At 69.8% G+C, this 56,570-nt stretch carries 49 protein-coding genes and 1 tRNA gene; 33 read left to right on the forward strand and 17 right to left on the reverse strand.

Going from position 1 to position 56,570, the window contains the following annotated elements:
* From AC1DTW_RS23055 to AC1DTW_RS23110, 12 genes are all read left to right on the forward strand, one after another.
* The coding region (locus AC1DTW_RS23055; protein WP_477983733.1) for a hypothetical protein at window positions 1–186 on the forward strand (186 nt) is incomplete at its 5' end.
* Window positions 179–2,860 carry a type VI secretion system ATPase TssH gene (gene tssH, locus AC1DTW_RS23060; protein ID WP_477983734.1) on the forward strand — a complete coding sequence of 894 codons (2,682 nt, stop codon included), beginning with the start codon at window positions 179–181 and terminating at the stop codon, window positions 2,858–2,860. The genes AC1DTW_RS23055 and tssH, both read left to right, overlap by 8 nt.
* Before the next feature lie 106 nt (window positions 2,861–2,966).
* Window positions 2,967–5,753 (forward strand): type VI secretion system Vgr family protein, encoded by a 2,787-nt coding sequence (locus AC1DTW_RS23065; protein WP_477983735.1) that lies wholly within the window; start codon window positions 2,967–2,969, stop codon window positions 5,751–5,753.
* Between the two features lie 5 nt (window positions 5,754–5,758).
* Window positions 5,759–8,371, forward strand: coding sequence for a DUF2169 family type VI secretion system accessory protein (locus AC1DTW_RS23070; protein WP_477983736.1), 2,613 nt, complete (start codon window positions 5,759–5,761; stop codon window positions 8,369–8,371).
* Complete coding sequence (locus AC1DTW_RS23075) at window positions 8,368–9,435, forward strand: pentapeptide repeat-containing protein (RefSeq protein ID WP_477983737.1); 1,068 nt, start codon at window positions 8,368–8,370, stop codon at window positions 9,433–9,435. The genes AC1DTW_RS23070 and AC1DTW_RS23075 overlap by 4 nt, the downstream gene beginning before the upstream one ends.
* 20 nt (window positions 9,436–9,455) lie before the next feature.
* On the forward strand, window positions 9,456–10,094 hold the full coding sequence (locus AC1DTW_RS23080; RefSeq protein WP_477983738.1) for a DUF3540 domain-containing protein: 639 nt from the start codon (window positions 9,456–9,458) through the stop codon (window positions 10,092–10,094).
* Window positions 10,095–10,109: 15 nt separating this feature from the next.
* Complete coding sequence (locus tag AC1DTW_RS23085) at window positions 10,110–10,505, forward strand: DUF4150 domain-containing protein (protein WP_477983739.1); 396 nt, start codon at window positions 10,110–10,112, stop codon at window positions 10,503–10,505.
* A 104-nt stretch (window positions 10,506–10,609) separates the two neighbouring features.
* Window positions 10,610–12,283 (forward strand): type VI secretion system-associated FHA domain protein TagH, encoded by a 1,674-nt coding sequence (gene tagH / locus AC1DTW_RS23090; RefSeq protein ID WP_477983740.1) that lies wholly within the window; start codon window positions 10,610–10,612, stop codon window positions 12,281–12,283.
* A complete protein-coding gene (locus tag AC1DTW_RS23095; RefSeq protein WP_477983741.1) occupies window positions 12,280–13,080 on the forward strand; it encodes a PP2C family protein-serine/threonine phosphatase in 801 nt (266 codons plus the stop codon). Before tagH ends, AC1DTW_RS23095 begins: the two co-directional genes overlap by 4 nt.
* Window positions 13,081–13,122: 42 nt before the next feature.
* Complete coding sequence (locus AC1DTW_RS23100) at window positions 13,123–13,710, forward strand: OmpA family protein (protein WP_477983742.1); 588 nt, start codon at window positions 13,123–13,125, stop codon at window positions 13,708–13,710.
* 7 nt (window positions 13,711–13,717) lie between these two features.
* On the forward strand, window positions 13,718–14,386 hold the full coding sequence (locus AC1DTW_RS23105; protein WP_477983743.1) for a hypothetical protein: 669 nt from the start codon (window positions 13,718–13,720) through the stop codon (window positions 14,384–14,386).
* A gap of 50 nt (window positions 14,387–14,436) precedes the next feature.
* Window positions 14,437–14,958, forward strand: a complete 522-nt coding sequence (locus AC1DTW_RS23110; protein ID WP_477983744.1) for a hypothetical protein — start codon at window positions 14,437–14,439, stop codon at window positions 14,956–14,958.
* 30 nt (window positions 14,959–14,988) lie between these two features.
* Here AC1DTW_RS23110 and AC1DTW_RS23115 read toward each other — a convergent pair whose 3' ends face one another.
* Genes AC1DTW_RS23115 through tssJ form a run of 6 tightly spaced genes read right to left on the reverse strand, consistent with a single transcriptional unit; the run spans window position 14,989 to window position 24,325 of the window.
* Entirely contained in the window at window positions 14,989–16,827 is a 1,839-nt protein-coding gene (locus AC1DTW_RS23115) for a serine/threonine-protein kinase (protein ID WP_477983745.1), read from the reverse strand.
* The gene (gene tagF / locus AC1DTW_RS23120; RefSeq protein ID WP_477983746.1) at window positions 16,827–17,564 is read right to left on the reverse strand and encodes a type VI secretion system-associated protein TagF; all 738 of its coding nucleotides are present in this window, start codon (window positions 17,562–17,564) and stop codon (window positions 16,827–16,829) included. Before tagF ends, AC1DTW_RS23115 begins: the two co-directional genes overlap by 1 nt.
* Entirely contained in the window at window positions 17,561–21,169 is a 3,609-nt protein-coding gene (tssM, locus tag AC1DTW_RS23125) for a type VI secretion system membrane subunit TssM (RefSeq protein WP_477983747.1), read from the reverse strand. Before tssM ends, tagF begins: the two co-directional genes overlap by 4 nt.
* Complete coding sequence (locus tag AC1DTW_RS23130; RefSeq protein WP_477983748.1) at window positions 21,166–22,485, reverse strand: DotU family type VI secretion system protein; 1,320 nt, start codon at window positions 22,483–22,485, stop codon at window positions 21,166–21,168. The genes tssM and AC1DTW_RS23130 overlap by 4 nt, the downstream gene beginning before the upstream one ends.
* Window positions 22,486–22,517: 32 nt before the next feature.
* Window positions 22,518–23,852 (reverse strand): type VI secretion system baseplate subunit TssK, encoded by a 1,335-nt coding sequence (tssK, locus tag AC1DTW_RS23135; protein WP_477983749.1) that lies wholly within the window; start codon window positions 23,850–23,852, stop codon window positions 22,518–22,520.
* Window positions 23,849–24,325, reverse strand: a complete 477-nt coding sequence (tssJ, locus tag AC1DTW_RS23140) for a type VI secretion system lipoprotein TssJ (protein ID WP_477983750.1) — start codon at window positions 24,323–24,325, stop codon at window positions 23,849–23,851. Before tssJ ends, tssK begins: the two co-directional genes overlap by 4 nt.
* A gap of 396 nt (window positions 24,326–24,721) precedes the next feature.
* On the opposite strand from tssJ, the gene AC1DTW_RS23145 reads away from it, so the two are divergent.
* Genes AC1DTW_RS23145 through AC1DTW_RS23165 form a run of 5 tightly spaced genes read left to right on the forward strand, consistent with a single transcriptional unit; the run spans window position 24,722 to window position 30,625 of the window.
* Entirely contained in the window at window positions 24,722–26,200 is a 1,479-nt protein-coding gene (locus tag AC1DTW_RS23145; RefSeq protein WP_477983751.1) for an MltA domain-containing protein, read from the forward strand.
* A gap of 40 nt (window positions 26,201–26,240) precedes the next feature.
* Window positions 26,241–27,092, forward strand: coding sequence for a hypothetical protein (locus AC1DTW_RS23150; RefSeq protein WP_477983752.1), 852 nt, complete (start codon window positions 26,241–26,243; stop codon window positions 27,090–27,092).
* 7 nt (window positions 27,093–27,099) lie between these two features.
* Window positions 27,100–28,593, forward strand: a complete 1,494-nt coding sequence (locus tag AC1DTW_RS23155) for a caspase family protein (protein ID WP_477983753.1) — start codon at window positions 27,100–27,102, stop codon at window positions 28,591–28,593.
* A 32-nt stretch (window positions 28,594–28,625) separates the two neighbouring features.
* Window positions 28,626–30,047 (forward strand): hypothetical protein, encoded by a 1,422-nt coding sequence (locus tag AC1DTW_RS23160; protein ID WP_477983754.1) that lies wholly within the window; start codon window positions 28,626–28,628, stop codon window positions 30,045–30,047.
* A 2-nt stretch (window positions 30,048–30,049) separates the two neighbouring features.
* Complete coding sequence (locus AC1DTW_RS23165; protein ID WP_477983755.1) at window positions 30,050–30,625, forward strand: LemA family protein; 576 nt, start codon at window positions 30,050–30,052, stop codon at window positions 30,623–30,625.
* Between the two features lie 10 nt (window positions 30,626–30,635).
* On the opposite strand, the gene AC1DTW_RS23170 is transcribed toward AC1DTW_RS23165, so the two are convergent.
* The 3 genes from AC1DTW_RS23170 to AC1DTW_RS23180 form a co-directional block, all read right to left on the reverse strand.
* On the reverse strand, window positions 30,636–31,436 hold the full coding sequence (locus tag AC1DTW_RS23170) for a transporter (protein ID WP_477983756.1): 801 nt from the start codon (window positions 31,434–31,436) through the stop codon (window positions 30,636–30,638).
* Window positions 31,433–34,447 (reverse strand): PAS domain-containing protein, encoded by a 3,015-nt coding sequence (locus AC1DTW_RS23175; protein ID WP_477983757.1) that lies wholly within the window; start codon window positions 34,445–34,447, stop codon window positions 31,433–31,435. The genes AC1DTW_RS23170 and AC1DTW_RS23175 overlap by 4 nt, the downstream gene beginning before the upstream one ends.
* 112 nt (window positions 34,448–34,559) lie before the next feature.
* On the reverse strand, window positions 34,560–35,408 hold the full coding sequence (locus tag AC1DTW_RS23180) for an IclR family transcriptional regulator (protein ID WP_477983758.1): 849 nt from the start codon (window positions 35,406–35,408) through the stop codon (window positions 34,560–34,562).
* 121 nt (window positions 35,409–35,529) lie between these two features.
* Between AC1DTW_RS23180 and AC1DTW_RS23185 the strand changes: the two genes are divergently transcribed.
* The 5 genes from AC1DTW_RS23185 to fahA are packed head-to-tail and all read left to right on the forward strand — an operon-like array spanning window position 35,530 to window position 41,034.
* Window positions 35,530–36,489 (forward strand): MBL fold metallo-hydrolase, encoded by a 960-nt coding sequence (locus tag AC1DTW_RS23185; protein WP_477983759.1) that lies wholly within the window; start codon window positions 35,530–35,532, stop codon window positions 36,487–36,489.
* Between the two features lie 4 nt (window positions 36,490–36,493).
* Window positions 36,494–38,182: an FAD-dependent oxidoreductase gene (locus tag AC1DTW_RS23190; RefSeq protein ID WP_477983760.1), complete on the forward strand. Its 1,689-nt coding sequence runs from the start codon at window positions 36,494–36,496 to the stop codon at window positions 38,180–38,182.
* A 15-nt stretch (window positions 38,183–38,197) separates the two neighbouring features.
* Window positions 38,198–38,404: a DUF2783 domain-containing protein gene (locus AC1DTW_RS23195; RefSeq protein ID WP_477983761.1), complete on the forward strand. Its 207-nt coding sequence runs from the start codon at window positions 38,198–38,200 to the stop codon at window positions 38,402–38,404.
* 18 nt (window positions 38,405–38,422) lie between these two features.
* A complete protein-coding gene (gene hmgA / locus AC1DTW_RS23200; protein ID WP_477983762.1) occupies window positions 38,423–39,718 on the forward strand; it encodes a homogentisate 1,2-dioxygenase in 1,296 nt (431 codons plus the stop codon).
* A complete protein-coding gene (gene fahA, locus AC1DTW_RS23205) occupies window positions 39,715–41,034 on the forward strand; it encodes a fumarylacetoacetase (protein WP_477983763.1) in 1,320 nt (439 codons plus the stop codon). Before hmgA ends, fahA begins: the two co-directional genes overlap by 4 nt.
* Here fahA and leuE read toward each other — a convergent pair.
* Complete coding sequence (gene leuE / locus AC1DTW_RS23210) at window positions 41,012–41,626, reverse strand: leucine efflux protein LeuE (RefSeq protein WP_477983764.1); 615 nt, start codon at window positions 41,624–41,626, stop codon at window positions 41,012–41,014. The two genes, fahA and leuE, sit on opposite strands and share 23 nt — an antisense overlap.
* Before the next feature lie 118 nt (window positions 41,627–41,744).
* Here leuE and AC1DTW_RS23215 point away from each other — a divergent pair, with 118 nt between their 5' ends.
* Together AC1DTW_RS23215 and miaB are read left to right on the forward strand one after the other, a co-directional pair.
* Window positions 41,745–42,125, forward strand: a complete 381-nt coding sequence (locus tag AC1DTW_RS23215) for a hypothetical protein (protein ID WP_477983765.1) — start codon at window positions 41,745–41,747, stop codon at window positions 42,123–42,125.
* 70 nt (window positions 42,126–42,195) lie between these two features.
* Entirely contained in the window at window positions 42,196–43,560 is a 1,365-nt protein-coding gene (gene miaB, locus AC1DTW_RS23220; protein ID WP_477983766.1) for a tRNA (N6-isopentenyl adenosine(37)-C2)-methylthiotransferase MiaB, read from the forward strand.
* Between the two features lie 6 nt (window positions 43,561–43,566).
* Here miaB and AC1DTW_RS23225 read toward each other — a convergent pair whose 3' ends face one another.
* Entirely contained in the window at window positions 43,567–43,848 is a 282-nt protein-coding gene (locus tag AC1DTW_RS23225; RefSeq protein ID WP_477983767.1) for a hypothetical protein, read from the reverse strand.
* 103 nt (window positions 43,849–43,951) lie between these two features.
* Here AC1DTW_RS23225 and hemA point away from each other — a divergent pair, with 103 nt between their 5' ends.
* The 6 genes from hemA to AC1DTW_RS23255 all read left to right on the forward strand — a co-directional run bounded on the left by hemA (window position 43,952) and on the right by AC1DTW_RS23255 (window position 49,065).
* Entirely contained in the window at window positions 43,952–45,283 is a 1,332-nt protein-coding gene (hemA, locus tag AC1DTW_RS23230) for a glutamyl-tRNA reductase (protein WP_477983768.1), read from the forward strand.
* Window positions 45,284–45,373: 90 nt separating this feature from the next.
* On the forward strand, window positions 45,374–46,471 hold the full coding sequence (gene prfA, locus AC1DTW_RS23235) for a peptide chain release factor 1 (RefSeq protein WP_477983769.1): 1,098 nt from the start codon (window positions 45,374–45,376) through the stop codon (window positions 46,469–46,471).
* On the forward strand, window positions 46,468–47,304 hold the full coding sequence (gene prmC, locus AC1DTW_RS23240; protein WP_477983770.1) for a peptide chain release factor N(5)-glutamine methyltransferase: 837 nt from the start codon (window positions 46,468–46,470) through the stop codon (window positions 47,302–47,304). The genes prfA and prmC overlap by 4 nt, the downstream gene beginning before the upstream one ends.
* A 140-nt stretch (window positions 47,305–47,444) precedes the next feature.
* Window positions 47,445–48,071, forward strand: coding sequence for a hypothetical protein (locus AC1DTW_RS23245; RefSeq protein WP_477983771.1), 627 nt, complete (start codon window positions 47,445–47,447; stop codon window positions 48,069–48,071).
* 107 nt (window positions 48,072–48,178) lie between these two features.
* Window positions 48,179–48,493, forward strand: a complete 315-nt coding sequence (grxD, locus tag AC1DTW_RS23250; RefSeq protein WP_477983772.1) for a Grx4 family monothiol glutaredoxin — start codon at window positions 48,179–48,181, stop codon at window positions 48,491–48,493.
* Window positions 48,490–49,065 carry a UbiX family flavin prenyltransferase gene (locus AC1DTW_RS23255; protein ID WP_477983773.1) on the forward strand — a complete coding sequence of 192 codons (576 nt, stop codon included), beginning with the start codon at window positions 48,490–48,492 and terminating at the stop codon, window positions 49,063–49,065. Before grxD ends, AC1DTW_RS23255 begins: the two co-directional genes overlap by 4 nt.
* 4 nt (window positions 49,066–49,069) lie before the next feature.
* Here the strand turns inward: AC1DTW_RS23255 and AC1DTW_RS23260 are convergent, their stop codons facing one another.
* Window positions 49,070–49,663: a lytic transglycosylase domain-containing protein gene (locus AC1DTW_RS23260; protein ID WP_477983774.1), complete on the reverse strand. Its 594-nt coding sequence runs from the start codon at window positions 49,661–49,663 to the stop codon at window positions 49,070–49,072.
* A gap of 53 nt (window positions 49,664–49,716) precedes the next feature.
* Window positions 49,717–51,462: a proline--tRNA ligase gene (locus AC1DTW_RS23265; RefSeq protein ID WP_477983775.1), complete on the reverse strand. Its 1,746-nt coding sequence runs from the start codon at window positions 51,460–51,462 to the stop codon at window positions 49,717–49,719.
* 156 nt (window positions 51,463–51,618) lie between these two features.
* Here AC1DTW_RS23265 and AC1DTW_RS23270 point away from each other — a divergent pair, with 156 nt between their 5' ends.
* Entirely contained in the window at window positions 51,619–52,227 is a 609-nt protein-coding gene (locus AC1DTW_RS23270) for an RNA pyrophosphohydrolase (protein ID WP_477983776.1), read from the forward strand.
* 28 nt (window positions 52,228–52,255) lie between these two features.
* On the opposite strand, the gene proB is transcribed toward AC1DTW_RS23270, so the two are convergent.
* From proB to rplU, 4 genes are all read right to left on the reverse strand, one after another.
* Window positions 52,256–53,374 carry a glutamate 5-kinase gene (gene proB, locus AC1DTW_RS23275; protein WP_477983777.1) on the reverse strand — a complete coding sequence of 373 codons (1,119 nt, stop codon included), beginning with the start codon at window positions 53,372–53,374 and terminating at the stop codon, window positions 52,256–52,258.
* Window positions 53,371–54,447 (reverse strand): Obg family GTPase CgtA, encoded by a 1,077-nt coding sequence (gene cgtA / locus AC1DTW_RS23280; protein ID WP_477983778.1) that lies wholly within the window; start codon window positions 54,445–54,447, stop codon window positions 53,371–53,373. The genes proB and cgtA overlap by 4 nt, the downstream gene beginning before the upstream one ends.
* 119 nt (window positions 54,448–54,566) lie before the next feature.
* A complete protein-coding gene (gene rpmA, locus AC1DTW_RS23285) occupies window positions 54,567–54,824 on the reverse strand; it encodes a 50S ribosomal protein L27 (protein ID WP_477983779.1) in 258 nt (85 codons plus the stop codon).
* A 32-nt stretch (window positions 54,825–54,856) separates the two neighbouring features.
* A complete protein-coding gene (rplU, locus tag AC1DTW_RS23290) occupies window positions 54,857–55,168 on the reverse strand; it encodes a 50S ribosomal protein L21 (RefSeq protein WP_477983780.1) in 312 nt (103 codons plus the stop codon).
* Between the two features lie 267 nt (window positions 55,169–55,435).
* Between rplU and ispB the strand changes: the two genes are divergently transcribed.
* A complete protein-coding gene (gene ispB, locus AC1DTW_RS23295) occupies window positions 55,436–56,377 on the forward strand; it encodes an octaprenyl diphosphate synthase (RefSeq protein WP_477983781.1) in 942 nt (313 codons plus the stop codon).
* A gap of 41 nt (window positions 56,378–56,418) precedes the next feature.
* Window positions 56,419–56,495, forward strand: a tRNA-Pro gene (locus tag AC1DTW_RS23300).
* The last annotated feature ends 75 nt before the right edge of the window (window positions 56,496–56,570 follow it).

Here is a 56,570-nt window from a genome sequence, read left to right on the forward strand (position 1 = left end):
CGGCTGGTGCGGCGCGACCCGCGCGCCGGCGAGCCCGCGACGCGGCTCGGCCTCAGCACCTGGCTCGCGACACGGCGCGGCGCCCCGACGCGCGACCGCGACGACCTCGTCCTCGATCCCGAAGCCGTGCTGCGCGCGCCGCATGCGCGAGCCACACGCCCCATGCCGGAGCCCCACCATGTCTGAAATCAGCCGCAGTGCCCTGTTCGGCAAGCTCGATGCGCTCGCCTACAAGGCGATCGAAGGCGCGACCGTGCTCTGCAAGCTGCGCGGCAACCCGTATGTCGAGCTGCAGCACTGGATCGCGCAGATCCTGCAGGCGCAGGACAGCGACCTGCACCGCATCGTTGCGCACTGCAGGCTCGACACCTCGGTGCTCGCCGCCGATCTGCAGCAGGCGCTCGACCGGCTGCCGCGCGGCGCGTCGTCGGTGACCGACCTGTCGACCTATGTCGAGAACGCGGTCGAGCGCGGCTGGGTCTACGGCTCGCTGATGTTTGGCGACGACCGGGTTCGCACCGGCTACCTGCTGATCGGCCTGCTGAAGACGCAATCCTTGCGCCATGCGCTGACGAGCATCTCGAAGCAGTTCGAGCGCATCCGGCTCGACGAGCTCACCGACGACTTCGCGGCGCTGCTCGCCGGTTCGCCCGAGGCCGGTCAGGCTGCGACGCGCGGCGACGCATCGCCCGGCGAGGCCAGCGCGGCGATCGCGCCGGCCGCGCTCGGCAAGCAGGAGGCGCTGAAGCGCTTCGCGGTCGACCTGACCGCGCGCGCGCGCAACGGCGAGATCGACCCGGTCGCGGGCCGCGATGAAGAGATCCGCCAGATCGTCGACATCCTGATGCGCCGGCGCCAGAACAACCCGATCCTGACCGGCGAGGCCGGTGTCGGCAAGACGGCAGTCGTCGAGGGCTTCGCGCTGCGCCTGGCGCGCGGCGATGTGCCGCCGCAGCTGAAGGAGGTGTCGCTGTACATGCTCGACATCGGGCTGCTGCAGGCCGGCGCGAGCATGAAGGGTGAGTTCGAGAACCGGCTGCGGCAGGTGATCGACGAGGTCCAGGCGAGCGCGAAGCCGATCATCCTGTTCATCGACGAGGCGCACACGCTGATCGGCGCGGGCGGCGCCGCGGGCACCGGCGATGCCGCGAACCTGCTGAAGCCGGCGCTCGCGCGCGGCAAACTGCGCACGATCGCCGCGACGACCTGGGCCGAGTACAAGAAGTACTTCGAGAAAGACCCGGCGTTGACGCGCCGCTTCCAGGTCGTGCAGATCGCCGAGCCGAGTGAAGAGAAGGCGGTGCTGATGCTGCGCGGCGTCGCGAGCGTGCTCGAAACGCACCATCGCGTGCAGCTGCTCGACGAGGCGATCGAGGCCGCGGTGAGGCTCTCGCACCGCTACATCCCGGCACGCCAGCTGCCCGACAAGGCCGTGAGCCTGCTCGACACCGCCTGCGCCCGCGTCGCCGTGAGCCAGCATGCGACGCCGCCCGAGCTCGAAGACACGCAACACCGCATCGAGGCGCTGACGATCGAGCGCGAGATCGCCGAGCGCGAAGAGACCGTCGGCATCGCGATCGGCGATCGCAAGCGACGCGTCGACGCCGCGCTCGCGACCGCGCGCGACCGCCTCGGTGCGCTCGAGGCGCGCTTCGCCGACGAGAAGGCAGTCGTCGATCGCGTGCTCGCGATCCGCGCCGAGCTGCGCGCCGGGTTCAAGGCCGTCGATGCGTCGCCGGAAGAAGCCTGCGTGCCCGACGGCCCGTCTGCGCGCGAGGCCCTGCTCGAGGAACTGCAGGGCCTGCAGCAGCGCCTGCGCGCGCTGCAGGGCGACACGCCGCTGGTGCTGCCGGTGGTCGATGCGCAGGCCGTCGGCAGCGTCGTGCAGGACTGGACCGGCATCCCGGTCGGCCGCATGGTGAAGAACGAGGTCGAATCGGTGCTGCGCCTGGCCGACACGCTCGACCAGCGCGTGATCGGCCAACGCCACGCGCTCGAGATGATCGCGCGGCGCATCCAGACCTCGCGCGCCAGGCTCGACAACCCGAACAAGCCGATCGGCGTGTTCATGCTGTGCGGCAGCTCGGGGGTCGGCAAGACCGAGACCGCGCTGGCGCTCGCCGAATCGCTCTACGGCGGCGAGCAGAACGTGATCACGATCAACATGAGCGAATACCAGGAAGCGCACACCGTCTCGACGCTGAAGGGTGCGCCGCCCGGCTACGTGGGCTACGGCGAGGGCGGCGTGCTGACCGAGGCGGTGCGGCGCCGCCCCTACAGCGTGGTGCTGCTCGACGAGGTCGAGAAGGCCCACCCCGATGTGCACGAACTCTTCTTCCAGGTCTTCGACAAGGGCTGGATGGAAGACGGCGAAGGCCGCTACATCGACTTCAAGAACACCATCATCCTGCTGACCTCGAACGCCGGCACCGACGTGATCATGCAGCTGTGCCGCGACCCGGCGCGGCTGCCGGATGCGCAGGCCGTCGCGAAGGCGCTGCGCGAACCGCTGCTGCAGGTCTTTCCGGCCGCGCTGCTCGGGCGCATCGTGACGATCCCGTACTACCCGCTGAGCGCCGCGATGCTGCGCGCGATCATCCGGCTGCAGCTCGGCCGCATCGGCCAGCGCATCGAGGCGAACCACGGCGTGCCGTTCAGCTTCGACGAGGCGGTTGTCGATCTGGTCGCGAGCCGCTGCAACGAGGTCGAGAGCGGCGGCCGCGTGATCGACGCGATCCTGACCAACACGGTGCTGCCGAAGATCAGCCACGAGTACCTGACGCGCTTGTCCGGCGGGCAGGCGATCAAGCGCGTGGCGCTCGGCGTCGAGAACACGGAGTTCTCGTACGGGTTCGATTGAGGGGATTCGATCGAGAGGCGGGGCGGCGACATGACTTTGGTCGCTTGCCGGCGAGTGGCCGGCTCTCTACGGTCGACGTGTCGGTAGCCCCCGCTTTCATCGCCCCATGCCCCAGCCGTTCCGGATCAAGACTGCCGCGTTCCCGGCCAGCGACTTGCTGCTCGAATCGATGAGCTGCACCGAGGGCCTGAGCACGCTGACCGAGATCAGCGCGTCGCTGCTGAGCCCGCGCAGCGACCTCGACGCCGACAAGATCCTCGGCCAGCCCGTGACCTTCGAGCTCGAACTGCGCGACGACGGCAAGCGCTTTCTCAACGGCTTCGTCACGCGCTTCTCGCAGACCGGCGCGAGCGGCCGCTTCCACCGCTACCAGGCGGTCGTGCGGCCGTGGCTGTGGTTCCTGACGCGCACGACCGATTGCCGCATCTTCCAGAACATGAAGGTGCCCGACATCGTCAAGACGGTGTTCGACGACCATCGCATCGCAGTGCACGACCTCAAGCTCTTTCGCGAGTACCGCGAATGGGACTACTGCGTGCAGTACCGCGAGAGCGACTTCAATTTCGTCAGCCGGCTGCTCGAGCATGAAGGCATCTACTACCGCTTCGAGCACAGCGACGGCAAGCACCAGCTGCTGCTGCTCGACTCTGCCAGCGTGCACGATCCGCAGCCCGACGGCGCCGCGGAACTGCCGTTCTTCGTGCCCGGCGGCCAGGCGCCGCCGGATCTCGACTTCGTCAGCCGCTGGGCCATGTCGCGCTCGGTGCAGCCGGGCAAATTCGCAATCACCGACTACGACTTCGAGAACCCGAGCAGCCGGCTGTTGACGCGCGGCGAGCAGCAGCGCGGGCACGACCTCTCCGACGCCGAGGCCTTCGACTACCCCGGCCTCTTCACCAAGCCGCCGGACGGCGCGCAGACGCTCGAGAACCGGCGCGACGAAGTGCAGTCGCGCTTCGAGGTGTTCAACGGCTCGACCAACGCGCAAGGCCTGCGCGTCGGCTTCACGTTCAAGCTCAAGCGCCATCCGCGCGCCGACCAGAACGCCGAGTACCTCGTCACCTCGACCAACCTGCAGGCGAACAACGGCAGCTCCGATGCCGGCCAGGCCGGCCGCAGCGACGCCAGCGGCCTGCAGTGCGAGTTCAGCGCGCTGCCCGCGGCGCAGCAGTTCAGACCCAAGCGCGCGACCCGCAAGCCCTTCGTGCAGGGGCCGCAGACCGCGTTCGTCGTCGGCAAGCAGGGCGACGAGATCCACACCGACAAGTTCGGCCGCGTGCGTGTGCAGTTCCACTGGGATCGCCTGGGCAAGAAGGACGAGAAGAGCTCGTGCATGGTGCGCGTCGCGCAGGTCTGGGCCGGCAAGAACTTCGGCGCGATCTTCATCCCGCGCGTCGGCCAGGAGGTGATCGTCGACTTTCTCGAAGGCGACCCCGACCAACCCATCATCACCGGCAGCGTCTACAACGGCGAGACGCTGCCGCCGTTCAAGCTGCCCGACAACGCGACCCAGAGCGGCTTCCTGTCGCGCTCGACGAAAGACGGCGTGGTCGCCAACGCCAACATGATCCAGTTCGAGGACAAGAAGGGCGCGGAGGCGCTGAACCTGCACGCCGAGAAGAACATGTCGACCTCGGTCGAGGCGGACCAGTCGAACAGCGTCGGGCACGACCTCTCGGAGCAGGTCAAGAACGATCGCAAGGCGACGATCGGCAACAAGGACACGCTGATCGTCGACAAGGGCGGGCGCAGCGTGACGATCAACGCGAAGGGCGAAAGCGTCCACATCACCGGCGGGCGCAAGTACACGGTCGGTGCAGGGCTGGACCAGAACACGATCAACACCGGTCGCATCACGTCGATCACCGGGCCCGAGAGCCTGTTCGTCACCGGGCCGGTGACGCGCATGGTCACCGGCAACACCACCGAGATTCACAACGGCGGGCTCAAGATCGGCGTGATGGGCAACGTCGCCGAAACAGTGGCTGGCGATGTCTTCTCCCAGACCGGCGGCGCGTACATCGGCAAGGCGGCGAGCTTCGGCTACGAAACGCCGGGCAACATCCTGTTCAAGGCCAATCAGTTCAACCGCATCGTGAACCAGGCCAACGACACCTTTCTCGGCCCGAACACCGGCACCTACATCGGCGCGGCCACCAGCACGATGATCGCCGGCGCGCGCAATACCTTCATCGGCATGAAGAACGAGCTCGAGATGGCGATTGCGCTGAAGACCTCGATCGGTGCATCGATCAACACAACGATCGCCGCTTGCATGAACGTGGGCGTGGCCGTCACCGTCGACATGATGGCCGGCCCGACGCTCGAGATGGGACCGGTCGGGCTGCAGCAGAAGACGATGGATGTCGCGCAAAGCGCGATGAAGATCATCGCCGGCGGCGGTGGCGGCGGTGGCGGTGGTGGCGGAGGAAGCGCAGGCGGAGCATTTGCTGCCGCTGTGGGGGGCTTCGCCGGCCTCCTCGCCGCTCAGCGAAATCTCGAGGGAGCGAGCGCGGACGCCGCCGCGTTCTTGAAGACGGCCCAGGAAGAAAGCGGTCAATCGAACGCGCAGACCTTGCTGGGTGCTTTTCTGGCGATGCCGGCGAGCGCACTCAGCCTTGGAACCCAGCAGTTCGAGGCCAGTCATCCGGAGCAGTCGGATGCCGCGATGGAGAAACGTCAGGCCGCGCTGAAGGCGCAGACCAAGACGGCTGCCGAAACGATGGCGCAGGGCGCACAAGCCGACGCGGCCGCCACCTCGGCCAAGGCGGAGAGCGACGCAGCCACGTTCGAGGCGGCGCGATCGCCGACCGGTCCCGCCGGTGCCGCGTCATCGCCCCCAAGCGCGAAGCCGCCGGGTCCCATGAAGCCGGGACCGCTCAGCGGGGCTTGATCACAATGCAAGTTCACAAACCGATGTGCATCGGCCTCGGCTCCCGCCCGATCCAGTTCCGCGGCAAGCTCGGCCTGAGCATCTCGGCCGCGCTTTACTTCCCGTTCCGCGCGCAGGCGCCGTTCGCGCTCTGGACCGAGGCCTCGATGTGGCGCTTCCTGGCGCAGGAGATGGTCGAGCCGCTGATCGACGAGGGCGTGCTGAAGACGACGCCCGAGTATCTCGTGCACGGGGTCGCGCATCCGCCCGAGAAGCCGGCGGCGGCCTGTGCGGTGCGCGCGCGTGTCGGCGACCGCACCAAGACACTGGTGGTGCACGGCGATCGGGTCTGGAACGGCCGCAATGCGAGCGTGGCGCGGCCCTTCGAGCAGATGCCGCTGGACTGGTTCCTGGCCTACGGCGGCCCGGACTATCCGGCCAACCCGGTCGGCAAGGGCCGCATGCCGGCGCCGTCCGATGCCCCCCGGTCGCTGCCCAACGTCGAATACGCGCAGGCACCGCTGACGCTTCCCGACCAGGAAGTGATTCCCGCGGGCTTCGGTCGCCTCGATCCGATGTGGGCGACGCGCGCTCGGCACCGCGGCACCTACGATGAACACTGGCTGCAGGAGCATGCGCCCGCCTTCCCGCCCGATCTGCACTGGAGTCACTTCAACCTCGCGCCACCCGACCAGTGGTTCTCGCGGGCGCTGGTCGGCGACGAGCGCTTCGAGTTCGATCACCTGCACCCAACACAGTCAAAAGTCGGCGGTTGCTTGCCCGGCCTGCGCTGCCGCGCTTTCGTCCAGTACGGCAGCGGCCCGCAGAAGGGCAAGCTGCGCGACGTGCCGCTCGCCCTCACGACGCTTTGGTTCTTTCCGCATGTCGAGCGTGGCGTCCTGCTGTTCCAGGGGCTCGCCGACATCACGGAAGACGACGCCGCGGACGTCGCAATCCTGATGGGCGCGGTCGAGCGCGTCGGCGAACCCCGCAGCGACGCTCACTATCGCCAGGTGCTGCAGCGCCGCGAGGATCCGCAGATGGGGGCCCTCTACGGCCTGCTCGACTCCGACCTGACGCCGCAGGGCATCGACAACATCGATCCGGACATGGCGGCCATCGAGGCCGACTACAAGATCGAAGGCTTTCTCGGCGAGGCACAGTACCGCGGCGCCGAGGCCAAGGTCGAGCAGGCGCGCCAGCGCACGCGCGAGCTGGGCCTCGATCCGGACGCACTCGGCGTTCGCATGCCGCCGCGCGAACCCGTGCCGACCTTGAGTGAGCTGCCGGCGCACGTCGAGCGAATGCTCGTGCGGGCTGCCGACGAGACGAAGCAAGCCATGGCCGCTGCGGCGGTCGATGTCGCACGCGCCCACGAGACCGCGAAAGCGCATGGCATCGATCCGGCAGCTCTGCAAACCAAGGGGCCGCCGCGCTTCAAGGCGGCAAGCGAGTTGCGCGCGTTGATCGGTACGCTGACGGAACGGCCTGATATCGCGGCCGGCGCGAAGGAGCTGCTGGCGATCGCACCAAAGCTCATCGAAGCAGAAGTCGCGCTGAAGATGGCGTATGCCGCATCGGCCCATCTTCAGGCGCCTGCCGATCCTTTGCCACTGGAGAGCGCGGCGACGCTGAAGGCGCTCGTTGCGCGGGCATTCGCCGCGGGCGAGAGTCTCGCCCATCTCGACCTCACGGGTGCCGACCTGTCGGGGCTCGACCTGCGTGGCGCCGACCTTCAGGGTGCACATCTGGAGGGCAGCAACCTGACAGACACACGCCTGTGCGGTGCGAACCTCTCGCACGCAGTGCTCGCACATGCAACGCTGGCCGGTGCCGACTTCAGCAAGGCGCGACTGCCAGGCTCGAACCTCGGCGCAACGAGGATGGCCGGCGCAAGCTTTGATGAAGCCGACCTGACCGGCGCGATCCTCTCCAACGCAACGCTCGATGGCGCGTCGTTCCACGCGACGCAACTGATCGGCGTGCAGTTGCTTGGCACCGTGTTCGGCGCCTGCGACTGGCGTGGGGCGCGCGCCGCCGGTGTACTGTTCCACCAGATCGACCTGTGCGGCCTGGTCGCCGAAGCTGCCGACCTGTCGTCCTGCAATTTCCTCGAATGCAAGCTCGACGGCGCGCGTTTCGTGGGTGCGCGGCTGGCCAGCGCGAACTTCCTCAAGTGCTCGGCTGTCGGCGCGGTATGGAGCGGCGCGCAGCTGACACAGGCAGTGTTCGCGCAGCAGTGCGATCTGAGCGAAGGCAAGTTCCCGAAGGCCGATCTTGCACAAGCGAACCTGCGTGGCGCGCGCCTCGCCAACGCGATATTCACCGGTGCGCGCCTCGACGGCGCCGATCTGTCAGAGGCCGACCTGACCGGCGCCGACCTGAGCGGGGCCAGCCTGCGTCAGGCGCTGCTGATCCGCACCCGGTTGCAGCGCGCCCGCGCCGTGGCGTCGAACTGGAAGGACGCGGTGGCGCAGAAGGTCGACCTGCGCGGTGCCGATCTGAGCGCGTCCAACCTGTTCGGCAGCGACCTGTCGCAGGCGCATCTGGACCAGGCGACCGGGCTGCAACACGTGCTGGCCGAGCGCGTGAAGATTCATCCGAAGCGCCGGCCGGAAGCCGCCGGGTCGACAGCATGAGTGCTCCGGACACCTTGCGCCCCGAGCAGGTCGTGGTGCTCGCGCATTTTGGCGAGCCGATCGCCGGCCGCGATCTCGGCGGCATCCGGCTGGCGCGCGCACCGCTGCGCGGCGCGATCTTCAGCCAGGTGCGGCTCGCGCACTCCGATCTTGGTCACGCGGACCTGCGGGAAGCGTTCTTCGACCAATGCGACCTGTCGGGCGCTTCGCTGGAAGGCGCACAGCTGCGCGGCGCCGTCTTCAGCCGCTGCGACCTGTCGGGCCTGCGCGCTGCCGCGTCGTCATGGCATGCGGCCAAGCTGCTCGAGTGTTCGGCCGCGAATGCGAACTTCGCCGCCGCGGACTTCAACCTCGCAGCAGTGCATCGCACGCGGCTCGACCAGGCCGACCTGAGCGGGGCGCTGCTGGATCGCGTCACGCTGATCGACTGCTCGCTGAAGGGCGCGCTGCTCCGCGATATCCGATTCCATCAGGCAACGTTGTCGGCTCTCGATCTTGTCGACGCCGATACCGCCGGCTGCAGCTTTGACTCGGTGGTGTTCCACCGCATCGATCTGAGCGGCCGCAGCTTTGCCGGCCAGGCGCTGCAAGGTTGCCAGTTCACCGAAAGCACGCTCGCCGGCGCCGACTTCACGCGCGCGTCGATCCGCCGATGCAACTTCCAGAACAGTGAACTGGAGCGAGTCATCTTCGTCGGCGCCGATGCCGAACGCTGCATCTTCGCGAAGGTGCGTGCGGTCGGCTGCGAGTTCGCGTCGGCGCGGCTGCGTCAGGCATTGTTCAGCGAGGCGGCGCTGCGACGCTGCCGCTTCGACGCCGCTGACCTCTATCAAACCCATTTCGCCGACGCCATGCTCGAGCAGTGCAGCCTGCGCGATGCCGAACTCACCTACGCCGATTTCTCGCGGGCGCGACTCATGCAGTGCGACATGCAGGGCAGCCGCGTGACGCAGACCAAGCTGCACCGTGCCGAGGTATCGACCTCGCGCATGCCGAACTTGGTCGATGCGCTCGGCACCGACGTGGCGCTGGCGCGCGCCGAGCTGTGGCCGCAGCCGATATGAACAACGAAGGAGAACATTCGATGAACGCTCGAGTCGATGTGCAGAGCTTGTTGGAACTCGAGGCGATGCAAGGGGTCGCCACCGTGGTCGCCGCGGAGGGACACTCGGCGATCGCGCAATACGGCGGGCGCACGTTCTCGATGCGCGTGGCCGCATCGTGCCTGCTTCTGCCAGCGGCGGGCGACCTCGTATGGTGGTGCGCGGACCATGGCGACGCCGATGGCACACGCTGGATCACGCAGCTGCTCGAACGTGCAGGCAGTGCTGCGCCGACCTTGCAATTGCCAGCCGACACCACCCTGTGCGCGGGAGGCGGCTTTCTGCGCATCGTCGCGGACGATCTGCGCCTCGAGTCGGACGCGCTGCAGATCAAGACGCGCCAGGCTCGGCTGCTGTTCGACACCGCGGAGGCGGTCGGCGCCTGCTGGCAGGCGGTCGTCGGCGCACTTCGCTGGACCGGCAGCAGCATCGCCGCGGTCGTCGGCAACGTCACGCTGGCGGCGAAGACGCACCAGCGCTTCACCGAAGGCAGCGACACGGTGCGCGCCGGCACGCTCGACCTGCGCGCGCAGGGGCTCGCCACCCTTCACGCCGAGCATGTGCTGATCGAGGGCGAGCGCCTCGTGAAGGCACGCGCGCCGCAGATCCACATGGGCTAGGGCCGGAGACACCGCATGTTTGCCAACTGCCAGATGATGGGCACCGACATGGGGTTCCCCGATGTCTGCCTCACCCCATCGCCGGTCGGGCCGGTGCCGATCCCGTATCCGAACATCGCGATGGGCCCGATGGCGATCCCGAATGTTCCGACGGTGCTGATCATGGGTGCGCCAGCGCACAACATGGCAACCTCAATCCCGATGACCAACGGCGACAACGCGGGGGTCTCGATGGGCGTCGCCTCCGGCACGGTGATGGGCCCGTCGCGCCACCTGACCGGCGCGTTCACGGTGCTGATCAACGGCATGCCGGCGACGCGGCTGACCAGCATGTCGCTGCAGAACAGCACCAACTGCCCGGGGGCGCGCATCGTGCCGAGCCAGGTTCTGCTGCTGCTGCTCGCGCCCTGAGCGCGATCGTCGCCATGTGACTTTGGTCGATTGCCGCGCCCGGGGCGCTGACCGATAACGTCAAGGCGCGACTCCTCTGCGCATGGCTCCGGTCGCTTCGCCTCATGAACCTCGTCATCCGCGCCCTCACGCTCGACAACCGTCCGCTCAGCGAAGCGCTCACCGGCAGCTTCGGCGCGGCCGGGGGCACGATCGGGCGCGCCGACGACAACACGATCGCGCTGCCCGATCCCGAGCGCCACATCTCGCGGCTGCAGGCGCAGGTCGTGGTCGAGGCCGGCGGCTACCTGATCCGCAATGCCGGCACCGCGAACCCGATCGTGCTGAACGGGCGCGCACTCGCACCGGGTGAACGCGCGCCACTCGCCGATCGCGACGAGCTGCAGATCGGCGGCTACGTGCTCGGCGTGCAGCTCTCTGACGATGACGAGGCCCGCACGATCACGAAGCCGCGGCCGGCCGCGACGCGCATCGAAGTCGCGGCGCCGATCTCGTCCCCGATCGCCCTGCCGATCGACGAGCGGCCACGCGCGCCGGCGCCCGTCGCGACCGACAGCAACCCGTTCGCCGATCTGCTGATGCCGGGTTCGTCGGGCAGCGGCGCGGTCGACCCGTTCGCGTTCCTCGATGCACCGAGCCGCGACGCCGCACCGCGGCCGATCGCCGTCGAGCGCCCCGGCGCGGCGGCCGCCTTGAAACTCCCCGACGACTTCGATCCGTTCGCCGACATCATGGCCGCGCCCGCACCGGCTGCGGTCGCAGCGGCACCGTTCGCGTCGGCGCCGGATCTGCTCGGATCGATCGGCGCCGGTTCGGCGTCGGGCCCGAGCCTCGACGACGCGTTCGGCCTGTCCAGCGCCACCGACCCGCTCGCGGCGTTCATGGGCGGCGCGACCGCGACGGCGCCCGACGGCAGCGCGGGCTTCGGCATCGATCGCAACACCGATCCGCTGGCGATGTTCTCGACCGGCGAGGGCACGCCGGGCGCGCACGGCGCCGGGATCCCGGCGGCGTTCAACCACACGGCCGAGCTCGCGGGTGCGTACACCCCGCCGCGCGTGTTGCCGGACGTGGCGCCGCCCGACCCGGCGCAGCCGCCGCTTCCACCGCCGCGCGCGCTGCCGGATCCGCCGCCGCGCATGCCGCCCTCCGTGCCGCCCTCCGCAGCACCGATGACCGGCACCGACCCGCTCTGGTCCGCGTTCTGCGAAGGCGTCGGCATCCGCATGGACCTGCAGCAAGGCCTGACGCCGCAGCAGATGCAGCTCATCGGCCAGGTGCTGCGCGAGGCCATCGACGGCAGCTTGCGGCTGATGAGCGTGCGCGCGACGACCAAGCAGGAACTGCGCGCGCAGGTCACAACGATCCGCAGCCGCAACAACAACCCGCTGAAGTTCGCACCCGATGCACAGCTCGCGGCGCAGCAGCTGCTGCAGCCGCCGCTGCGCGGCTTCATGGCCGGGCCCGCGGCGATGCAGGACGCGATGCACGACCTGGTCGGTCACAGCATCGGCACGATGGCCGGCATGCGCGCGGCGCTCGCGGGCGTGCTCGAGCGCTTCGCGCCGCGCTCGCTCGAAGCCAAGCTGTCGGCCCGCAGCATGCTCGACAGCCTGCTGCCGATGAATCGCAAGGCCAGGCTGTGGGATCTGTACCTGCAGCACTTCGAATCGATCCGCAGCGACGCGCACGACGACTTCCACACGCTGTTCGGCAAGGCCTTCGTCGCGGCCTACGAAGACGAGCTCGATCGCCTGCCGCGTGCGTCGCCCGAATGAGCGCGCCGGACGTCGCCATGCACGAGGTCGTGATCGCCAGCCGCAGCGAGGTCGGCGCGCGCAGCCGCAACGAGGATTGCCTGACCCATGGCGCAATCGCGTCGGGCTGGTACGCGGTGCTGGCCGACGGCGCCGGCGGCCATCGCGACGGCGCGCTCGCCTCCGAGCTGGTCGTTCGCGTCGCGGCCGGCGCGCTTCAGACACGCGCCGCGCACGAGGCGCTGCAGCCGCATGCGCTCGGCCAGATCGTGCAGGACGCGCACGAAGCGCTGAACCGCGAGCAGGAAGGCCTGCGCGACCGCCAGCGCATGCACGCGACGCTGGTGCTGCTGTGGATCGACGCGGACCATCGTCACGCGCTCTGGTCGCATGTCGGCGATTCGCGGCTCTACCTGCTGCGCCGCGGCCGGGTCGACCGCGTGACGCGTGACGACAGCGCGGTGCAGCGCATGGTCGATGCCGGGCTGCTGACGCCGGAGCAGGCCGGCGAGCACCCGAGCCGCCACCAGCTGATCGCCGCGCTCGGCTCCGACGAGCCGATCGAGCCGCATCTCGGCGACGGCGCGCTCGCGCTGCACGATGGCGATGCGTTCCTGCTGTGTTCCGACGGCTGGTACGAGCCGCTGGCCGCGGCCGACATCGAGGCCACGCTGGCCCGTGCCGCGACCGCCGACGCGTGGCTCGCGGCGATGGAGCAGCTGGTGCGGCAGCGCCAGCAACCGAGCCAGGACAACTTCAGCGCGATCGCGGTCTGGGTCGGCAACCCGGCCGAGATCACACGCTTCGGGGCGCCGTGAAGCGCCGCGGCCACGCACCCACTCACTGCTCAGGAGAAGACCATGCACCTCATGAAGCGATCGATCCCGTCCGGCGCCGCGTTCGCCGGTCTCATGCTCTGCGCCGCGCTCGCGGCCCCTGCCGCGGCGCAACCCGTCGACACCAAGCTGCTGCGCGGCAAGGCGGTCACCGAGGCCAACGTGCTGGACGCGCTGACGCCGGCACCGACGAATGAACCCGTCGTGACGCGCAGCCTGAAGGTCTCGCCCGATTCGGCGGTGGCCGCGGTGCTCGCGCCGCGCAAGAAGCCCAGCGCCTCGCTGCTGATCACCTTCGAGACCAACTCGGCCGCGCTGACGGCGCGCTCGAAGGAGCAGCTCGACGTCGTCGCCGCGGCGTTGAAGAACGACCGGCTGAAAGACTTCGGCTTCGATGTCGAGGGCCATGCCGACCCGCGCGGCAGCGCCGAAGGCAACAAGACGCTGTCGCAGCAGCGCGCCGAGAGCGTGCGCAACTACCTGGTCGCGACGCACGGCCTCGCGGAGTCACGCCTGCGTGCCGTCGGCAAGGGCGACGCCGAGGTGTTGAACACCAAGGACATCGCCGCGGCCGAGAACCGCCGCGTGACGATCGTCACCATCACGCAATGACCACGCAATGAACTTCGAGGAGCCCTGCATGCACACCACCACGAACCGCGCAACACGCGCATTACTGAGCTTGCTGGCCGCCGCGGGCGTGGGCTTGGCGAACGCACAGTCCGTCAGCAACAGCGAGGCGCAGAAGGCCGCGATGCAGCTCGCGAAAGGGATTCGCGCGGTCACCGGCGGCCAGCCGGCGCCGAAGAAGCTGCCCGCCGGCGACCCGTGCGCGATCTTGTCGCTGGCCGATGTGCAGAAGGTCTTCCCCGGCGCCAAGGCGGGCGAGCGCAGCCGGCGGCTGGAGGAATACGGCATCACCGAGTGCGGCTGGAAAGGACCGAACAACGTGGTCGTGCTGGCGGCGCAGGAGTCCTACACCAGCGCCGAGACCAACGCCCGGGAGGAAGCGCTCGGTATGGCTCAGGGGGTCACCGATCCCTTCAAGCCGCAATCGCTGAAGAACGTGCGCATCGAATCCTTCGCGAGTCTGGGCGTCGACGCGGCTGCCTTCGTGGAAACGGCCGACCCCAAGCGCGGCATCCTCGGCGATGGCGCGTTGATGGAGCTGCGCCGCGGCAACCATGCGATTTCACTCGGATCGGGCGAGTTGCCGCGCCGCGATCGCGGCGCGGCGCTGAAGGCGTTCGAGGATCTGGGCCGGGTGGCGGCCAAGCGGCTGCAGTAAAGAGCTTGACCGGGCGCGCCCTCAACACTACTTCCAAACTGGAGAACGCCATGCGTACCGAGCCGATAGCTCTGCTCGCTCTTTGCCTCAGCGCTCTGCTCAGCGGCGGCTGCTCCAAGGAGGGCGCTACGCCGGAAGATAAGGCAACGACCGCGACGCCTGTCTCCAGGAAGCGCGCCAGCGCCTGCGAGCTGGTGACGCCGACCGAGATGTCGGCGATTCTGGGTGGCGCGGTGCTTGCCACAGCCGGCGGAAACGACCGGCCGCCGGCCTCGACCGAGTGCATCTACTCGTCGGCCGCGGGCCCGGTCCCTTATGCCGAACTGGAGGTCGACTGGGGCGGTGGCGACACGCAAGCCCTGGGCTCTGCCGCCGGGCTGGCCCAGGGTGCCGGACCCCCAGGCGCGGTCGATCCACTGCAAGGCCTGGGCGAACGCGCCTACCAGGTCACCGCTGACCAGGTCTTCGTCAGCACCCAAGGCAACCTGATGATGATCCGCTTCCCGCCACGAACAGGCGACGTCATTCTGAAGGCGCGACGGATCTACCAGACCGCCAGCCCGAGGATGTGAGTTGGGGACCTTTCGATCGACCCTGCCGCGTTACCTCGCTGCGACCTCCTCGATCCGGATCATCGACGCGCCGAAACGCCCGTCGCATGCGCGCCCGTCCGTGGCGGCGCAACGCGGCTCGCCGAACCACGGCGTTGCGACACCGGCGGCATCGGTCCACGCGCGCTGCAGTGCCGCGAGATCGAACTCGGGGATGCTCTCGCCGGCCTTGATGCCCGCGGCCGCGAACTCGCGCGGCTCGCGCGACACCATCGTGACGATGTGATTGACGCCCGCCGGTCCGCCGGCAGTGATCTGCCAGCCCTTGCGCGGCAAGGTCATCAGCGTGTCGGCGGCGATGCGGTTGTTCTGGTCGAGCGCGTTCGGGAACAGCAGCTGCAGGTGCGCCTGGTCGGTGCCGGCGAGAAAGACATAGAGGTGGCCGGCCTCGCTGGCCTTGACGCGAAACTGCATCCGGTCGGTGCCGATCACGATGCGCTCCTTGTCGGCGATCGTGTTCACCGAGATCCGCGGGTCGCCATGACGAACGATGTCTTCGAGCGCCGCGACCGGGCCGAACGCTGCGCGTGCCGGTCGTGTGTCGGCGACGGGCGGCGGCGCCGGCGCGGCGCTTGCGGGCGACGCAACCGGCTCGGCGCGGGCGACCGCTTGCGCCGGCGCCGCGCCGCTGCGCGTGAAGTACCACGCCGCGCCACCGACGACCGCGAGACCTGAGAGCCCGACGAGCAGCAGTGCGACGCCGCGCCGTGAAGGCGGCGCTGCGGGTGCCGGTGCCGGGATCGGTACCGGCGCCGACCGCTCGTCGACGGCCGCGGCAGGCGCAATCCGCTCGGTCACGACATGGCGCGTGGGTTCGGCGCTCGACCGCGGCGCGATGAACACCGTCGCTTCCGAATCGACCGGCCGCATCACGGTCGCATCGCCCTCGTCGGCCGGCAGCGACGGCGCGAACAGCCGGGCGCGCAGCGCCGCGATGTCGGGCGGCCGCTGCTCGGGCCGCACCGCGAGGCCGGCGTCGATCGCCGCCAGAAACGCCGGCGAACAGCGGCCGCGCGCGCTCGTCGCGAGCGGCACCAGGTCGTCGTTCATCATGCGGCCGACCGCCGCGGTCGGCGCGCGGCCGCTGATCGCCATGTAGAGCACCGCGCACAGCGCGTAGACGTCGGTCCACGCGCCCTGCTTCATCGAGGGCACCTCGGCGTACTGCTCGATCGGCGCGTAGCCGGGCTTCAGGATCACCGTCAGCGCCTGCGTCGCGTCGCCGATCACGCGCCGCGCGGCACCGAAGTCGAGCAGCAGAGGGCGCTGCTCGGCGCCGAGCAGCAGGATGTTGTCGGGCGCGATGTCGCGGTGGTAGCAATGGTCGGCGTGGATCAGCGCCAGCGCGTCGAGCAACGGGCCGAGCAGGCGCTTCAGCCAGGCCTCGTCGGGCGGCTGCGCCTGCGCCTTCAGCCATGCCTTCAGCGTCGGCCCCTCGTAGAACGGCATCACCATGTAGGCCGTGCCGTTCTGCTCCCAGAAGCGGTAGACCTTCACCAACGACGCGTTGTCGAACGAGGCCAGCAGCCGGGCTTCGTTGACGAACGAGCGCAGCCCGAGGTCGAAGGTCTCCTGGTGGCGCTGCGAACGCACCGCGACCGCGTCGTCGGCCTGGCGCACCGCAAGCGACGCGGGCATGTACTCCTTCAGCGCGACGGTGCGATGCAGCTGCAGGTCGCGCGCCAGGTAGACGATGCCGAAGCCGCCCTCGCCGAGCACGCGCTCGATCTCGAACTCGTGCAGCCGGTGGCCGTGCGGCAGCGGCGCGACGGCGCCGCGGTCGGCCTCGCTGCTGTTGGCATCGCGCCTTGCGGCGATCGGATCCTCCATCACCAGGCCCCTTCGAGCAGGTGCACGAACGAGCCCGCGGCCGGCAGGCCGACCGCGACGCTCAGGCTGCCGTCGCTGCCGCCGGGTCGCGCAGGCCACCACACCGAGCAGCCCTGGAAGCGCCGCAGCGTGTCGAAGGTGCCGACCTGCTGCAGGCTCTGCGCCAGCGTCATGCCGGCCGGCACCGCATGACGGCTGCGATCCGGCCACTGCTTCGGCGCGCCGATGACGAGCTGCGCGGCGCGCGGCGCCGTCGGCACCTGCCACGCCGGCGTGGCGGCCAGCGCGCTCTCGAAGCCCTCGAGCGTGGCACCGGGCTGCAGCGTCGCGAGCGCGGCGTCGCCGAGCTGCACGAACCAGCGTTCGAGCCGGTCGAGATCGGGGCCGCTGCGCGGTGCCTCCAGGCAGGGCTGCGCGATCAGCAGCGGGAAGTAGCGCCCGACCCCGTCGACGCTGGGCATCAGCACGCCGAACCACCAGCGCGCGTCGAGCACGCCGGGGGCCCACGCGAAGCGCCACAGCGGGCTCGTCAGATAGGCGTCGAGCCAGCGCTCGCCGAGCTGCGCACGGCTCGCTTCGAGGCAGCGCGACAGCCAGGCGTCGCAAGCCTGCGTGAACTCGGGTGCGACGCGCCGGCTCGCGAAATCGCCGAGGCAGGCGAGCTTGCCGAACCAGCCGGCGGTGGTTCCGGCGCCGGCGGCGCCGGCGGCGTCCTTGTCATTGGCGAGGCCGTTCACAACGTGGTCGGGCAGCTGAACTCCGCGAGCTCGCGCAGGCGGAACGGGTTGACGACGCTGCTGGCGGTGACCTCGAAGGTCGCCTTGCGCCCGTCGACCTCGAAGGTGACGCGAAAGCGCTCCGGCGCACCGGCCGGCGCGATCTGCATCCGGTCGAAAAGCCGGAACAGCGCCCACGGCCCTTCGGCCACCGCGCCGGAAGAGCCGGTCGCGAGCGCCGGCTGCAACTGCACACGCACCTGCGTGCTGCCGCGCGGGCCCGGCCACTGCACCGAGGCCGGGATCTGCGGGCCGTGCGCGTACTTCACCAGCTGGCCGTCGACATCGAGCGTGAACTGCGTGATCGTGTCGTCCATCTCGAGCGGCTTGAAGTCGAGCCGCAGCGCGGGCACCTTGCCGCCCGAGCGGAAGAAGGTGTCGCGGATCGCCGCGGCGCGCTGGAACTGGCCCAGCGTGCCGGTGTCGGTGCCGAGCCTGGCCTCGCCGAGCTGGCGAAAACTCCAGGGCCGCGTGTTGGTGTCGACGAAGCTCGCGAGGTTCTTCTGGAAGAACTCGTCGAACAGGCCGCCGGGCGAGAACAGCCGGCCGAAGTCGTCCTGCGTGACATCGTTGCGGCTGGCGCGCGCGAACGGGTAGCGGCCCGCGACCGCCTGCTTGCAGAAGTCGCCGATGCCTGAATTCACCGCCTGGCTCAGGTTCACACGCGTCGCGCCGAGCGCCGCATTGCTGCCGCTCGCGGAGAGCGTCGTCAGCAGGCTGCGCACCGGTTCGGGCAGCCGCGCCGCCTCGGCCTTGACCTTGTTCGGCAGCTCCGAGACCGGCGGCGCGTTGCCGCCCTTCACCGCCGTGTCGGCCGCGGTCAGCAGCGCATAGACCTCGTTGATCAGCGCGATCGTGCCGTCGATCGGCGCCGCGCCGGTGCCGCCGGGCGGCGCGCGCACGAGGCTGCGCAAGCCCTCGAAGCGGTCGTCGACGATGCTCTCGATGCGTGCGCCCGGCGCCACCGCGCCCGGCGCGGCCTTGTTGCCGAGCAGGCGCATCAGCTGCTCGCGCGAGTCGCTGATCGTGCTCGTCGCCTTCGCTTCGGCGCGCTCGACCACGCCCTTCGAGTCGTTGACGGTCAGCGTCGTCTCCTTGACCATCGCGCGCACCAGCGGCGCGAGCGGGTTGTCGGGCGACGACAGGATGCGCGCCATCTGCACCGCCTGCGCGAGGTTCGCGGTCGGCGCCATGCGCACGTCGGCGATGAAGACCTCCCACTGCTTGGCGTAGTCGGTCAGGTAGAGACGGCGTACCTCGTCGATCAGGCGCGCCAGGCCGAGCGGGTCGCGCAGCGCCGAGGCGCGGGTCGGCTCGCTCAGGCCGAGCACCCAGCCCTCTTCGTCGCTGAGCTGGCGGGTGCTGCGCTCGACCTCGCGTTGAAAGCCGCGGTGGTAGCCGTCGTACGTGTAGAGCCCCGGCACGCCGCGCGTCAGCGGTGCGCCGCTGGCGCGGGCGAACACCAGCGCGGCGCCGGCACCGGCCGCCTTCGCGACCGTGAACTCGCCGATCTCGGCGCCGACGCCCTGGCGCCGCAGCCGGTTGTAGACGCGCTGCGCGAGCGGCACGGTGGCGAGCCGCGCACGGGTCTGCGCGAGCAGCGCCTTGTCTTCGGGCAGCGGCGACACCGCGGCGCCTTGCGCGAGCAGCGCATCGAGGTGCGATTCGAGCGCCGCGCGCTGTTCGGACGTGACCTCGCGCGGCAGGTTGGCGTCCCAGTCGGCCATCACGTAGAGCTTGAGTGCCTGGGCATCGAAGTGCTCGGGGTCGTGCAGCATCACGTAGGTCTTCAGCGCCTCGTACTGCAGCTCCTGGTTGTCGTTGCTGTTCTTCAGCTGCTCCTCGACGCGCAGCGCGATGCGCGGCTGCAGCGCGTCCACCAGCATGCGCTTGTAGACGAGCTGCGTCGCCGAGTCGAGCTTGCGGCCCTGGTACAGCCCGAAGCCCAGCGACCACGGCACGCTGCGCTGCTCGTCGACGGCCAGCGCCTTCGTCGCGGCGAGCGCCGGCAGCAGCACGACCGCGTCGGAAGACGCGCGGTTCGGCGTCGCCTGCACCAGCTGGCGCACCGCGTCGGCACGTGCGCTGACCGCGGCGACGTAGTGGCGGTTGTTGACGTAGCTGACGCCCCAGGCCGTCAGCGCACCGACGCCGAGCAGCCCGACCAGCGCGTAGCCGGCGAGCGCCACCGCCGAGCGGCGCCGCTCCCACTTCAGGTTGGTGCCGGCCAGGCCGGCCTCGCCGAACACCAGCTCCTGCAGCAGGCGCGACAGGAAGAAGCTCTTGCCGCTCGGCTGGTTCACCGGCAACGCGGTGCGCGCGAGCCGGTAGGTGCGCGCGACGCTGCCGAGCAGGCGATCGATCGGCGTGCCCTCCTGCGTGCCGCTGACGAAGTAGACGCCGCGCAGCAGCGGGTGCGCCTCGAACTGCGACGGCGAAAACACCTTCGTGACGAACTCGCCGAGCACGCCGCGCAGCCCGGCGAACTGCTGCGGGAACGCATAGATGCGCGCGCGCCGCTGCAGGTCGCGCTCCGACTGCAGCCGGTCGATCAGGCCATCGCCGAGGCGCTGCTCGAGCGCGTCGAACTCCGCGCCAAAGCCGCCCAGGTCGCAGCGCTGCTGCGCGTCGAGCTTGAACGTGAAGCCCCACGGATCCTGGCGCAGCTCCTTGCCGGCGTCGCCGAGGTAATCCATGAAGCCGGCGAGCAGGTCGCACTTCGTGACCAGCAGGTAGATCGGGAAGCGGATGCCGAGCTGCTCGTGCAGCTCCTGCACGCGCGTGCGCACCGCCGCGGCGTGCGCGGTGCGCTCGGCAGCGCTGCGCGTCAGCAGATCGGTCACCGAGACCGTGACGAGCACGCCGTTCAGCGGCTGGCGCGGCCGGCTCTTCTTGATCAGGCCGAGAAAGCCGGACCAGGCCTGGGCGTCGGTGTCGCGGTCGCTGTCCTGCGTGGTGTAGCGGCCGGCGGTGTCGATCAGCACGGCCTGGTTCGTGAACCACCAGTCGCAGTTGCGCGTGCCGCCGAGGCCGCGCACCGAGGCGTCGCCCAGGCTCGCGGCGAGCGGGAATTCGAGGCCCGAGTTCAGCAGCGCGGTGGTCTTGCCGGAACCCGGCGCGCCGATGATCACGTACCACGGCAGCTCGTACAGGTAGCGCTGCCCGACGCGCGCGCTGACCTGGCCCCACACGCCGGTCTCGCCGCCGAAGCGGGCCTGCCTGAGTGTCGTCAGCGCCTTCTCGAAGCGCTCGCGAACGATGTTCATCTCGGCCGCCGCGGCATCGTTCGGCGGCGCCGCGCCGGGCGCGGCGGGCGCGGCCGCGAGCAGCTGATTGACGACCGCGCTGTTGCTGCGCCGCGCGCGCCAGGCGCGCCAGGCCTTGCTCAGCAGGTACAGCAGCACGACGGCGGCGATCAGCACCCCCCGCGCGGTCGCGCTCTCGAGCGGCCGCGCCTCGCCGATGCCCAGCAGCGGGCCGACGATCCAGATCAGCAGCGCCAGCGCGATCAGCCCAAGTGCCGCGAGCACCCAGCCGTTGAAGATCAGCCCGAACAGCTTCTTCATGAGCCGCTCCCCGGCTTGGCGGCGAGCAGCAGCACCTCGACGCGGCGGTTCAGCGCACGGTTGCCAGCGCTGTCGTTCGCGACCACCGGCTCGCCGTCGGCGCGCCCCTCGGCGCCGACGCGCGCCGCCGGCACACCCTGCGACACCAGGATCGCGCGCACCGCCTTGGCGCGTTCCTCGCTCAGGTGCCAGTTCGACGGGAAGCGCAGCGAGCGGATCGGCTGGTTGTCGGTGTGCCCGGTCACGAGCACCGGTCCGGGCACCTGCGCGAGCGCCTCGGCGATGCGCCGCATCAGCGCCTCGCGGTCGCCTGAGAGGCTCGCGCTGCCGGGGTCGAACAGCCCGTCGCCGCGGATCGTGATGACGCTGCGGTCGATCTCGTCGCGCACCGCGACCAGCCCGGCCTTGATCTCGCTCGCGAGAAACTGCGCCAGCCGCGGCTTCGGCGCCGGCAGCGTGACCGGCGGTGTCGGCGGCATCAGCCGCAGGCCCTGGATCTGGCCGTAGACCGGGTCCGACAGGCCGCCGAGCGAGAACGCGAGCAGCAGGTAGATGCCGGCGAGCAGCGTCGCGGCGACCGCCGCGCTGACCCACAGCGGCAGCCACGACAGCAGCGAGCGCCGCTTCAGCGCCTGGCCGCGCCAGTGCTGCGCGAGCGGCTGTGCGTAGTCGCCGCGCTCCTTGCGCAGGATCTGCGCGAGCCGCTCGCGCACCGCCTCGAGCTGCGCGCGCCCGCCGTCGACGACGCGGTAGCGGCCCTCGAAACCGAGGCACACCGCGGCATAGATCATCTCGAGCAGATCGCGGTTGCCGGCGGGGTTCTCGGCCAGCTTCGCCATCAGCTGGAACACCTTCTCGCCGCCCCAGGTCTCGTTGTGGAACATCGCCAGCAGGCTGTGCCGCCCCCACACGCCCGAGCCGCCCCACGGCGTGCCGGCGGCCGCCTCGTCGAGCAAGGTACACAGGATGTAGCGCGCGGCCATCACGCGCTCGGGCGCGATGCCCTGCTGGCGCGCGTGCGCCTCGAACTCGCGGATGCCGTGCGCGAGCGAGTCCTTCAACGTGCCGGGGTCGGTGAGCTGCGAGGTCGCGCGGATCTGCGGCACCACCGCGAGCAGGCGGTTCGCCAGCGCGAGCAGCGGGTTGATGCCGCTGTCGGCGGGACCGAGGTCTTGCACCGCGTCGATGCCGGCCGAGTCGGATGCGGCCGCCGGCGCCGGCCCGCGTGCGCCCGGTGTCGGCAGCACGAAGGTGCGCTGGCCCTCGAGCGCCGCGAACGGATCGTGGCCGGGATCAACGGGATTGGCAGGGCACATCGCGACACCTCGGCAGATGGATCACTGGCCGATCACTGGCGGATCGCCCAGAGCTCGAGCTCGAGTTCCGGGAAGTCGCCGGCAATGTGCAGCGCCAGGTTGCCGGTCTTCTGGAACTGCCGCCACAGATCGCTGCTGCGTTCGAGCTCGAAATAGAAATGCCCGGCATGGAACGGCAGCTGGCGCGGCGCGACCGGCAGGCTGGTCAGGCCGATGCCCGGCAACTGCAGATTGACCAGATCGCGGATCCGGTCGACCGGCCCGAACTTGGTCTGCGCGATGAAGCGCTGGCGCAGCTGCTCGGCCGGCAGTTGCGCGCTGACCGCGAGCACGAAGACGCCGTGCTGCGCGAGCTCGAGATCGGCCACCACCGCGGTGCGCACGCCGTGCGTGCGCTCGACCAGCGGGATCTGCACCGCGTTCTGCTCGAGCACCGTCGACAGCATCTTGCGCAGCTCGTCGATCAGCGGCGTGAAGCAGCCGCGCAGATCGTCGTGCCGGTACACCGGAAACTCGGGCGCGCGGCGCGCGGCGCTCGCGAACGTGGCGAGCTCGCCGGCGAGCTGCAGGCAGGCGCCGAACAGCGCGTACGGATGTGCGTTCGGTGCCCGCGCGTGCTCGCGAAACAGCGGCTCGGCGCGGTTCAGCACCTGCAGCATCATGAAGTCGGCCAGCTCCGAGACGCCGTGGCTGAGCTGCCCCATGCGCCCCGCGAGCGCCTGCGCGCGCTGCGCGATCAGGCCGTGCAACAGGCGCACGCTGCCGGCCAGCGTCTCGGTCGCATCGATCACGACCTGCGGCGGGATGTAGCCGCGATCGAGCAGCACCTGGTGGTCGCTGCGGCGCTCGATCACTTGCGCGACGCCGAGCAGCGCATAGGCGTCGGTCGCCTCCTTCGCGCGCACCAGCCGCAGGCGCAGCCGGCCGACCTGGATGCTCGCGGCTTCGTCCGAAGCGCTGGTGTGATCGCGCACGCCTTCCTCGACCGCCTCGAGCCGGCACGGGCCATCGCCGGGCACACCCTCGAAGCCGACCTCGGTGACGCCCTCGCGGCTCAGCGCGAGCGCGAGGTGGACGAGCTCGCCCTTCATCTCGGGCGCGACCTCCAGCGGCAGCGGCGGTGCGTCGAGCTGCGGGATCGAGAACGGCGTGCCGTCGGGCAGCACGCCGGTCGCGCGTGCGATACCGACCTTGCCGAGCGCGAGCAGCGCGTCGTCGAGCACGATCTCGGTGAAGCCCCAGGCGTGCGGCGAGTGGCAGCGCGCACGCGCATCGACCAGCCGCGCCACGTGGCGCGCCTCCTGCTGGAAGTGATGCGGCTGCAGGAACATGCCCTGCGACCAGACGACCGGCGAGACCCAGCTCATTGGGATGCGACCTTCGCCGTCACCGCGATCTCGCTGGCCTGGATCGTGACGATGTTCTTCACGTTCGGCTTGATCGCGACCAGCGTCTTCCAGCGCGCCCGTTCGATGTCGCGAAACGCCGCGACGATGCCGATGAACTTCGCGTCGGGCGCGACCGTCTTCTCCCACGGCCGGGTTTCGCCAGGCCGCAGCACGAACTCCTCGCGCGCCGTCATCTCGGCCGCGAGCGTGGCCTGGTCGCGCTCGTACAGCGACACGAAGTCGGCCGCCTCGAAGGCCGCCGCCGACTTCAGTTCATAGACCCGCACGACCAGCGGCGAGGCGCGCTTGTGCGCATCCGGGTTCACGCTCGCGCCGGCCTGCAAGGTGGCCGACACGAGGGTCGGCTTCGGCGGGCTGGCGCAGCCTGCGATCAGCAGCGCTGCGAGCATGCAGGCCGCAGTCGCCAGGAACTTCGATGCCTTCGGACCCATGGGAATCCCTCCAGGAACGCTCTGAAGAATACCCAGCGAGTCGCGCAAGAAGGCATGACTTAGGTAACCCGAATGCAGCCTCGAAGCGCGCGATGCGGGTTACCAAGGTCAATTGATGCGCACCGGTCGCGCCGCTACGGTCATGCCATCGAATCGCATACACCCATGTCCAACGCAGCGTCATCGGCCCGCGCACGATCGCCTCGCAGCCTGCGGGCGTTCGCGCTCGGCGCTTCCTGTGTGATGGCCGCCGCCGCGGCGGCGCTGATCACCACGGGCTGCGCGGGTGGCGCGCCGGCTGTGGCTCCTCGCGCCGAAACGCCGCCGGCTCCCGCGCCGGCAGCGATACCCCTCGCAGCACCCGCGACCAGCGCACCCAGCGCGGCACCGGCCGACGTGCAGACACGCCATGCCTTGTTCAGGGCCAGCCGCTACGCTGACCTGCCCGGCTGGGCCAGCGACGATCTGATGACCGGCTGGGACGCGTTCGGCGCCTCATGCAAGGCGCTCGCACAGCGCGACGCGTGGAAGCCGGTGTGCGCCAGCGCGAGCCAGGTCGCGCGCACCACGCCCGAGGTGCGGCGCTTCTTCGAGACGCAGTTCGCGCTGTTCCGACTGCTGAATGCCGACGCGAGCACCGAAGGCGATGTGACCGGCTACTACGAGCCGCTGATCGCCGGCAGCCTGCGCAACGAAGGCGTCTACAGCGTGCCGGTCTATGGCGTGCCGAACGATCTGTTCTCGCTCGACTGGAAGACCATCCCGGGCCCGCAGCGCGGCAGCACCGTGCAGGTCGCGACGCGCGGGCGCGAGCTCGTCGTGCTGCCGAGCCGGCAGCCCGGCAGCTACGCGCTCGACACGACGCAGTTCGAGTTCGACGCGCGCGATCGGCGCTGGCGCCTGCGGCTCGACAACGGCCGCGCGCTGCCGTACCGCACGCGCGCCGAGATCGAGGCGCAGGGCCGCATCGATGCGCCGGTGGTCGCGTGGGTCGACGATGCGCTCGCGCTGTATGCGATGCAGGTGCAGGGCTCGGGTCGCATCCGCCTCGGCGACGGCAGCGTGCTGCGCCTGCAGTACGCCGAGCAGAACGGCCATCCGTTCAGGCCGGTGCGTCTCGCGAGCAAGACACCCGAGCGACCGGTCACGCGCGGTGCGTCGGCGGCCGAGGAGCCCGAGCGTTTTGCGCTCGCGCGGGATGATGCGGGCGACACCGCGCCGGCGCCCGTCACACGCGGCGTGAAGCCGTTGCTGGCCGCCGCCGCACCGGCGCCGAAGCCGAAGGCCGATCAGGGCGACGATCTGGTCGAGCAGCTGCTGAGCGATGCGCAAGCCAGGAAGACCGCGCCGCCGGCACGCGCGCCGGCGAAGCCGCGTGCTGCGACGAGCGTTCCCGGCGCGCCGCGCACGACCGCGCTCGACAGCGACCCGAGCTACGTGTTCTTTCGCGTCGCGTCGGACCAGCGTCCCGGCAGCGGGCCGGTCGGCGCGCTCGGCGTGCCGCTGACGGCAGGCCGCTCGATCGCCGTCGATCCGCGCGTGACGCCGATGGGCTACCCGGTCTACCTGTCGGCACCGACCCCGCCCGGCTCGACGCTCGCGCTGCAACGCCTCGTGATGGCACAGGACACCGGCGGCGCGATCCGCGGTGCGATCCGCGCCGACTTCTTCTGGGGCTTCGGCACGGCCGCCGGCCACCAGGCGATGCGCACGCGCGAGCGCGGCCAGCTGTGGCTGATGCTGCCGCACGCCGAAGCCGCGCGCCTGCAGGGCAGCGGTCTCGTGACCCGCGGGGCGCGCGCGTCACGCAACACGCCGATCGCCGCGTCGCAATGCCTGATCGCCGACGAGACCTTCTGCTCCGAGCCCGACTGAAGCGGATTCGTGTTCCCCCCACCCCTGCGGACGCATCATCATGAACAGTCAACGCCCCACGACACGCTGGCCCGCACTCGGCGCAACGCTTGCGTGCGCGGCACTCAGCGCCGCACTCTGTGCCTGCGGCGGCGGCTACGGCGGCGGCGTGCGCCCCGAAGGCGGCGGCAACCCGTCGCCGCTGGCCGGGTCGAGCGTCTCGCAGGAGGCGAACCAGCGCGCCGATGCGGCGATGTACCGCCCGGTCACCTACACCAACGGCGACCGCAAGGGGCCGCGCATCATCGTGCTGCCCGGCGAGATCAAGAGCAACAACGCGAGCTTCGTGCAGCATGTGACCGCGAACAACATCGCCGACTTCGGCGAGCTCGAACTGAGCCGCGCCAACTTCACGATCGTCGAGCGCAGCAACCTCGGCCCGCTGCTGCACGAGGCCGAGCTGGCCTACAGCATGGGCGACCCGAACCAGGCGCGGCGCGTGTTCCAGAAGGGCAAGCTGCAGACGACCAAGTGGATCGTCAAGTTCGACGTGCTGAAGGCCGAGCAGGTCGCGACCGGATCGAGCGGCTTCGACGGCGGCGCAGCCGCATCGCTGATCAACATCTTCTCGGGCGGCAGCAAGGCCGGCGCGGCCGGCGCGGTCACCGCCGGCTCGGTGCGCACCGACCAGGCGGTGGGCGTCTGGGTCATCGGCATGCGCTACAAGGTGATCGATGCGAACACGACCGAGCAGGTCGCGAACGGCTACTTCGAGGACAAGATGGAGATGGGCCGCACGTCGACATCGGTCCTCGGCGTCTCGAAGGGCGCGAGCGGTCAGCTGACACTGGATTCGCTGGTGCAGCGCCTGGTGCAGAAGAACGTCGCCGAGATCGACGCGAAGTACAAGTAGGCCGCGCATGAATGCCGATCGTGACCGCACGGGAACCTTGCGCGCCGCCTGCGCACGCTGGCTCGCGCCGCTGCTGCTCGCGAGCTGCGCCGCCGCGGCGCACGCGGCGCCATCCGACAGTGCGCCGCGCGTCGCGCTGGTGATCGGCAACGCCGACTACCGCACGATGCCTCTCACCAACCCGCTCAACGACGCGCGCGCCGTCGCCGAAGCGCTGACCAGGCTCGGCTTCAAGGTGATCCGCGTCGAGAACGCTACGCAGAAGCAGATGTTCGAAGGCGTGCGCCAGTTCGGCGATGCGTTGAAGGGCGGCGTCGGGCTGTTCTACTACGCGGGGCACGGCGTGCAGGTGAAGGGCCGCAACTACCTGCTGCCGGTCGATGCCGCGATCGAGCGCGAAGACGAGGTCGCCTACAAGGCCTTCGATGTCGGGCTCGTGCTCGAGAAGATGGAGGCGGCGAAGAACCCGCTGAACATCGTGATCCTCGATGCCTGCCGCAACAACCCGTTCGCACGCAGCTCGCGCTCGGCCACGACCGGCCTCGCACAGATCGATGCGCCGACCGGATCGATCGTCGCATTCGCGACCGCTCCCGGCGCCGAGGCCGCCGACGGCACCGGCCGCAACGGCCTGTACACGACCTACCTGCTGCAGTACATGGCGACCCCCGGGCTCACGGTCGAAGACGTCTTCAAGCGCACCCGCGTCGCCGTCAAGCAGGGTTCGGGCGGGCGCCAGATTCCGTGGGAGAGCACCTCGCTCGAGGGCGACTTCTACTTCACCGCGCCGAGCGGCGGCGCGGCGACCGTCGCGAGCCCGGTGGCGGTCGAGGCCGAGCTGTGGTCGCTCGTCAGCCGCACCGACAACCCGTCCGCCTACCGCGCCTACCTCGAGAAATACCCGAACGGCCAGTACGCGCGCGAGGCGCGCGGCCGCGCGATGCAGCCGGCCGCGGCGCCTGCAGCGGCAGCGACAACGGTGGCGACCGCGGCGCCGACGGCGCCGCCGCCCTCGCGCTCGTCCGGCGGCTTCTCGTTCTCTGCCGAGGAGGAGAAGATGAACCGCGCGACACCCGAGGGACGCGACGCCGCGTTCCGCGACGCGCTCGCGATCGCCTGCGCGCCGGCGCGCAAGAACGCGCGCGTGCGCATCGACATCGACGAGCCGCGCACACCCGGCTGGCGTGGCGGCTTCGCGCTCGCGCTCGGCGAGCGGCTGCGTCAGGCGGGCCTGCGCGTGTCGAGCGCGGGTCCGGCCGACTACGTGCTGCGCGGCACCGTCAGCTCGCAGGCGAGCGCGAACCGGCTGCTCGCGCTCAACGAGGTCTCGGTGAATGCGGCGATCAGTGTCGCGGCCGCCAACGGGCAGCGGGTCGCGAGCCATGTGTCGCGCGAGGAGTCGTATGCCGGCACCGACCTGAGCGGCGCCTACCTCGACGTGATCGCCGCGCAGACGACCGCGCTGGCGGGCCAGATCTACGGCGACCTGTGCCGGCGCTGATTCCGGCGACGCCACACACCGGGAAACCGCACATGACATCGGCGACGAACACGCTGCGCTGGACCTTCAAGGTGCCGACGCCACTCGGCATCACGCACTCGACCTACGAGCTCACCGATGGCGTGCTGCGCTTCGAGTCGGACGACCCGATGAACGGCAGCGAAGACCTGCGCTGGGACACGATCCAGGGCGGCGCCACCGCGGCGATGGCCGGCATGGGCGGCCGCGGCGCCCCCGACCTGCCGAACTGGGTGCCGGCGCAGCTCGAGTGGCTCGTGCTGTCGCGCACCGAAGGGAGCGGCAAGGCCTTCATGCGCGTGCTGCCGCAGGGCGACGAGCGCGCGGCGATCGTCGCCGCGATGCAGGCGCGTCTCGGCGCGCGATGGATCGGAGAGCGTCTGCCGGTGAAGGATGCGCAACAGCGGCTCGGCATCACCTCGGGCACCTGGACCACGCTGAAGGTCTGGGGCATCGTCGTCGCGGTGCTCGGCCTGCTGGTCCTGCTGATCATGCTGCTGGGCGTGCTGCTGCACCCGGTGTTCCTCGTGCCGGCGAGTACCGCGCTGGGCATCTGGCTGTGCCGCAACGGGCTCGGCGGGCTGCGCGACGCCCTCGCGGTGGCGAACACGCCGACCGCGAAGGTCAGCAGTGCCGCGCTGGGCCTGATCGAGCTCGAGGGCCGGGCGGTCACTGAAGCCCCGGTGCTCGCCGGCATCACCGGCCGGCCCAGCGTGTGGTGGGACATCGCGGTCTACTTCTGGTACGAAGACAGTGACCGCGACGGCTCGTGGAAGCAGGTCGCGGCGCGCCATGGCGGCACGATCGGCATCGTCGTGCTCGAAGACGACACCGGAAGGATTCCGATCTGGCTGCCGGGTGCGCAGATGCTGCTGCAGGGTCGCAGCTGGGATTCGGCCAAGGACACCTTGCCCGCGCCGGGCGCTGCACTGCTCGACGAACTCGGCTTCGCGTGGACCGGCGGTCGGCAGATCCGCGTCACCGAGTCGTGCCTCGAGGCGAACCAGACGCTGTACGTTCTGGGCACGCTCGACGAGCGGCGCAATCTGCCGACCGCCTCGGAGGCCACGCTGCTGGAACGCGCCCTGCTGAGCGTGCGAACGGGCCAGTGGCGGCGCGCGCTGGTCGGCGCGGTGCCGGAGCCGGCACGCATCGTCGTCGCGGTGCTGGTCGCCTACCTCGACATGCTCACGCAGATCGGCAAAGGCGGCGAGCGCGGCGGCGGCGAGCACGACCTGGCGCCGCCACCCGACATCGCGCCGGCCGCGCTGCTGGTCTGGAAAGGCCGACAGGGCCGGCCGTTCCTGGTCTCGAACCAGCCCGAGCGCGACGCGCTGTCCGCATTGCGCCGGCGCTCGTGGCTGTCCTTCGGCATCGGTGCCGGGGTGCTGTGCTTCACGCTCTACCAGCTCGTCGAGCTTGTTTCGGGGAAATGACCATGGCCTGGTTCGCTGTCTTCCTGCTCGTGCTCGTGCTGCTGGGCGTCGCGGTCGCCGCGCAGGCGGTGTCGCTCTACAACGCGCTGGTGCAGGTCAAGCACCAGGTCGACCAGTCGTGGTCGAACATCGACGTGCTGCTCAAGCAGCGGCACGACGAACTGCCGAAGCTGATCGATGCGGTCAAGGGCTACATGACGCACGAGCGTGCGCTGCTCGAGAACGTGACCGCGTTGCGCGTGCGGGCCCAGGCGAGCGACGCCGGCGCGCAGCGCGTCGCGAACGAGGAGGCGCTGTCGCGTGGCGTCTCGCAGCTGCTCGCCGTGGCCGAGAACTACCCGCAGCTGCGCGCCAGCGAGGTCTTCATGGACCTGCAGCAACGCATCTCGGCGCTCGAGGAACAGATCGCGCACCGGCGCGAGTTCTACAACGCGGCCGTCAACATCAACAACGTCCGCATGGAGCAGTTTCCGGACAACCTGCTGACCTCGTTCGCCGGGCTCGTGGCGCGACCGCTGTTCGTGACCGCGGCGGCCGAGCGCGACGACCTGGATGTCGGCGCCCGGCTGCGCTCGTGATCTGACCCGATCAGAACCGGAACGACGCGCCGACGCCCCACTGGAAGTCGGGCGTCTCGCGCGTGAGGCCGCGCGCGAACGACACGTCGAGCTGCAGCGAGTCGTTGACGAGGTAGGTCGCGCCGGCGTCGACGCTGACGAGCGAGCCACCGTTGCGCCTGGCCGCGAACTGCTGGCCGGCCAGCTCGACGAAGGTGTGCCACTCGCGCGTCCACCCCTTGCTGACGGTGACGGCGAACATGCTCGACACGAAGCGCTTGCCGGCGGCGTTGCGATCCAGCACGATGCCCGGCATCACGCCGACGGAGACCTCGTGCGCGAGCTCCCACTCGGCCACGAAGCGCAGCGACGGGCGCACGCCCTGGCCGCGGAATGCCGCGCTGCCGGTGTCGAGATCGGCGTGCACGAGCCAGGCCATGCTCGGCGTGCCCTTGTCCTCGTCGCCGTCCTGCGTGCGCCACTTCAGGCCGAGCGAGACATCGGCCCAGCCCCGCTGCGTGCTGCTCGCGCCGAGCGCCGAGTCGGTGCTGCGCGCCAGGGTCAGCCCGTCGGTCTCGGCGCGGAACTCGAGCGCGTCGTTCAGGCCGATGCGCAGCAGCGTCGGCGTCGTGCGGGTCCGTGTCCTGATGCCGTTGGCAGCCTCGCGCTCCGACTGGAAGCCGGTCTCGATCTGTACGTGGCCCTTGCCGACGACATCGCTGGACTCGACGAAATCGGGGCGGTCGGTGCTGATCGCGTCCGCCTGGGCGGCGAGCGCGAGCACCATGGACGGCAAGGCAAGCGCGACGCGGCGGACGATGTGCAGGCTCATGGACTGACTCCCAACGACGCATCGGCCCGATACGCATTTCGACCGGAAGCCTTGGCTTCGTACAGCAGCTTGTCGGCCCGACTGACCAGGCCGGCCGCGGAGCCCGGCCCGCCTCGGTAGAAGGTCAACCCGATGCTGGTGGTCACGTCGAGCACGTGCTCGTCGAGGTTGAACGGCTGGCTCATCGCCGCGATGATCTTCGCCGCCACGGCCGCGGCCACGTCGGGCCGCGGCAGGCCCTCCATGATCACCGTGAACTCGTCGCCGCCGAGACGCGCGACCGTGTCGGTCGAGCGCAGCGCCTGCGAGAGCCGGCCCGCGAACGCCTTCAGCAGCGCATCGCCGCTCGCGTGCCCCAGCCGGTCGTTGACCTCCTTGAAGCGGTCGATGTCGAGGTACATCAGCGCCATCAGCGCGCCCGTGCTGCGGCAGCGCGCCATCCCTTCGGCGAGGCGCAACTCGAAACCGGCGCGATTGACGACGCCGGTGAGCGTGTCGACGCGCGCCAGCTCGACCAGGCGCCGCTCCTCGACCTTCTGGCGCGTGATGTCGGTGATGACTGCATGGAAGCCGAGCACGGTCGTCGCATCGGCGGCGAACTGCGGGATGTACTGCGCTTCGTAGCAGACGTAGCTGTCGCCGGTCGCCATCTCGCTCTGGAACGTGACCGGCTGCCCCGCGAGAGCGCTGCGGATGTGCGCCTGCGCCGAGGCATAGGCCGCCTCGCCGAGCAGTTCGCGCACGGTGCGCCCCTGGATCGCGTCGCGCGAGATGCCGAAGCCGCGCTCGTACGCGAGGTTGTTGAAGCGATAGCGTTCGTCGGCGTCGATGTAGGCCACGCGCATCGGCAGCGCATCGGCCACTGTGCGCAGGCGCGCCTCGCTCTCCTGCAGCGCGCGCTCGGCATCGCGGTACGGCGTGATGTCGCTGATCAGGGTGTACAGGCCGACGACCTCGCCGCGCTCGTTGCGATCGGGCACCGCGATGACCTGCACGCGGCGGCGCTGGTTTGCACGCCGCATCTCGCGCTCGTAGCTGACCTCCCGGCCCGCCAGCGCGCTCGTCAGGTGCGGCCCGATCTCGGCCCAGGCCGGCTCGCCGTAGAACGCGCGAACGGGCATCCCGATCGGCGGCGCGGCGTCGGCGCCGAACCACTGCGCGTAGGTCTGGTTGACGAAGCGAAAGCGCAGCTCGCGATCGAGGTACGAGATCAGCACCGGCAGATGGTCGGTCACCATGCGCAGCCGGTGCTCGCTGTCGCGCAGCGCGCGTTCGGCGTCTTTCGCGGCCGAGATGTCGCGCATCAGGGCCGAGAAGTATTCGACCTTGCCCTGCTTGTCGCGGTGCGCGATGACCAGGTGGCTGACCGGCACTTCATGATGCTCGGCGTCCCACGCGACCGATTCGCCGACCCAGACGCCACTGGCAACGGCCGCCGGGACGATCTCGAGCCGATGCCGCTCGACCGTCTGCGGCGGGTTCAGATCGGCGACCGTCAGGTGCTCGATCGGCGCATCCGGCGCCAGGCCGATGCGCCAGCGCGCCGCCGGGTTCAGGTAGATCAGGCGGCCCTCGGCATCGGTCTGCACGACGTAGTCCGTCGTCGCGTCGAAGATCGCGCCGAGCGTGCGCAGCGCGCGTTCGGCCGCGGTGCGCTCGGTGATGTCGGAGACGGTCCCGACATGGCCCGCGACGCGACCGGCCACGAACACCGGCCGGCTGCGCACCGACACGAGCACCTCGCTGCCGTCGGCACGCCGCAGCCGGCGCGTGGCGTGCAGCGGTTTGGCCTCGCGCACCACGTGCAGCCACTCGGCGCGCACGCGATCCCGGGTCTCCTCAGGCACCAGCGCGAGCCACCCCTGCGCGGCGTCTTCGCGGCCGAGGCCGTGGATCGCGAGGTAGGCATCGTTGACATAGGTCAGGCGCCCGTCGGCATCGCTGCGGAACAGCCCGAGCGGCGACGCGTCGGTGACCGCGGCCATCTGGTCGCGCTGCTCGCGCAGCTCGGTCATCAGCGCGTCGAACTCGCGCGCGAGGTCGCCACGCTCGTCGTTGGCCGGCGTCCCGAGTTCGAGCGGGCTGTCGGGCGAGCGCCGCAGCGTGCGCATCGCGGTCACCAGCGTTTCGAGCGGGCGGATCAGCCAGGCCGTCGCCGACCAGACCAGCACCGCGCACGCGAGGCCGAGACCGAGCAGCTGGAACCACCCCTTGCGGCGCGCGTTGTCGAGCGGCGCATACGCGGTCGACGCAGGCAGCACGACGCGCAGCTCCCAGTCGGCGCTCGCGATCGACGCGCGCGTGACGACATCGGCCGCGCCGCCCGTCTCGGCAACGTCGAGCATCGACGCCGGCCTCAGCACCAGGTCGGCGTCCGGGTGCATCACGATCACCGGCCTGGGGCCGCGCGTGACGACGATGTAGTGGCTGCCGCGGCCCTGGCTGCGCCGGCTCAGGTCGCCGAGCAGGTTCGCGCGGTCCAGGTCGATGCCGGCCGTGACGACGCCGATGACGCGGCCGTCGTCCGACTTGACCGGCGCGACCATCACCACCGCCGGCCGATTCGTCGTCCGCGCGATCAGCGGTGCCGAGACCGTGGCGATCCCGGCGTCGCGCGCGAGGCGGAAATAGTCGCGGTCGCCGATGTTCAGCGCCTTGTTGTCGTTGGGCGGGTCGCTGACGAGGATCGCGCCATCGAGCGCGCTCAGCGCGGCGCCATCGAACATCGGCCGCAGGCCGGTGTCGGCGAAGAAGCGCTGCTGTGCGATGGGATCGGCGAGGGTGTGCGAATCGGCCCGCCGCGCCGCGCGCGCCACGATGGCCAGGTGCATGCCGAGCTTGTAATCGAGATCGGCCGCGGCGGCGTCGGTCAGCGCCTGCTGCCCATCGCGCAGCAGCGCGAGGTAGTCGGCCGTGATCTGCCGGTACTGCCACCCGCCGGCGACGCCGACGAGGGCGAGCACCAGCGAGGTGGTGAGCAGCGCCGCCTTCGTTCTGAGGGTGAGCCGCAAGTTGGCCTTCCTTTGACAATACAGCTGGAGGGGCTCGTGTGGCTCATGACGCGCCGATCAGCGAAACGTCGGGCAGGCCGGCCCGCGCTGGAGTTTATGCGCAGCGCATCGGTCAAGCGCCGGCACCGGCAGCCTTTTTGCCGCTGCGGCTCGGTGCGCCGAGGCGCTGCGAGACCTGATCGGCCGCGCCTTGCAGCGCCTGCGCGATGACGCCGTCCCAGCGCGTGTCGAAGACGCCTGCGGGGCCGATCGCGGTGATCGACAGCACCATCGCGCCGGTGTGATCGAAGACCGGCGCGGCCATCGCGTTGACGCCGGGCACGACCTCGCCGACCGAGCGCGACAGGCCGTGCGTGCGCACCTCGGCGAGCTGCGCTTCGAAGTCCTTCCAGCTCGGCAGCGGCGGCGCTGCCGGCATGCCGGCGACGGGCGCGTCGGGCTGCGTCTTCTGCCGCTTGCGCTCCGCCTCGAGCCGCTCGCGCGCGAGCGCCGGCGGCTGGAACGCCGCGAACAGGCGGCCCGACGCGGTGTTCGCGAGCGAGAACACCGTACCGTGGCGCATGTTGACGTGCACCGCGGCCGGCGATTCCTCGAGCCGCACGATGGTCGCGCCGCGCGTGCCCCAGACCGCGATCGCGACCGTCTGCCCGATGTGTTGCGCGAGCTCGCCGATCAGCGGGGTCGCGACCTGCACCGGGTTGGCCTGCTGCAGGCTGATCAGCCCGAGCTGCAGGGCCAGCGGGCCGAGGAAGTACGCCCCGTTGCCGTCGTCCTGCGCGATCAGCCCGATGCGCGCGAAGCTCACCAGGTACGGGTGCGCCTTGGCCGGCGCCATGCCGGCCTCGCGCGCCAGGTCTTTCAGCGCCATCGGCCGGCCATGGTGCACGAGCGCCAGCAGCACCTGGCCGCCGACCTCGATGCTCTGGATGCCGCGCTGCGCACGCTCGATCTTGCTGGCCATCGGCGCCTCCGAGAATCAGTTCATCACAAATCGTATTAGACATCATCTAATCGCTGAACTACACTCCAGGCTCGCAGAAAGCGCCCGAACCCGCCGCCCGCACCCGAAATCGAGGAACCCGATGAGCCAACCCAAAGTCTTCGCCAGCCAGGCCGACCTCGAACAGAAGAAGGTCTCGTTCACGCAGCTCTCCGAGCACACCTGGGCCTACACCGCCGAGGGCGATCCGAACACCGGCATCGTGATCGGCGACGACGCGGTGCTGGTCGCCGACACGCAAGCCACCCCCGCGATGGCGGCCGACGTGATCCGCCGCATCCGCGAGGTCACCGACAAGCCGATCAAGTACGTCGTGCTGACCCACTACCACGCGGTGCGCGTGCTCGGCGCCTCGGCCTACCAGCCGCAGCAGATCATCGCGAGCCAGGACACCTACGACCTGATCGTCGAGCGCGGCGAGCAAGACAAGGCGAGCGAGATAGGCCGCTTCCCGCGGCTGTTCAGCAACGTCGAGTCCGTTCCGCCCGGCATGACCTGGCCGACGATGACCTTCACCGGCAAGATGACGCTGTGGCTCGGCAAGCTCGAGGTCCAGCTGCTGCAGCTCGGCCGCGGCCACACCAAGGGCGACACGGTCGTCTGGCTGCCGCAGGAGCGCACGCTGCTCAGCGGCGACCTGGTCGAGTTCGATGCCACGCCGTACGCCGGCGATGCGTACTTCAAGGAATGGCCGAAGACCCTCGAGAACGTCGCCGCGCTGAAGCCGCTGGCGCTCGTGCCCGGCCGCGGGCCCGCGCTCGTCGGCGAAGCGAAGGTGCAGGAAGGGCTGTCGAGCACGGCCGGGTTCATCGCCGACGTGCGCGCGAGCGTGCAGGCCGGCGTCGCCGCGGGCAACGATCTGAACGCGGTCTACAAGGCCAGCATCGCCGCATTGCGGCCCAAGTACGGGCATTGGGTGATCTTCGACCACTGCATGCCGTTCGACGTGACGCGCTGCTACGACGAACTCACCGGCCACGCCGACCCGCGCATCTGGACCGCCCAGCGTGACATCGAGATGTGGCACGCGCTCGAAGGCTGATGCCGTGGCCGCCGAGATCGACTTTCAATCGCTGCGCTTCCCGTACACACGGCACAAAGACCAAACCGCGGAGATCGCGGCACGGCATCCGGTCGTCATCGTCGGCGCGGGGCCGGTCGGGCTGTCGCTCGCGATCGACCTCGCGCAGCGCGGCGTTCACGTGGTGCTGCTCGACAACGACTGCACGCTGTCGACCGGTTCGCGCGCGATCTGCTTCGCGAAGCGCACGCTCGAGATCTTCGACCGGCTCGGCTGCGGCCAGCGCATGGTCGACAAGGGCGTGTCGTGGCAGGTCGGCAAGGTGTTCTTCCGCGACGCGCAGATCTACCAGTTCGACCTGCTGGCCGAGGCCGGCCATGCTCGGCCGGCGTTCATCAACCTGCAGCAGTACTACGTCGAGGGCTATCTCGCGCAGCGCGCGGCCGAGCTGGCGCTGATCGATCTGCGCTGGATGAACAAGGTCGTCGGCATCGAGCCGCAGGCCGATCACGCGCTGCTGACGATCGAGACGCCCGACGGCCCGTACCGTCTGCGCGCCGATCATGTCGTCGCCTGCGACGGCAGCCGCTCGACCTTGCGCGAGCTGACCGGCCAGCCCAGCCAGGGGCAGGTGTTCCGCGACCGCTTCCTGATTGCCGACGTGAAGATGCAGATCGACCTGCCGGCCGAGCGCTGGTTCTGGTTCGATCCCGACTTCCACCCGAAGCAGAGCGTGCTGCTGCACATGCAGCCCGACGGCGTCTGGCGCATCGACTTCCAGCTCGGCTGGGACGCCGACCCCGAGGTCGAGAAGCGGCCCGAGAACATCATCCCGCGCGTGCGCGCGCTGCTCGCGAACTCCGCGATGAAGGACGCGCCGTTCGAGCTCGAATGGGCCAGCGTCTACACCTTCGCGTGCACGCGCATCGAAAGCTTCCGCGCCGGCCGCGTGCTGTTCGCCGGCGACGCGGCGCACGGCGTCTCGCCGTTCGGCGCGCGCGGCGCGAACTCGGGCATCCAGGACGCCGACAACCTCGCGTGGAAACTCGCGCTGGTCGTGAGCGGCCAGGCCGGCGACGCGCTGCTCGACAGCTACGCGCGCGAACGCGAAGACGCCGCCGACGAGAACATCCTGCATTCGACCCGCGCGACCGACTTCATCACGCCGAAGACCGAGATCAGCCGCCTGTTCCGCGACGCGGTGCTCGATCTGGCGCGCGCGCACCCGTTCGCGCGCACGCTCGTCAACAGCGGCCGGTTGTCGGTGCCGGCGACGCTGGCCCGCTCGCCGCTGAACACGCCCGACAGCGCGCACTTCGAGGGCCGGATGCGGCCCGGCGCGGCCGCCGTCGATGCACCGGTCACGCGTTCGGACGATCGCGAGAGCTGGCTGCTGCGCGAACTCGGCGACGACTTCACCGCGCTGATCTACGGCGACGACGGCGACGCCGCCCGAATCGACGCGTTGCTGCAACGCGCGGCGCTCGGGCTCACGGCATTGAAGGTGCTGCACGTGCGACCCTGTTCGGCGGCGGCGCACGCCGAGGCGCCCGACAGCGTCGTCGACCACGACGGCCTGGTCGCCGAACGCTACGACATGCTGCCCGGAACCGTCTACCTGCTGCGACCCGACCAGCACGTCTGCGCACGCTGGCGCCGGCCCTCGGCCGATGCGTTGCACGGCGCGCTGCGGCGCGCGCTGGCGCTGCGCTGAACGGAGGCACCCCCCATGAAGCTGATCACCGACCCGCACCTGGGCGCGCCCGACGATTTCTACGCGGCACTGATCGACGCGCACCGCGATCTCGCGCCGGCCGAGAGCCACGCGCTGAACGCGCGCCTCGTGCTGCTGCTCGCGAACCACATCGGCGCGCTCGATGTGCTGCGTGAGGCACTGGCCGCGGCGCGCGACAGCGCCGCGCCGGCGCGAACCTGACACTGCCCGAAGACCACCATGACCGCCACGCCCTTGAACTACCAGACCGGCTTCGGCAACGAATACGCGAGCGAGGCCGTGCCCGGCGCGTTGCCGCGGGGCCGCAACAGCCCGCAGCGGCCGCCGCTGGCGCTCTACCCCGAGCTGCTCTCGGGCACCGCGTTCACCGCACCGCGCCATCAGAACCGGCGCACCTGGCTGTACCGGCGCCAGCCGTCGGTCGTGTCGGGCCGCTACGAGGCCTACGCGCAGCCCTTGTGGCGCACCGGCGCCGACGCGGGCGCCGCGCTCGCGCCGGAGCCAATGCGCTGGAATCCGATTCCCGTCGGCGCCACCGAGGGCGACTTCGTCGACGGCATCCGCACCTTGTGCGCGAACGGCGACGCCGAGGCGCAGACGGGCATCGCGGCCCACCTGTACCTGGCGAACCGCTCGATGCAGCGGCGCGCCGTCGTCAACGCCGACGGCGAGATGCTGCTGGTGCCGCAGCAGGGCGCGCTGCGCCTCGTCACCGAGATGGGCGTGCTGGAGGTGAAGCCCGGCGAGATCGCGCTGCTGCCGCGCGGCGTTGCGTTCAAGGTCGAGCTGCTCGACGGTGCTTCGCGCGGCTACCTCTGCGAGAACTACGGTGCGCAGTTCCGCCTGCCCGAGCTCGGGCCGATCGGCTCGAACGGCCTGGCGAACGCGCGCGACTTCCAGGCGCCGGTGGCGGCCTTCGAAGACGCCGCGGGCGACTACGAAGTGATCAAGAAGTTCGGCGGCCGCCTGTGGCGCGCGCCGATGAAGCACTCGCCGTTCAACGTCGTCGCGTGGCACGGCAACCTCGCGCCGGTGAAGTACGACACCGCGAATTTCATGACGATCGGCTCGATCAGCTTCGATCACCCCGACCCGTCGATCTTCACGGTGCTGACCTCGCCGAGCGACACGCCGGGCACCGCGAACTGCGACTTCGTGATCTTCCCGCCGCGCTGGCTGGTGATGGAAGACACCTTCCGCCCGCCCTGGTACCACCGCAACCTGATGTCGGAGTTCATGGGCCTGGTCTACGGCGCCTACGACGCCAAGCCCGAAGGCTTCAAGCCCGGCGGCGCGAGCCTGCACAACTGCATGGTGCCGCACGGGCCCGACGAAGAGGCCTTCGGGCGCGCGAGCCAGGCGGCGCTGTCGCCGCAGAAGCTCGACCACACGCTGGCCTTCATGTTCGAGAGCCGCTACCGGTTCATCCCGACCGAGTTCGCGCTGCAGAGCCCGCAACTCGACAAGCACTACGCCGACTGCTGGGCCGGCCTGCAGGATCGCTTCGCACCATGATGCTCGACGCCACGCACGACCCGCAACGGCGCAGCTGGGTCGCCTCGGCGAACGCGGCCACGGCCGACTTCCCGATCCAGAACCTGCCGTATGGGCGCTTTCGCCACGCCGGCAGCGAGGCGCCGTGGCGCATCGGCGTCGCGATCGGCGATCAGGTGCTGGACCTGAAGCTCGCGCTCGACGCAGGCCCATGGAGCGCGCCGATCGGCGGCCTGCTCGCGCCGCTCGCGGCCGGCGATCTGAACACCTTGATGGCGCAGCCCGCGGCCTCGCGCGGTGCGCTGCGCGAGGCGCTGTCGGCGGCCCTCGCCGAAGGCAGTACCCGGCAAGCCGCGTTGCAGACCGCGCTGCTGCCGCAGCTTGAGGCCGAGATGAGCGTGCCCTGCGCGATCGGCGACTACACCGACTTCTACACCAGCGTGCACCACGCGACGACGATCGGCAAGCTGTTCCGCCCCGACAACCCGCTGCTGCCGAACTACAAGTGGGTGCCGATCGGCTACCACGGCCGCGCCTCGTCGATCGGCGTCAGCGGCCAGCGCTTCAGGCGGCCGCGCGGCCAGATCAAGGGCGCCGCCGATGCGCCGGTTTTCGGCGCGAGCCAGCGCATCGACTACGAGGTCGAGCTCGGCGCGTTCATCGGTCCGGGCAACGCGCTCGGCGAGCCGATCGGGATCGATGCCGCCGAGACGCATCTGTTCGGCGTGTGCCTGCTGAACGACTGGTCGGCGCGCGACATCCAGCCCTGGGAGTACCAGCCGCTCGGGCCGTTCCTGTCGAAGAACTTCGCGACGACGCTGTCGCCGTGGGTCGTCACGATGGAGGCGCTCGCGCCGTACCGCCGCGCCTTCACACGGCCCGACGGCGACCCGCAGCCCTTGCCGTACCTCGACTCGGTCGCGAACCGCGCGCACGGCGCGCTCGACATCACGCTCGAAGCCTGGCTGCAGACCGCGCGAATGCGCGAGGCCGGCGAGCCTGCGCTGCGGCTGTCGCGAACCAACGCGGCCGACAGCGCCTACTGGACGCTCGCGCAACTCGTCACGCACCACACCGTGACCGGCTGCAACCTGCGCAGCGGCGACCTGCTCGGCACCGGCACGCTGTCGGGTCCGCAGGCGGATCAGGCCGGCTCGCTGATGGAGCTCTCGCTCGGCGGCAGGCAGGCGTTTCCGCTGCCGAACGGCGAGGAACGCAGCTTCATGCAGGACGGCGACACGATCGTCCTGCGCGGCTGGTGCGAGCGCCCGGGGCTGCCGCGCATCGGCCTCGGCGAAGTCAGCGGAACCCTGCTCAGCGCGACAGCGCCAGCTTGACGCCGAAGCCGATCAGGAACACGCCGGCAAGCTTCTGCAAGGTGCTCGACACCTTCGGGTTCGCGCGCAGCCGCTCGGCCAGGCGGTGCGTCAGCAGCACGACGACCAGGCCGTAGAGGAAGGTCAGCACCGCGATCGTCGCGGCCATCACGCCGAAGGTCAGCAAGCCCTGGTGCCGCGCCGGGTCGACGAACAGCGGGAAGAAGGCCATGTAGAACACGATCGCCTTCGGGTTCAGCAAGGTGATGAACAGTGCCTGCCGGAAATAGTGGTGCGGCTTGATCTCGAGCACCGGCTTCGCGCCGGCCTTCGCCAGGATCATGCGCAGACCCAGCCAGGCGAGGTAAGCGGCGCCGAGCCACTGCACCGCGTGGAACGCCGGCGGGTAGGCGCTGAGCAGCGCCGCGACGCCGGCGACCGCCAGCCACATCAGCACCTGGTCGCCGGCGATCACGCCGAAGGTGCAGGCGAAGCCGCCGCGCAGCCCGCCCTTGCCGGTCGACGTGATCAACGCGAGATTGCCGGGCCCCGGGATCATCAGGAACACGATCACGGCGACGACGAACGAGGGGTAGTCAGCGATGCCGAACATGGGAGGCTCCACAGGCGAAACACGAGGCGGGCACGCATCGTACGCCCGCCGCGCTGCACGATAGGGCTGCACGGTAAAATCGTGCCCTTCCCACTTCGACAGCCACTGGATGAACACCATGTACCGCTGTGCGCTGGCCGCGATCGTCGCGGTCGGTCTGAATGCCCCGGTCGCGGCGCAGGTGCGCTCCTTTCCGCAGAACACCTTGCGCGCCGCGGCGGTCTTCGGCGCCTACCCGAACCTGACGCTGAACGGCAAGGCGGTCACGCTCAGCCCCGGTTCGCGCGTGCGCGACCAGCAGGGCAGGATCGTGATGGCGGCCTCGCTGGCCGGCCAGAAGTGGCTCGTGCACTACACGGTCGACCTCGGCGGCGCCCAGCTGCGCGACGTGTGGATCCTGACCGCCGACGAGGCCGCGATCCGACCCTGGCCGACGACGCTCGAAGAAGCCCAGACCTGGTCCTTCGATACCTCGACGATGGGCTGGGTCAAGCCATGAGCCTCGCCCGGCCGCCCGAAGGGGCTCATTCCCGCTTGGCGGGACCGGCCGCAGGCCGTAGGGTGCACCAATGAGTGCCGATAGCAAGAAGGTCTTCATCAAGACTTTCGGCTGCCAGATGAACGAGTACGACTCGGGCAAGATGGCCGACGTGCTCCACGCCGCGCAGGGCTACGAGCCGACGACGAACGTCGACGAGGCCGACCTGATCCTGTTCAACACCTGCTCGGTGCGCGAAAAGGCGCAGGAGAAGGTCTTCAGCGACCTCGGCCGCGTCAAGCACCTGAAGGGCAAGGGCGTGCTGATCGGTGTGGGCGGCTGCGTCGCGAGCCAGGAAGGTGCGGCGATCCTCGAGCGCGCGCCGTATGTCGACCTCGTGTTCGGCCCGCAGACCCTGCACCGCCTGCCCGAGATGCTGACCCAGCGCGAACGGCAGATGCGCCCGCAGGTCGACATCAGCTTCCCCGAGATCGAGAAGTTCGACCACCTGCCGCCGGCGCGCGTCGAGGGCGCGACCGCGTTCGTCTCGATCATGGAAGGCTGCTCGAAGTACTGCAGCTATTGCGTCGTGCCGTACACGCGCGGCGAAGAGGTCTCGCGCCCGTTCGACGATGTGCTGGTCGAGGTCGCCGGCCTGGCGGACCAGGGCGTCAAGGAAGTGACGCTGCTGGGGCAGAACGTGAATGCGTATCGCGGCAAGATGGGCGCCAGCGCCGAACTCGCCGATTTCGCGCTGCTGCTCGAATACGTCGCCGAGATCCCGGGCATCGCACGCATCCGCTACACGACCAGCCACCCGAACGAGTTCACGCAACGCCTGATCGACGCCTACGCGAAGCTGCCGCAGCTCGTGAACCACCTGCACCTGCCGGTCCAGCACGGCAGCGACCGCATCCTGATGGCGATGAAGCGCGGCTACACCGCGATGGAATACAAGAGCACGGTGCGCAAGCTGCGCGCGGTGCGGCCCGGCATCTCGATGTCGAGCGATTTCATCGTCGGCTTTCCGGGCGAGACCGAGGCCGATTTCGAGCAGATGATGAAGCTGATCGACGACGTCGGCTTCGACGACAGCTTCAGCTTCGTCTACAGCCCGCGCCCGGGCACGCCGGCGGCGAACCTGACCGATGCGACGCCGCAGGCCGATAAGCTCAAGCGCCTGCACCGGCTGCAGCAGGCGATCACCGACAGCGCGCGGCGCATCAGCGCGTCGCGCCTGGGCACGGTGCAGCGGCTGCTGGTCGAGGGGCCGTCACGCAAGGATCCGAACGAGCTGAGCGGCCGCACCGAGTGCAACCGCATGGTGAGTTTCCAGGGCGGGCCGAATTCGGCGCGGCTGATCGGCCAGATGCTCGACGTGACGATCACCGAGGTCAACGCGCACTCGTTGCGCGGCGAAGTTGTGCAGCGCGAGGCCGAAGCGATCGCGCCGTGATGCCGTTCAGCGCCTGAGCGGGCCGAAGCCGACCCACCACAGCGTCAGCGCGCACACGCCGACCATCGCCGCATACGTCGCGATCTTGCCGTCGTGACCGAAGATCACCAGCCCGGCGATCAGCACCACCGCGCAGCCGGCCGTCGCCGACAGCGCGAGACGCTTCCAGCCGACGCTCTTCAGCTCGCGCCGCCACAGCAGCTTGGCGAACCCGGCGGCCATCAGCCCGACGCCGAGCGCGGGCGCGAAGAAGTTCAGCAGGTGCCAGAGGGCGGCGGTGGGGCCCAATCGGATGTCTTTCGTGAGGCGCGGGGCACGGCGCGGGTCGCGGGCCAAGGGCTCTGATGCGCATCAAGCGCCGCCCGGCGCGGCCGATTTTATAATCTGAACCATGAGCGTCTTCGCCCTCGGCCTGAACCACACCACCGCGCCCGTCGATCTGCGCGGCCGGTTCGCGTTCTCGCCGGAGCAACTGGCGCCGACGCTGCAGGCGTTTCGCCAGCGCCTGCAGCGTGTCAGCGAGGTCGCGATCGTCTCGACCTGCAACCGGACCGAGCTGTATGTCGGCGCGCAAGCCGGGCTCGTGAGCCCGGCGGTCGACTGGCTGGCCGGCGTCGGCGGCGTCTCCAGCCACGTGCTGCGCGAGCATGCCTATGTGCTCGAGGGCGGTGCCGCGGCGCGGCACGCGTTCCGCGTCGCCAGCGGCCTCGATTCGATGGTGCTGGGCGAACCGCAGATCCTCGGCCAGCTGAAGCAGGCGGTGCGCGAGGCCGAGACGGCCGGCACCCTGGGCGGCTCGCTGCACCAGATGTTCCAGCGCTCGTTCGCGGTCGCGAAGGAAGTGCGCAGCGCGACCGAGATCGGCGCGCATTCGATCAGCATGGCCGCCGCCGCCGTGCGGCTCGCGTCGCAGCTGTTCGAAGACCTGCGCGAGAACAAGGTGCTGTTCGTCGGCGCCGGCGAGATGATCGAGCTGGTCGCGACGCATTTCGCGGCGCGCAACCCGCGCGCGATGGCGGTCGCGAACCGCACACTGGAGCGCGGCGAGCGCCTGGCCGGCCGCTTCGGCGCCGAGGCCATGCGCCTGGCCGACCTGCCCGCTCGGCTGGCCGAATTCGACACCGTGATCTCGTGCACCGCGAGCAGCCTGCCGATCATCGGGCTGGGCGCGGTCGAGCGTGCGTTGAAGCAGCGCAAGCACCGGCCGATGTTCATGGTCGACCTCGCGGTGCCGCGCGACATCGAACCCGAGGTCGCGCGCCTGTCCGACGTGTATCTCTACACCGTCGACGACCTGTCGACGCTGGTGCAGACCGCCGGCGAGAAGCGCCAGGCCGCCGTCGAGCAGGCCGAGGCGATCATCGAGACCGGCGTCCAGAGCTTCGTGCACTGGCTCGACCAGCGCGGCTCGGTGCCGCTGATCCAGGCGCTGCATTCGCAGGCCGACGACTGGCGCGCGACCGAGATCGCACGCGCGCGCAAGCTGCTCGCAAAGGGCGAGGACATCGACGCCGTGCTCGAAGCGCTGTCGCGCGGGCTGACGCAGAAGATGCTGCACGGCACGCTGGCCGAGCTGCACGCGGCCGACGGCGAGCACCGTGCGCAGCTCGCGCAGACCGTGTCGCGTCTGTTCCTGCGGCAGAGCACGCGGGCGGCGCTGGCCGACGACCCGCTCGAGCCGCCGCTCGCCCTTCCGCTCGGTCGCCCGCTCGATCGCCACTAGCGACACGCGACCCTCCGCCATTCGCGGAGCCGTCGTGCGTGGTCGCCACGCGTGCCGCTCCGTGGCCTTCTCCACCCTTCCGGCCGCTGCATGAAAGACTCCCTCCGCCAGCAATTCGAGCGCCTCGCGCTGCGTGGCTCCGAGCTCGACGCGCTGCTCGCCGATCCGAGCGTCGCGCGCGACATGAAGCGCTACCGCGAGCTCTCGCGCGAGCACGCCGAGGTGGCCGGGCTGGTCGGCCGTTTCCGGCGTTTCGAGCAGCGCGAGCGCGATCTGGCCGACGCGCAGCAGATGCTGGCCGAATCCGAACATGCACCCGACATGGCCGAGCTGGCGCAGCAGGAGATCGCCGAGGCGCACGCCGATATCGAGCGCCTGCAGCTCGAACTGCAGACCGCGCTGCTGCCGCGCGACCCCGACGACGCGCGCAACGCCTTCGTCGAAATTCGCGCCGGCACCGGCGGCGACGAATCGGCACTGTTCGCCGCCGACCTCGCGCGCATGTACCTGCGCCACTGTGAACGCCGCGGCTGGCGCAGCGAACTGCTGAGCGAGAGCGTCAGCGACCTCGGCGGCTACAAGGAAGTGGTGCTCCGGATCGAGGGCGACGACGTGTACGCGCGGCTCAAGTTCGAGTCTGGCGGCCACCGCGTGCAGCGCGTGCCGGTGACCGAAACGCAGGGCCGCATTCACACCAGCGCCTGCACGGTCGCGGTGCTGCCCGAGCCCGACGAGGCCGAGGAGCTGACGTTGAACCCGGCCGACCTGCGCATCGACACCTTCCGCGCCAGCGGCGCCGGCGGCCAGCACGTCAACAAGACCGACAGCGCGATCCGCATCACGCACCTGCCGACCGGCATCGTGGCCGAGTGCCAGGACGACCGCTCGCAGCACCGCAACAAGGCCAAGGCACTCGCGGTGCTGACCGCGCGGCTGCGCGACAAGGAGCGCAACGAGCGTGCGGCGAAGGAGGCAGCGACGCGCAAGGGCCTGATCGGCAGCGGCGATCGCAGCGACCGGATCCGCACCTACAACTTTCCGCAAGGGCGCCTGACCGATCACCGCATCAACCTGACGCTGTACAAGCTGCAGCTGATCCTCGACGGCGACCTCGACGACGTGACCGAAGCGCTGCAGGCGGCGCAGGCCGCCGAGCAGCTGGCGGCGCTCGAGAGCGGCGAGGCATGAGCGGTCCGGCGACGATCGCGGCGCTGCTCGTCGAGGCCAAGGCCGCCGGCGTCGACCGTCTCGATGCACAGTGGCTGCTTTGCCACGTGCTCGCGCGCCCGCGCAGCTGGCTGGCGGCGCACGACGATGCGCCCCTCGACGCGGCGCAGCTCGGCGTGCTGCGCGCGCTGTTCGCGCGCCATGCGGCCGGCGAGCCGCTCGCGCACCTGGTCGGCGAGGCGGAGTTCCACGGGCTCGTGCTGCAGGTCGACGCGAACGTGCTGGTGCCGCGGCCGGACACCGAAGTGCTGGTCAACTGGGCGATCGAACTGCTGTCGGCAGCCCCGGTGGGCCTGCGCCGCCGCGTCGTCGACCTCGGCACCGGCAGCGGCGCGATCGCACTCGCTGTCAAGCACGCGTGCCCGGCTGCCGACGTGCTCGCGACCGACATCAGCGCCGCCGCGCTCGGCGTCGCGCGCGCGAACGCGGCGCGCCTCGGCCTGGAGATCGCGCTGCTGCAAGGCGCCTGGTGGAGCCCGCTCGAAGGCCGCCGCTTCGATCTCGCGCTGAGCAACCCGCCCTACATCGCCGGCAGCGATCCGCACCTCGCCGCCTTGCGGCACGAGCCGACCCTCGCGCTGACCCCCGGCGGCGACGGCCTCGACGCCTTGCGCGCGATCGTCGCCGGCGCGCCGGCGCGGCTCGAACCCGGCGGCCGGCTGTTGCTGGAGCACGGTTACGACCAGGCCGATGCGGTGCAGGCGCTGTTGCGCGAACACGGCTTCAGCGCCATCGTCACGCGGCAGGATCTGGGCGGCCGGCCGCGTTGCACCGGTGGCCGGCGAGGCCCGTGACCCAGGTCACGGCGGCCACCCGGATCGGGGAGTCGGCTTGGCGTCAAACGCAACACGAATCGTCCCCAACGGCGTAGCATGAACTCGCGCGGCGGCAACGCTGCCGTGCTGCCGGACCTGGTCTTCGAAAGGAGCCTGCGATGCGCAATACCGCATGGATGTTCGCCGCGGCACTGGCCGCGCTGCCCCTGAAGCCCGCGATGGGCGCCGACGGCGACGGTCTGGCAGCCGCCTCGACACAGCAACCACCGTGGGCACGCTGGCAGGGCCGGCTGTCGCTCACCACGAGCAGCGATCCGTGGCGGCTCGGTGTCGAAGGCCCGGCCGTCAAGCTCAGCAGCGCCAGCCTGATGGGCGACTACTACTTCAGCCGCTCGCTGACCGGGCCGAACCAGCTCGGCGGCCTGCGTGCGACCAGCGGGCTGATCTTCGGACCGCGCTCGGTGCCGAGCACCGGCCAACCCGGCCTGGCGAGCGGAGGAAGCGCCTTCAGCATCGCCAGCAGGTCGATCGGTCGCGCGCCGACGTCGTACGGCGGCGAGTCGGCGAGCGACAACGCGACCCTGCCCTATCTCGGCGTCGGCTATACGGGGCTATCGGCGCGCGGCGGCTGGGCCTTCAGCGCCGACCTCGGCATTGTCGGGCAGGGCCCCGCCGGCGCTGGGCGCTTGGGTCGAAGCGGCAGCAACGGCCCGACGCTGGACGACCTGGTCCGCGACCTGCGGATGACGCCGTTGATCCAGCTCGGCATCTCGTACTCGTTCTAGAGGCTGAGCCCGGCCGCGGCGCGGGGCCTTGCTCGGCAGCCGCCGCAGGCGAGCGCCGGTTGCCGTATAAAGTCCCGTGTTCCCCATTTCCACGAGCCAGAGCAATCATGAGTGACGTCCAACAACGCATCGACGACATCGTCAAGGGCAACCGCGTGGTGCTGTTCATGAAGGGCACCGCGCAATTCCCGCAGTGCGGTTTCTCGGGCCGCGCCGTGCAGGTGCTGAAGGCCTGCGGCGTGACCGACATGAAGACCGTCAACGTCTTCGAGGACGAAGAGATTCGCCAGGGCATCAAGGACTACGCGCAGTGGCCGACGATCCCGCAGCTGTACGTCAACGGCGAGTTCGTCGGCGGCTCGGACATCATGATGGAGATGTACCAGGCCGGTGAACTGCAGCCCCTGCTGACCACCGCTTGATCGCCGCCGCCAGCCAGCGCGTCATCGTCGGCATCACCGGCGCCACCGGCGCGGTGTATGCGGTGCGCTTGCTGCAGCGGCTGAAGGCCCAGGGCGCGCAGACGCATCTGGTCGTCAGCCCGGCCGGCGTGCTGAGCGTGCATCACGAACTCGGGCTCGACCGCCGCGCGCTGGAGGCGCTCGCCGATCACGCCTACAACCCGGCCGACATCGGCGCGCCCATCGCCAGTGGCTCGTTCGCGACCGACGCGATGGTGATCGCGCCGTGCTCGATGCGCACGCTCGCGGCGGTCGCGCTCGGCCTCTCGGACAACCTGCTGACGCGCGCCGCCGATGTCATGCTGAAGGAGCGCCGTCGACTCGTGCTGATGGTGCGCGAGACGCCGTTCAACCTCGCACACCTGCGCAACATGACGAGCGTGACCGAGATGGGCGGCGTGATCTTCCCGCCGCTGCCGGCGTTCTACCACCGCCCGCAAAGCATCGACGAGATCGTCGACGACGGCGTCGAGCGCGTGCTCGCGCTGCTCGGCATTGCGGGCGCCGCGCCGAAGGCCTGGACCGGCCTGTAGCGGCTCAGGCCACCGACGGCTTGTAGAGCCACTGCCGCTGCGACGCGAACACCGCGCTGGGATACTCCGGCCGGCCGCGACTGCCGTTGTAGCGGCCGAGCGCCAGGTACAGGTCGCCGCGCTCCAGGTCGAGGTAGTGGCGCAGGATCACGCAACCGAAGCGCAGGTTGGTCTGCATGTGGAACAGCCGGGCCACGTCGCCGTCGCCGATCAGGCGCGCCCAGAACGGCATCACCTGCATATAGCCGCGCGCGCCGGCGATGCTGACCGCGTACTTGCGGAACCCGCTCTCGACCTGGATCAGCCCGAGCAGCAGCGCCGGCTCGAGCCCGGCGCGCGTGCTCTCGTACCACGCAGCCTCGAGAAACTCGACGCGCCGCAGGTGCTCGGATTCGCGCCTGCGCAGCCGGCTGCTCATTTCGCCGAGCCAGCGCAGATAGTTCAGCCGTGCGTCCATCGTGTCGAACTGCGGCTTCGGCGGCGCGCTGTCGTTGACGGCGGCATACAGCGCGGATCGCACCGCGTTCGCGAGCGGCTCCTCGACTTGCGCGCCGGCGAAAGCGCGATCGGGCAGCAGCGCGGCGAGCGGGCTCAGCATCGCGGCGGCGGTCAGACGGCGCCGCGCTCCCCCGAGGCGGGAGAGAGTGCCGCTCATCCGGCGAGCTTGGCCTTCAATGAAGACAGCATGTCGGCAATCGCGATCGCGCTGGCTTGCGCATCGCGACGGCCCTGGTACTCGGCCTTGCCCTCCTTCAGGCCGCGGTCCGAAAGCACGACGCGATGCGGCACGCCGACCAGTTCCCAGTCGGCGAACATCGCGCCCGGGCGCTCGCCGCGGTCGTCGAGCAGCACGTCGATGCCGGCCTCCTGCAGTTCGGCGAGCAGCTTGTCGGCCGCGGCCCGAACATCGGCCGAGCGATCGTAGCCGATCGGACAGATCACGACCGTGAACGGCGCGATCGCGGCCGGCCAGACGATGCCGCGCTCGTCGAAATTCTGCTCGATCGCAGCGCCCAGCAGGCGCGTGACGCCGATGCCGTAGCAGCCCATCTGCATCAGCTGCGGCTTGCCGCCTTCGTCGAGATAGGTCGCGTTCATCTTCTCGCTGTAGTACGCGCCGAGCAGGAAGACATGGCCGACCTCAATGCCGCGCTGGATCGCCAGCACGCCGCGGCCATCGGGCGACGGATCGCCGGCAACGACATTGCGGATGTCGGCGACCAGATCGGGCTCGGGCACATCGCGGCCCCAGTTGACGCCGGTGTAGTGGAAGTCGGCCTCGTTCGCGCCGCAGATGAAGTCGCTCATCGAAGCCACCGTGCGGTCCGCGATCACCTTCACGGCCTGCCTCTGGCCGATCAGCCCGAGATAGCCGGGCTTGCAGCCGAAGTGTGCGTCGATCTCGGCAGCCGTCGCGAAGCGGAAGCCGTTCGTCAGGCCCGGCAGCTTGCTCGCCTTGATCTCGTTGAGCACATGGTCGCCGCGCACCAGCAGCAACCAGATCGTCGTGCCGAGCACATCGCCGGCCGCGTTGGTGTCGTCGGTCGCGAGCACCAGCGACTTCACGGTGGTCTGCAGCGGCACGCCAAGCAGCTCGGCGACATCCTCGCAGGTGGCCTTGCCCGGCGTCGGCGTCTTCACGAGCGCGGCGCGCGGCGCGGCGCGCGGCGCGGCCGGCGCGAGCGCTTCGGCCATCTCGATGTTGGCGGCGTAGTCGGAATCGGGGCAGTAGACGATCGCGTCTTCGCCGGTGTCGGCGATGACCTGAAACTCGTGCGAGCGCACGCCGCCGATCGAGCCGTTGTCGGCAGCCACCGCGCGGAATTGCAGACCCATGCGCTCGAAGATGCGCGTGTAGGCGGCGAACATCTGGTCGTAGCTCTTGCTCGCCGCCGCGACATCGCGATCGAACGAGTACGCGTCCTTCATCGTGAACTCGCGCCCGCGCATCACGCCGAAGCGCGGCCGGCGTTCGTCGCGGAACTTGGTCTGGATGTGATAGAAATTCTTCGGCAGTGCGCGGTAGCTGCGCAGTTCCTGGCGCGCGATGTCGGTGATGACTTCCTCGCTGGTCGGCTGGATCACGAAGTCACGGTCGTGCCGGTCCTTGACGCGCAGCAGCTCGGGCCCGTATTTCTGGAACCGACCGGTCTCCTGCCAGAGCTCGGCCGGCTGCACGACCGGCATCAGCAACTCGATGCCGCCGGCGCGATTCATCTCTTCGCGAATGATCGCCTCGATCTTGCGGATCACGCGCAAGCCCATCGGCATGTAGCTGTAGATGCCCGCGCCGAGCCGCTTGATGAAGCCGGCCCGCATCATCAATTGGTGGCTCGTGATCTCGGCGTCGGCAGGCGCCTCCTTGAGCGTGGAGATGAAGAACTGGGATGCTTTCATGCGGCGTGCAGAGCGTGCTTTGAGGCGTGACGGAAGGCCGGCGGAGCGCGGCGCCGGCAGAGCCGTGCGGCCCGCTGTGCGCTGAGGGAAACCGCAGGGGTTGAATCCCGTCACGCCGGTGTAATAATGAATTCAACGAATGAATTGGGGTTGATTATGCTCGACCGTGAAGGGTTCAGACCCAACGTCGGCATCGTCCTGCTCAACCAGAGAAACCAGGTGTTCTGGGGCAAACGGATCCGCACCCATTCCTGGCAGTTCCCGCAAGGGGGCATCAAATACGGCGAGACGCCCGAGCAGGCGATGTACCGCGAGCTCCATGAAGAAGTGGGCCTCGTCCCCGAGCATGTGCGCATCGTCGCGCGCACACGCGACTGGTTGCGCTACGAGGTGCCCGATCACTTCATCCGCCGCGACGCACGCGGCCACTACCGCGGCCAGAAGCAGATCTGGTTCTTGCTGCAGCTCGTCGGTCGCGACAGCGACATGAACCTGCGTGCCACCGACCACCCCGAGTTCGACGCCTGGCGCTGGAACGAATACTGGGTGCCACTCGAGCTGGTGATCGAGTTCAAGCGCGATGTCTACCAGATGGCGCTCACCGAGCTCGCGCGCTTCCTGCCGCGCGGCGCGCATCACAACCGCTATTTGCGCTCCGGGATGCGGCCACACCATCGCGACGATGGGCCGCCACCGCACGACGATCCGCAGCATCCGGCCGAGTCGATTCCCGACGCGTCGGTCATCGGGAAAGCGCCCGACTGATCGATCCTTCGCGGCAGTCTGCTGCCGACTACGTCAGCACCAGATTGTCGCGGTGGATCAGCTCCGGCTCGGCCGTGTAGCCGAGCAGCTTCTCGAACTCGGCCGATGGGCGACGCGCGATCAGCCGGGCCTCGCTGCTCGCGTAGTTCGCCAGCCCGCGCGCGAGCTCGGTGCCATCCGGGCCGCGCACCGCGATGACGTCGCCGCGATGGAACTCGCCCTGCACCTCGGTCACGCCGATCGGCAGCAGGCTCTTGCCTTCGTCCCGCACCTTGCCCGCCGCCCCGGCATCGACGATCACCGTACCGCGCAGCTGCAGATGGTCGGCCATCCACTGCTTGCGCGCCGCGAGCTTTTGCGTCGGCGCGATCAGCGCGGTGCCGATCGCCTCGCCGTCGGCCAGCCGGATCAGCACATCGCTCTCGCGCCCGTACGCAATCACGGTGCTCGTGCCGCTGCTCGCAGCCCGTTTGGCAGCCAGGATCTTCGTCAACATGCCGCCGCGGCCGAGATTCGATCCGGCCCCGCCGGCCATGCGCTCGAGTTCGGGCGCGCCGGCGCGGGCCTCGCCGATGAAGCGGGCATCCGGGTCCTTGCGCGGGTCGGCCGAGTACAGGCCGCGCTGGTCGGTCAGGATCACCAGCGCATCGGCATCGACCAGGTTCGCGACCAGCGCGCCGAGCGTGTCGTTGTCGCCGAACTTGATCTCGTCGACAACCACCGTGTCGTTCTCGTTGATCACCGGAATGACCCGGTGCGACAGCAAGGTCAGCAAGGTCGAGCGCGCATTCAGATAGCGCTCCCGGTCGGCGAGGTCGGCGTGCGTCAGCAGCACCTGCGCGCTGCCCATGCCGTGCTCGCGCAGCTTCGATTCATAGATCTGCGCCAGCCCCATCTGACCGACCGCGGCGGCGGCCTGCAGTTCGTGAACCTCCTTCGGCCGCACGGCCCAGCCGAGGCGCTTCATGCCCTCGGCGATCGCCCCGCTCGAGACCATCACGACCTCGCGGCCTTGCGCAGCGAGCGCAGCCATCTGCCGGCACCAATTGCCGACCGCCGCGGCATCGACGCCGCGGCCTTCGTTCGTCACCAGACTGGAGCCGACCTTGACGACGATGCGGCGCGCATTCTTCAGCGCGGCACTCATGGGTTGTCGCTGCTCGCCGGCGCCGGGTCGAAGCGCGGATCGGGATCGTCCGGCACGACGTTCTTCAGCGTCGCGACATGCTTGTAGATCGCACGGATCAGCGGCTCGCAGCCTTCGCGAGTCAGCGCCGAGATCTGGAACACCGGGCCTTTCCACTTGAAGCGCTTGACGAAGTCCTTGACGCGCTGCTCGCGTTCCTCGACCGGCACCATGTCGATCTTGTTCAACACCAGCCAGCGCGGCTTCTCGAACAGTGCCTCGTCGTACTTCTTCAGCTCGCCGACGATCGCCTTGGCCTGCGCGACCGGGTCGACCGATTCGTCGAACGGCGCGAAGTCGACGAGATGCAGCAGCAGGTGCGTGCGCTGCAGGTGACGCAGGAACAGGTGGCCGAGGCCTGCGCCTTCGGACGCGCCTTCGATCAAGCCGGGAATGTCGGCAACGACAAAGCTCTGCTCCGCCGCGACACGCACGACGCCGAGATTCGGGTGCAGGGTCGTGAACGGGTAGTCGGCGATCTTTGGCCGCGCGTTCGAGATCGCGGTGATCAGCGACGACTTGCCGGCGTTCGGCATGCCCAGCAGGCCGACGTCGGCGAGCACCTTGAGTTCGAGTTGCAGCTTGCGCTGCTCGCCCGGCCAGCCCGGCGTTTTCTGGCGCGGCGCGCGGTTCGTGCTGGTCTTGAAATGCAGGTTGCCGAATCCGCCATCGCCGCCCTTGACGATCAGCACCTTCTCGTCCGGCACCAGCAACTCGGCGACGACCTGGTTCGTCTCGAGGTCGGTGATCACGGTGCCCATCGGCATGCGCAGCACGATGTCGTCGGCGGCCGCGCCGTACTGGTCGGAGCCGCGCCCGTTCTCGCCGCGCCGCGCCTCGTGGCGGCGCGCGTAGCGGAAGTCGATCAGCGTGTTCAGGTTGCGGTCGCCCATCGCATAGACGCTGCCGCCGCGGCCGCCGTCGCCGCCGTTCGGGCCGCCGAACGGAAGGAACTTCTCGCGCCGAAAGCTCATGCAGCCGTTGCCGCCGTCGCCGGCGACGACATCGATCGTCGCTTCGTCAACAAATTTCATGGTGCTGGGTCGGGTGAGGACCCGATGTTACGGCGTGGCCGGAAAGAACGAAGCCCCGGGCAGGCCGGGGCTTCGGTGTGCTGCGAGCCGCTTTGCAGCGGCGCGTCGCGTGCGTCCGCTCAGAGCGCCTTGACGAAGACCGTCTGGCGGTTGCGCGGGCCCTTGACGGCGTAGCTGACTTCGCCGTCGACCAGCGCGAACAGCGTGTGGTCCTTGCCGATGCCGACGTTCGAGCCGGCATGGAACTTGGTGCCGCGCTGGCGCACGATGATCGAGCCGGCCGGAATCTTCTGGCCGCCGAACACCTTCACGCCGAGCATCTTCGGTTGTGAGTCGCGGCCGTTTCGTGTCGAACCGCCGCCCTTTTTCTGTGCCATGGTTTAGCTCCTTGACTGGTTTACGGCACGCGTTACGCGTTCACCGCACCGATTTGAATCTCGGTGAAGTTCTGGCGATGACCTTGCCGCTTTTGATAATGCTTGCGACGGCGCATCTTGAAGATGCGCACCTTGTCATGCCTACCATGAGCCACGACGGTGGCCACCACGCTTGCGCCCGCTACCAAGGGAGTCCCGACCTTCAGATCGGCGCCGGCACCAATGGCCAACACCTGGTCGATCGTGATCTCTTGGCCAACATCCGCAGCAATCTGTTCTATTTTGATCTTTTCGCCAGCAGCAACCTTGTATTGCTTGCCACCGGTTTTTATGACCGCGTACATATCAGCCCTTTCAGTTCGGCCGCCGAAGGCGGCCCTCTCTTCTCTACCTCGTTCACTGCCCGTGCCGGGGAACCACGGCACGGCAGCCCTGCAAAACCCGCAGAGCCGAAGATTCTAGCATGCAGGCCTCTTTTGCGCCGACTCCGCCCGTGCGGCCGACACACTTTCTATAATCCGCGCTGATCCGACGAGCCCAGCGTGCAGCCCAACTCCCCGTCTTCCCTCCCGCCAGCTGCTGAAGCGCCGGCTCCGGCTGCCGTGGCGCTGATGGCCGCCGACATGCGCGAGGTGGACGGCGTGATCCGGCACCGCCTCGCGTCGGACGTCGTGATGATCAACCAGATCGCGCACTACATCATCAGCGCCGGCGGCAAGCGCCTTCGCCCGATGCTCGTGCTGCTGTTCGCGAACGCGCTGGGTTTTGTCGGTCGCGAACGCTTCGAGCTGGCGGCGACGGTCGAGTTCATCCACACCGCGACCTTGCTGCACGACGATGTCGTCGACGAATCGGCGCTGCGTCGCGGCCGGCAGACCGCGAATGCGCTGTTCGGCAACGCCGCCAGCGTGCTGGTCGGCGACTTCGTCTATTCGCGCGCCTTCCAGATGATGGTGTCGGTGAATCGCATGCGCGTGCTCGAGGTGCTGGCCGATGCGACCAACGTGATCGCCGAGGGCGAGGTCTTGCAGCTGATGAACATGCACGACCCGGATCTTTCGGTCGACGACTACCTCCGCGTGATCCGCTTCAAGACCGCGAAGCTGTTCGAGGCCAGCGCGCGCATCGGCGCGGTGCTCGCCGAAGCCGGGCACGAGGTCGAGGAGTCGTGCGCCGACTACGGCCGCTCGCTGGGCACCGCGTTCCAGTTGATCGACGATCTTCTCGACTACGAAGGCGCGACCGAGCAGCTCGGCAAGAACGTCGGCGACGACCTGCGCGAGGGCAAGCCCACCTTGCCGCTGCTGCTCGCGATGGAGCGTGGCAACGCGGTCGAGCGCGAGCTGATCCGCCATGCGATCCAGCACGGCGAGGTCGCGCGGCTGCCCGAAATCGTCGAGATCGTGCGCCACACCGGCGCGATCGCGGCCACGCGCGCCGCGGCCCGAACCGAAGCCGACAAGGCGGCACGTGCGCTCGGTGTGCTGCCGCCGTCGACCTTCCGCGAAGCTCTGCTAGAATTGTGTTTTCGATCCGTCGAACGCTCGTCCTGAGTGCTTCGACGTTGGCACTGCGTCGCAGACCGCCACAGCATCGGGGTGTAGCTTAGCCTGGTAGAGCGCTACGTTCGGGACGTAGAGGCCGGAGGTTCGAATCCTCTCACCCCGACCAACATTCCTTCTCTTCCTTTCGCGTCGATCGTTCCGCGCCGATCGTTCGCCCCCTGCCCCATTCAGGGGGCCCGAT

This window comes from Rhizobacter sp. P5_A1, assembly GCF_056400745.1.

Bases quoted from the DNA above. Each gene is read 5' to 3' on its own strand.
- tssH (WP_477983734.1), top strand. From the start codon at position 179: ATGTCTGAAATCAGCCGCAGTGCCCTGTTCGGCAAGCTCGATGCGCTC.
- AC1DTW_RS23065 (WP_477983735.1), top strand. From the start codon at position 2,967: ATGCCCCAGCCGTTCCGGATCAAGACTGCCGCGTTCCCGGCCAGCGAC.
- AC1DTW_RS23070 (WP_477983736.1), top strand. From the start codon at position 5,759: ATGCAAGTTCACAAACCGATGTGCATCGGCCTCGGCTCCCGCCCGATC.
- AC1DTW_RS23075 (WP_477983737.1), top strand. From the start codon at position 8,368: ATGAGTGCTCCGGACACCTTGCGCCCCGAGCAGGTCGTGGTGCTCGCG.
- AC1DTW_RS23080 (WP_477983738.1), top strand. From the start codon at position 9,456: ATGAACGCTCGAGTCGATGTGCAGAGCTTGTTGGAACTCGAGGCGATG.
- AC1DTW_RS23085 (WP_477983739.1), top strand. From the start codon at position 10,110: ATGTTTGCCAACTGCCAGATGATGGGCACCGACATGGGGTTCCCCGAT.
- tagH (WP_477983740.1), top strand. From the start codon at position 10,610: ATGAACCTCGTCATCCGCGCCCTCACGCTCGACAACCGTCCGCTCAGC.
- AC1DTW_RS23095 (WP_477983741.1), top strand. From the start codon at position 12,280: ATGAGCGCGCCGGACGTCGCCATGCACGAGGTCGTGATCGCCAGCCGC.
- AC1DTW_RS23100 (WP_477983742.1), top strand. From the start codon at position 13,123: ATGCACCTCATGAAGCGATCGATCCCGTCCGGCGCCGCGTTCGCCGGT.
- AC1DTW_RS23105 (WP_477983743.1), top strand. From the start codon at position 13,718: ATGAACTTCGAGGAGCCCTGCATGCACACCACCACGAACCGCGCAACA.
- AC1DTW_RS23110 (WP_477983744.1), top strand. From the start codon at position 14,437: ATGCGTACCGAGCCGATAGCTCTGCTCGCTCTTTGCCTCAGCGCTCTG.
- AC1DTW_RS23115 (WP_477983745.1), bottom strand. From the start codon at position 16,827: ATGGAGGATCCGATCGCCGCAAGGCGCGATGCCAACAGCAGCGAGGCC.
- tssM (WP_477983747.1), bottom strand. From the start codon at position 21,169: ATGAAGAAGCTGTTCGGGCTGATCTTCAACGGCTGGGTGCTCGCGGCA.
- AC1DTW_RS23130 (WP_477983748.1), bottom strand. From the start codon at position 22,485: ATGTGCCCTGCCAATCCCGTTGATCCCGGCCACGATCCGTTCGCGGCG.
- tssK (WP_477983749.1), bottom strand. From the start codon at position 23,852: ATGAGCTGGGTCTCGCCGGTCGTCTGGTCGCAGGGCATGTTCCTGCAG.
- tssJ (WP_477983750.1), bottom strand. From the start codon at position 24,325: ATGGGTCCGAAGGCATCGAAGTTCCTGGCGACTGCGGCCTGCATGCTC.
- AC1DTW_RS23150 (WP_477983752.1), top strand. From the start codon at position 26,241: ATGAACAGTCAACGCCCCACGACACGCTGGCCCGCACTCGGCGCAACG.
- AC1DTW_RS23155 (WP_477983753.1), top strand. From the start codon at position 27,100: ATGAATGCCGATCGTGACCGCACGGGAACCTTGCGCGCCGCCTGCGCA.
- AC1DTW_RS23160 (WP_477983754.1), top strand. From the start codon at position 28,626: ATGACATCGGCGACGAACACGCTGCGCTGGACCTTCAAGGTGCCGACG.
- AC1DTW_RS23165 (WP_477983755.1), top strand. From the start codon at position 30,050: ATGGCCTGGTTCGCTGTCTTCCTGCTCGTGCTCGTGCTGCTGGGCGTC.
- AC1DTW_RS23170 (WP_477983756.1), bottom strand. From the start codon at position 31,436: ATGAGCCTGCACATCGTCCGCCGCGTCGCGCTTGCCTTGCCGTCCATG.
- AC1DTW_RS23180 (WP_477983758.1), bottom strand. From the start codon at position 35,408: ATGGCCAGCAAGATCGAGCGTGCGCAGCGCGGCATCCAGAGCATCGAG.
- AC1DTW_RS23185 (WP_477983759.1), top strand. From the start codon at position 35,530: ATGAGCCAACCCAAAGTCTTCGCCAGCCAGGCCGACCTCGAACAGAAG.
- AC1DTW_RS23195 (WP_477983761.1), top strand. From the start codon at position 38,198: ATGAAGCTGATCACCGACCCGCACCTGGGCGCGCCCGACGATTTCTAC.
- hmgA (WP_477983762.1), top strand. From the start codon at position 38,423: ATGACCGCCACGCCCTTGAACTACCAGACCGGCTTCGGCAACGAATAC.
- fahA (WP_477983763.1), top strand. From the start codon at position 39,715: ATGATGCTCGACGCCACGCACGACCCGCAACGGCGCAGCTGGGTCGCC.
- leuE (WP_477983764.1), bottom strand. From the start codon at position 41,626: ATGTTCGGCATCGCTGACTACCCCTCGTTCGTCGTCGCCGTGATCGTG.
- AC1DTW_RS23215 (WP_477983765.1), top strand. From the start codon at position 41,745: ATGTACCGCTGTGCGCTGGCCGCGATCGTCGCGGTCGGTCTGAATGCC.
- miaB (WP_477983766.1), top strand. From the start codon at position 42,196: ATGAGTGCCGATAGCAAGAAGGTCTTCATCAAGACTTTCGGCTGCCAG.
- hemA (WP_477983768.1), top strand. From the start codon at position 43,952: ATGAGCGTCTTCGCCCTCGGCCTGAACCACACCACCGCGCCCGTCGAT.
- prfA (WP_477983769.1), top strand. From the start codon at position 45,374: ATGAAAGACTCCCTCCGCCAGCAATTCGAGCGCCTCGCGCTGCGTGGC.
- prmC (WP_477983770.1), top strand. From the start codon at position 46,468: ATGAGCGGTCCGGCGACGATCGCGGCGCTGCTCGTCGAGGCCAAGGCC.
- AC1DTW_RS23245 (WP_477983771.1), top strand. From the start codon at position 47,445: ATGCGCAATACCGCATGGATGTTCGCCGCGGCACTGGCCGCGCTGCCC.
- grxD (WP_477983772.1), top strand. From the start codon at position 48,179: ATGAGTGACGTCCAACAACGCATCGACGACATCGTCAAGGGCAACCGC.
- AC1DTW_RS23260 (WP_477983774.1), bottom strand. From the start codon at position 49,663: ATGCTGAGCCCGCTCGCCGCGCTGCTGCCCGATCGCGCTTTCGCCGGC.
- AC1DTW_RS23265 (WP_477983775.1), bottom strand. From the start codon at position 51,462: ATGAAAGCATCCCAGTTCTTCATCTCCACGCTCAAGGAGGCGCCTGCC.
- AC1DTW_RS23270 (WP_477983776.1), top strand. From the start codon at position 51,619: ATGCTCGACCGTGAAGGGTTCAGACCCAACGTCGGCATCGTCCTGCTC.
- proB (WP_477983777.1), bottom strand. From the start codon at position 53,374: ATGAGTGCCGCGCTGAAGAATGCGCGCCGCATCGTCGTCAAGGTCGGC.
- cgtA (WP_477983778.1), bottom strand. From the start codon at position 54,447: ATGAAATTTGTTGACGAAGCGACGATCGATGTCGTCGCCGGCGACGGC.
- rpmA (WP_477983779.1), bottom strand. From the start codon at position 54,824: ATGGCACAGAAAAAGGGCGGCGGTTCGACACGAAACGGCCGCGACTCA.
- rplU (WP_477983780.1), bottom strand. From the start codon at position 55,168: ATGTACGCGGTCATAAAAACCGGTGGCAAGCAATACAAGGTTGCTGCT.
- ispB (WP_477983781.1), top strand. From the start codon at position 55,436: ATGGCCGCCGACATGCGCGAGGTGGACGGCGTGATCCGGCACCGCCTC.